Genomic DNA, 53,666 nt, shown 5'->3' on the forward strand with positions numbered 1-53,666 from the left:
AGAACAGGCGAAGCGAGTTCCTTATCGTGAAGTAATTCAGGAAACGAAACTCATTATATACATTAAAATCCCATTCGAAAGAGTGGGATTTTTTTATATCATTTGTTGGATAAGAAACTTCCATAAATAAACGATAACGTAAACAAAAATAAAATAACTAGAAAATATAACTGTGAACTTAACATCGAATCGATTTAATTGAAATTAGATTTAAGATTATTGTAATTTTGGTTTTGAAATACAAAAATTTTGGTTTTGAAATTTATAACTCATAAAGGATCTGAAATCTGCTTTTCTGATTCTGGTAAAGGCTCCGCCATTGTCTTATTACATGGTTTCTTGGAAAATAGTAAAATGTGGGATGATTTTATTGCTGATTTTTCCAAGAAATATCGGATCATAACGATTGATTTGCTGGGCCACGGAAACACAGAACCCTTGGGATATGTGCATTCTATGGAAGACAATGCCGATGTGGTACATGCCGTTTTATCCGAACTAAAAATCAGGAAGGCGGTTCTTGTTGGCCATTCTATGGGCGGTTATGTGGCTTTGGCTTTCGCCGAATTGTATGCAGACAACGTTAAGGGGATTGTGCTTTTAAACTCAACTTCCCGTGCAGATTCTGACGAGCGGAAAACAAATCGCGACCGTGCCATCAAAGCCGTGAAGCAAAACTATACCAATTTCGTTCGCCTTTCAATTGCTAATTTGTTCAGCGAAAATAATCGTGAAAGATTGGCATCGGAGATTGAAAATGTAAAGGTTGAAGCATTGAAAACACCTCTACAAGGGATTGTTGCATCGCTTGAAGGAATGAAAATCCGTAAGGATAGGGAGGTTATTTTACATTTTGCACCTTATCCTATTTTGTTAGTTTTAGGTCAAAAAGACCCTGTTTTAAATTATGAAGAGAGCATTGAACAGATAGAAAACACGGATGTAAAACTCCTCACTTTTCCCGACGGACACATGAGCCACATTGAAAATCGTGAAGATTTGAAGAAGGAATTGTTGGGGTTTTTTAAGAATCTGTGAGAACTCTATCAGCAAGAATAAAAAATATCTGCCGTCTATTTGCCGCTATCGGCAAGTTATTCAAGCTTCTTTTCTAAATTTTTTCTTCAAAAACAATATCCTTGTCTAGAATTTCATTCAGAAGCAATACCAATTGTTCGATATAATTAACTGAAATATCCTCATTGATAACGGCGGTTTCCATTTTATCAACCTTAAAATTAAACGGCATGAAACCTGCTTTTAAATTCTTAAAGGATAGAATTCCGACTTCCATTTCTTGGTCCTGCAGGTGGGGCTCATACATAAAAGCATAGGCCAAAACCTGTATAATCTTATCCGATTTGATGTCAGAAGTTAGCTTGTTCCATTGCTTTAAGGTAACATCCCGTGCTTCGACCTTGCCTGTTTTATAGTCGATGATTCGTATTTTTCCGTTCCTTATTTCAATTCTATCCACATTCCCTTTAATCAGAACTGGAAACGGCAAACTTGGGTGTTCCAAGATTCTTTCGTAGGTTTTCTCCAAGGCTATGATCTTAACCGCATCGCCATCTTCTATCTCTTTGAGTTCGAGTTTAAGGAAGTTATAGACGTTTCGTTTTGCAACTTCAAAGGCCAAAAGGTTTCGTCCTTTCTTGACTTCGCCTTCTTTATATACTTCTTTGAATTGTTTCAAGACCTCTTCATCAATCAATTTGATGCAGTTTTTAATGTCATCAACTGTTAGAAATTTGCCTATCAAAGGCAGGTATAATGCTTCAAGTGTTCCGTGAATGATTGTTCCCAAGGTATTCAAGGCGATATTTTCCTCTACTTCTTCCACTTCGCTGATGCGTAAGACTTTCTGGAAATAAAACTGGATTGGGTTTCGGATATAACTCGTCAGAGCCGATGGCGAAAAGCCTTTTTCAGCTATTTCCCTCAACCTCATCATCGCTTTTTCCGACTTTGGAATCACGATTGGCTCATAAGCAATCAGCGGAACTTCGCTGTTACGGATTTCGTGGGTTAGCGTATGATTGGGTTGCTTCTCCACTTCTAATTGGGTAATGAAACGGCTTTTTTCGCCTCCATCAAGACCTTCGCTTTCGGTATTATAAAGCAAGTAGATATTTTTTGCACGTTGCAACAAATGATAAAAATGATAGGTGTAAATGGCATCTTTTTCCTTGAAGGTAGGCAATCCCAATTCGCGTTTCACATCATAAGGAATGAAGGAGTTCATTGATTTTCCTGCAGGAAATTTGCCTTCGTTCATTGAGGTTACAATCACGGTTTCAAAATCAAGCACACGGCTTTCGAGAACACCCATAATTTGCAATCCGTTTAGAGGCTCGCCTTCAAAGGAAACTTCTGCAAGGTCAATTATTTGTTTATAAATGGCGTGTAAAGTCTCGATTTTATCGATGTGGTGGTGCTGTGAATAATAATTAATCAGCTTGTTGATGATCTTAAAGATGGAATAGACAAATGCCTTGGTGATTTTTTCTTCCTCGTTGTCGTTGTTGAGTTTCGACTTTATAATCAGCAATAAATTAGATAACGTTTCTAGTATGGAAATAGATCCATTATCCCATTTTTGGAACAATAAAACGAATAATTCTGATGGGTTATCGTTGAGTTCCAGCACTTTTTTATGAGTGATGAAAGTGTAATTATTCTGATGGATTATGTTTACTAATTTTGATGTATTTGCATAAGGCTCAACCAACGGATGCGTCAATATATCCAATACATCCTTATAATAAAACACATAACTATCGCCACTTCGAGAAAGAGCATTGGTGTGCATCTTGAACAATTTGGCTATCAAAATTTGGGCTGGATTGTTCTTTCCAGAATAGCCCATAGTGATGTTCAAGGCTCCAACTGTTGAAGGCAAAGCATACAAAAGTGGCACCAATAGATTCTCTTCGCCTAAAACAAGGGCTGTTTTATTGAGTGAAATGGCATCTTCTTCGATTAATTTTTCGATAATGCTTCCTGCTATTTTGGCCTGACCGATTGTTTTTGGTGTGCCAATAATCTTGATGTTTTTTGATTGGGAAAAATCATTCACAATCCATTCGAAAGGATTAGTTTTATAATATTTCCAACTCTCCTTGAATCTCCTAACGAACAATCCTGCATCGTGATAGGGATCGTTCAAGAAAACGGAATCTACATCCCAATAAATCTTGGCACAATCTGAAGCAATGAGGTGTTGGACAATCTTTTCTTCGGAAGCATTCAAGGCATTGAATCCGGCAAATAGAAATTGTTTTTCACCAATTGAATTAGAAAAATGATTTAAATTTTCTACCGCCTGACGGTAAATCAATCCCTGATAGCCAATTCCCTTTTGAAGCAAATGATTGTAAAGCGATTCATAATAGTTGGGAAGTAGTTTCCAAAAGTCAATATAGTTCTCTAATAATTTTGTCTTATTTTCAACTTCAATTCCCCATTTTTTTATGTCTTCAATGTCTTTTAAGTAGGATAAAACATGTTTTGGATCCAGAAGATAACGATCGATCTCATTAAAATCCTGAAGCAATGTTTTTGCCCAATTTGCAAAAAGCTCGAAAGTTTGTTGATGTTGTATATCCGTAACTGACAAATACACCTCGTAAAACTCAAATAGGAGCTCAATGCTGTCAATAGAACGTATGTCTGCAATATCTTGAACAAATTCTTCAATACTAATTATTTGAGGCGAAAAAATAGTATTCTCTACTTTGTTTTTTAGTGCTTCAATCAAAAAAACCTTTGCTCTTTTGTTGGGCAGTACTACAATCAAATCCGATAATTTATCACTATAATTATCGATTATGGTTTGGGCAATCTTGTCTAGAAAAGTAGCATTTGTCATTCTATAAAAATAAAAAAAACGCCCCGATAAATCGAGGCGTTTCTTAATTATTTAAAGGAAGAAATTATTTTACCAATTTCACTTCAACTCTTCTGTTGTTAGCTTTTCCTTTAGCTGTTTTATTAGTATCGATTGGTTTGCTTTCTCCAAAACCTGTAGAAGTTAATCTGTCAGAAGCAATTCCATTTTCTACTAGGTAATTTTTAACCGCTCCAGCTCTTTCTTCAGATAATTTTTGGTTCATTGCATCTTTACCATCGCTATCTGTGTGACCTTCAATGCTAAATTTAGAAGAAGGATACTCTTTCAAGATTGCTGTAATTGATTGCAATACTGCGAAAGTTTCTTGTTTGAAAGTAGATTTACCACTGTTGAACAAGATTGTTTTAGCATAAGCGTTCAATTTAGTGATTTGCTCTTCAGTGATTTCAGGACAACCGTTGTTTGCAACAGTTCCTTTTACAGAAGGACATTTGTCATCTTTGTCAAGAACTCCATCTCCGTCAGTATCTGGCCAAGGACAACCACCGTTTTCTTTTGGTCCTTTAACATCTGGACATTTATCGTTTTTATCTTGAACTCCGTCACCGTCAGTATCAGGACAACCTTGGAATTCTTTCAATCCAGGAACGTCAACACAAGCATCTTCTTTATCTTGAATACCATCTCCATCTGTATCAGGACAACCTTGGAATTCAACTAGACCAGCAACATCTGGACAAGCATCATCTTTATCAAGAACTGTATCTCCATCAGTATCAGGACATCCGTTTAATTCTTTTGGACCAGCAACTTCTGGACAAGCATCGTCTTTGTCATAAATTCCGTCTCCGTCAGTATCTTTTCCACCGAATTTGAAAGTTAGACCTGCAAAATGCTGCACGTGAGAACGAACTCCTGTAGTCATTTTATCTTCGTCAAATGTTTTCTTGTAAGTTGATTGTAAAGACAAACCTACAGTTTCAGTAAACCATAAAGTTAAACCTAAACCTCCATTTACACTTCCAGCACTTGCATCTCCCCACCAAGTATAACCTCCACCAATATGTGCAGAAGGGTCAATTACTTTTGAACCTAAAAGATTCATAAAGCTATATCTGATGATACCATCAGCTCCGTAATAAGTCAAATCACCTGGATTAGTTACCACATAATCAGCACCTTCAGAAGCTTGAGATACAACTTTAGTGATTTTATTAACAGATCCTGTAAGTCCAACAGAAAATCCACTTCCAACGCTTCTACTTACTGTTAAGTAAGACACAGAAGGAAGAATGTTCCAGTTATCTTGTACTTTAAAAGGTTTGTTAAAACGGCTTGCGAAGTCACCGTCAAATGTAGCACTCGCTTGAGTATCTACGGCATTAGCTCCAAAGGTTATAGCCCAAGGGTTGTCGCTATCTTGAGCTTGCGAACTTAGTCCGAAAACCATCAATGCAGCAGCAAAAATTTTGTTAAGATGTTTCATACTTGATTTTTTTAGTTACAAAAGTTATTGCACAAAAGTAATGCGTTAAATTCGAATCACAAAAGAAAATGTTAAAAAAATAACATAATTTTTAGATAAAAAATTAGTTAGTTATTACTTTTAATGCTATTCCAACCTCAATAAATGCATTAATTGCCTTGTCTAGGTGTTCTTTTGTGTGGGCTGCGGAAAGCTGTACTCTAATTCTTGCTTTTTCTTTTGGCACTACTGGGAAGAAAAATCCTATCACATAAATTCCTTTCTTTAACAACTCATTTGCCATTGTTTGCGAAAGTTTAGCATCATAAAGCATGACTGGAACGATTGCAGAATCGCCATCTATGATATCAAAACCTGCTTTTTTCATACCTTCTTTGAAATAATTTGTGTTCCATTCTAATTTGTCTCTTAACGAAGTATCCTTTTTCAATAATTCAAAAACCTTAACCGAGGCACCAACAATTGCAGGGGCCAATGAATTTGAAAACAAATAAGGCCTTGAACGCTGACGAAGCAATTCTATAATTTCTTTTTTTCCTGTTGTATAACCTCCCATTGCTCCACCAAGGGCTTTTCCAAGTGTTCCCGTTATAATGTCAACTCTTCCCATAACACCTTTTGCTTCGAGTGTTCCTTTTCCTGTTGCACCAATAAATCCTGCAGCATGACATTCGTCCACCATTACCAATGCATCGTATTTATCGGCTAAATCACAGATTTTATCTAAAGGAGCCACAACTCCGTCCATAGAGAACACACCATCTGTTACAATAATTTTAAAACGAGCTCCAGCTTCATTGGCTTTGATTAATTGCTGTTCCAAATCTTCCATATTGCTATTTTCATAACGGTAACGGGAAGCTTTACACAAACGAACGCCATCAATAATCGAAGCATGGTTCAAGCTATCCGAAATAATTGCATCTTCTTCTCCAAACAAAGGTTCGAAAACACCTCCATTTGCATCAAAAGCTGCGGCATAAAGGATTGTATCTTCTGTTCCGTAGAATTCAGCGATTTTTTGTTCCAACGTTTTGTGTATATCCTGAGTTCCGCAAATAAAACGAACAGACGACATTCCGAAACCGTGAGTATCCAAAGCATCTTTCGCAGCCTGGACCACTTCTGGATGAGAAGATAATCCCAAATAATTATTGGCACAAAAATTCAAAACCGTTTCTCCAGTTGAGATAGTAATTTCTGCTCCTTGTGGCGAAGTGATGATTCTTTCTTTCTTGAAAATCCCATTGTCTTCAATGGTTTTTAATTCATTTTGCAGGTGTTGTTGTATTTTTCCGTACATTTTTAATGATTTGATTGTAAGTATTAGTCGTGTTTGAGTTTACAAATTTACTATATTGATTGCTTCTCCTATATAAATCAATGCTTTTTTTGACACTTTGTAGCCCATTTTCTCAATTGCCGATTGATAATTTTCCAGTTGCAACTGATATTTTCTATTATGAATTCCCGTTTTATAATCCAATAGTAAGACTTCATTGTTTTTTGTCAAAACCATTCTATCGGGCTTTACAATTTGTCCTTCTTTTTGAATGATAGTTTGCTCGTTGAGAATTTTATTTCCTTCTGAAAAATAAATTTCAAGGTCGTGATGGTTCACAATTTCATCGATTGTTTGTCTTACAATTTCTTCTTGGCTTATCGTGATCAATCCGTTTTCGATGGCTTTTTGAATTGCCAATGGAACATCATTTTTTGTCTTTATAAAGGATAAAATTTCGTGCAAAACATTTCCGTATTCGATTGCCTTTTGCTGATGAGTTCCCCACATCAAGGCTTCTCGCTGTGCAATTTTTATATTTTTCGGATTTAAAGCTCGATGCACCAATTCAATTTTTATAGGTTTTTCAACAGTCTTGCTTTCTGTCGATAATTTTATTGGATTTCCAAATTCATATTCGAATTTATCGACATTAAAATCAGAATAAAATTCCAAATAATTGATAAAAAAAGTTGCCATATTGTTTTTCGGGATTTCGCCTTTGGCAGATAAATTCATCCCCGAAATAATATACAATTGCTCTTCGGCTCTTGTTAAGGCAACATACAAAACATTGACATTGTCCAATAATTCTTCCTGTTTTTTGGCATTATAAACCATCGACGCATCTTCGCCATAACCTTCAACTGAACTATTATTGTCGATCAACACTTTCGGGAGTCCGAAATCGTCTTGATTCGCATCCAACCATAATTTATTTCTTGGTGCACGGCTGTAATCTTCTTCCGCAAAAGGCATGATGACAACCGGAAATTCCAATCCTTTCGATTTATGGATGGTCATAATCCGAACTGCATTGTCGCCTTCCGGAGATGGAATACTAAACTTCTCCGAATTCTTATCCCAGTAATTTAAAAAGTCGGAAATTCCCGCTTGACTCCTGATGTCACGTTCTAAAACAATATCCAGAAAATATTGAATGTAGGCGTTGTTTTTTTTAGGATTAATGAATTTCGAAATGATAATTTCAACGGCTTCATACAATGATTTTTTTCGGATGTCCTGAAACGAAAGCAATCCTGAAACATCGGTGGAAAAAGCAACCAACCATTGCTCAAACTCTGTTTCATTTTTGAGTTCCATTCCTTTTGCGATAAAATCGTGAACCGGCATTCCGTCTTGGATATTTCTGGCAATGTATTGCAGGAAATTGGCTTTCGATTCTAAATCGCCGCTGTTTTTCAAATACCTCAAAAAACTAATAATCAATCGCACTTCAGTAGCATTTGCAATCATCAAGGTTTCCGAGGAAAGTAGCGGAATATTTTGTTCGGTCAGATAATTGGCAACTGCAATTCCTTGACCTCTTTTTCGTGTAAGAATTACAATATCACGGTATTCAAAACCTTGACTTTGTACTTTTTTGATAGTGTTTAAAGTTGCCAAAACATATAATTCGGTTTTGTCTAAAACTTCTTCATCTTCAGAAGTTTCTACTTTTGGAATAAACGAGATGTTGACGTAGCCACCTGTTTTGTCGTTGCTTTTTTGATGGCTGTGGTTTTCATACAAATCCTTATAATCTGCATTTTCAAATTCGCCCGACATCATCTTGAAAAAGCCGTTGTTAAAATCGATGATTTGAGAATAACTGCGGTAATTTTTATCCAAATGCTCCAAATGCTTGTCTGGATTATTAAACGGATTCAAATCCTTGCTCAATTCGATAAACTGTTCGGCTTTTCCGCCACGCCAGCGGTAAATGGATTGTTTTGGGTCGCCAACAATCATCAGCGAACCTCTTTCGCCTTGCAAATCTTCGCTCGAAAGTGCATTATCAATTAATGGAATCAAATTCTGCCATTGCATTTCCGAAGTATCCTGAAATTCATCGATAAAGAAGTGCTTGTAGCGTTCGCCTAATCTTTCGTAGATAAACGGAGCGGGCTGGTTCTGAATTTCATTATGGATAATAGCATTAAATTCAGCAATCGAAAGTATGTTTTGTTCTTTTTGGATTTTTGTCAATTCATTACTAACCGTGTTCAGTAACGACAAAGGCGTGATGTTTTTTAGGAAAGCAGTATAGAAACCGATCTTTTGATAATTTTCATAAATCTTGCCTAAACCCGAAAGCAGTTCTGGAATTATGCCTTCAATAATCGCTCTATCTTTTGCAGTTTTGTTGATGGCGATGTCTTCCACTTCGTGAAACGTTTTATTTTTAGGATTGAATCTGTTTTCCTTGATGCTTTTGATGTGATTCGGAAATGTTTCTCTTGAAAACGATTTATGATCAATTCCGTTCGAATCGATCAAATTCAAAATATTCCTTCCACCTTCTGAACATTCATCTCCTAAAGTTTTACAGGCTTCTTGGATTTTTTTCTTGATTTCAAGAAACTCAATAATGGTTTTGTCGTGAAAATGCGTGATTTCTTCGCGATTGTTTTCATTTAAAATCAATCTTCCTGTTTCTAAAATTTCACGAGATATGTCCCAACTTTTATCGTCGTCGGTTTTTTCCATCGTGAAATCAACAAGAAGTTTTGTGAGGGTTTCGTCCTCTCCGGCTTGTGCAATCAAGGCATCGACGGCTTCTATCAAGAGATTTTCGGTGTCGAGTGTTACCTCAAATGTCATCGGAAGGTTCAAATCGTGGGCAAAAGCCCGGATGACTTTGTGGGTGAATTTATCAATCGTGGAAATATCAAAAGCGGCATAGTTGTGAATGATGTGCTTGATGATGCTTTTTGATTTTTGTTTGATTTCGGATATTGAAAGGTTGATGTCGTTTGCGATATCGTGCATCAAATCGGCTGATTTTTCTGTGGGATTGTCTTTTGCAAATTCGGAAAGGTTGGTCACAATCCGGGATTTCATTTCGTGAACGGCCTTATTAGTAAAGGTGATGGCGAGAATGTTCCGATAAGCATCATTTTGTTTGGCGGAAAGGATGATTTTGAGGTACTCTTTTACAAGTGCATAGGTTTTTCCGGAACCTGCAGAAGCGTCGTATATTGCAAAAGAGTGTCGTTTCATTTTTGTTTTTTTTTAGACCTAACAGGTTTTGAAAACCTGTTAGGAACTGATGTTGAATTTTAGCACCACAGCCCTAGCCCTGATTGAAATGGAAATCCTTTTTTAGGCAATGGCTATTTTTTGCTGCTGCAAAAGAGCGACCAACGGAAGCTCCTTTTGTGGCTTGCAAAAAAAGCCATTGACAAAAAAGATTGTAATGAAAAGCAGGATGAGCTTCTAAAAATTACAGTATTATTATTTATGTTAATACAATTATAACAAAATAGTATTTCCTTTTCCAAAGTTAAATGATTAATTTTGATTTCAATTTTTTTATAAATCATTTAAAACACTATATTATGGCTTTTGAATTACCAAAATTACCGTATGCTTATGATGCATTGGAACCCCATATTGATGCACGAACTATGGAAATTCACCATACAAAACATCATAATGCCTACACAACCAACTTGAACGCTGCAATTGACGGAACGGAATTGGAGGGTTTGACGATTGAAAATATCTTGATTAATCTTGACAAGAAGAACGCTGCCGTGAGAAATAACGGAGGTGGTTTTTACAATCATAATTTGTTTTGGACCGTGATGTCGCCAAATGGAGGCGGACTTCCAACGGGTGAATTGCTTGATGCGATTGAAAAATCTTTCGGGAGTTTTGAAGAGTTTAAGGCGAAGTTTGCGAAGGCTGGTGCTACACAATTCGGTTCTGGATGGGCTTGGCTTTGTGTGCATGCAGGTGGAAAATTGGACGTTTGCGGTACTCCAAACCAAGACAATCCGTTGATGCCGGAAGTAGGTTGTGGTGGAACTCCAATTCTAGGAATGGATGTTTGGGAACACGCTTACTACTTGAACTACCAAAACAGAAGACCGGATTATATTGAGGCTTTTTTCAGTGTAATCAACTGGACGGAAGTGGCTAGAAGATTCGCTATCGAGAAATAATCTCTTTTAGAAAATAGAAAAAAGAGACAAGAAGAAAGATTTAAACATTTTCTTTTTGCCTCTTTTTTGTTTTAAGCTTTTGAACCATTAAGAAATTAAGTTTCATTAAGAAGTTAAAGGCTTAATTTTCCTTAATGTCTTAATGGTTTAAATTTTTACTATTCCATCAATTTTTTACTGACTCTGCTTGAAGCAATCAAAGAAGCGACAAATCCTAAAACGATTACCGTTCCTAGGACTACAAAAATGTTCATTATTGTAATTTTCACAGGATAGGCAAGTGAATCGGTAATCATGATAAGTTGAAATTGCTGTTGCAGAAATACAATGATCAATCCTAGAACAACGCCAATCAAACCACCAACTACACATAGCAATGTTCCTTGTAGTAGAAATATTTTTCTTAAATCTTTGATTTCGGTTCCGAGGTTGTAAAGCGTTTTGAGGTTGCCTTTTTTCTCCAAAATCATCATGATCAATGCTCCAATCAAGTTGAAAAGCACAACTATAATTACCAATGTAAAGATTAAATAGACAGCAATATTTTCGGTGTTTAGCATTTTATAAAGCGAATCGTTGAGTTGGGCTCTGTTTTTCACAATTACATTATTGCCTAGAATCTTTTGAAGTTCAGCAACTACATTTGCTTCGTTTACTTCGGGTTTCAGTTTTAATTCTAAACCCGTAATCTGGTTTTTTTGGAAGTTTAATAATTCCTGAATCAATGGTAAATCGCAAAAAACATATTTTGCATCGATTTCTTCGTTAACGGAATAAACGCCAATTGGCACCAAAACTTCTTTCCGGAAAGCATCTTCCAGTCGGTTGATGTCGCCTTTTCCAGCTATCGGAACAAACACTTCAAACGGATTGTTGAAGTCCATCAATCCCATCGATAGTTTCTGAGCAATTATACCGCCAACTACAACCTGAACCGTTCCTGGTTCTACCCATTCGCCTGCAAAAGAGCCTTTTTCGATTGTGCTGACTTTTGTAAAAATACTGTCAACCCCTTTCAAATTGGCGATTTGCTGTTTGTCATTAAACATAAAAAGCAATTGTTCTTCGGCAACTTTGCTGTAAAAAGCAACGTCTTTCAGGCCTTTAATCTGGCTTTCTTGTTCGGGCGAAATGAGGAACGATTTTCCCGTCAGGGGCAAAACTTTCAAATCCGGGTCAACCGAATTCGTAAACGAAAGACTAAAATCGACCAAGCCACTAAAGACGGACATGATCACAAACATCGCCATACTTCCCACAATAATTCCTATCGTGGCAATCCAGTTGATAATGTTGATTGCATTATTTTTACTGGCGCTTCTAAGGTAGCGTTTGGCTATGTAAAGGGAAAAATTCAAATTACGATTTTCTTCTTCGTTCTAATAAATCGCGGTTTTCAATCGGATTTTCCTTTGCCGCAAGAGCATTGTCAATCTTCTCGATATAATCCAAAGAGTCGTCAATAAAGAACGTCAAGTTAGGCACTTTTCGCAATTGCAAACGCACTCTTTGCGACAAATCGTGCTTAATTAAAGGCGAATTTGTTTTTATGGCTGCCAAAGTTTCGGCCGCTTTTTCTTGAGGAAATATACTTAAATGCACCGTAGCTACCGACAAATCTGTCGTAACGACAACCTTGGATACCGAAATTATCAAATTCGAAATTCCGTTTTTTCTCACTTCACCCTGCAGGATATCCACCAAATCTTTTTGGATCACCCCGCCTATTTTTTTCTGTCTGTTTGTTTCCATCCTGCAAAAATACGATTTTTCGAGGCAAAGTCAATAAGCCACAAAGTTTTAATTGTTTCGAGGCGAGTTTAAAATTATCTTAAACTCACAACTAATAATCGCCTATTCTTTGCGACTTTGCGAGCAATTTTTCTCGCAAAGACGCGAAGTCGCAAAGTAAATCCAAACAATTTCTAGAATTTTAAGAAGCAAATCGCTCGGGCATTTGTTCTATCCATCTTCCCGCTGGAGCCACTCGCTTTGTCTCGTTTTTAATAACGAGACAAGAGCTCAAACAAAGTCTCCATCGGGGCTAACTGAAAAACTTTAGGCATTCTTTTAAACTTCGAGACCTTTGTGTGTAAACTTTGTGTCCTTATTGTTTAATCCCAAAAAACTTTCCGAACTTTGCCCCAAACCAACCAAAATGAGAAAAATAGAACACATCGGTATTGCCGTAAAAGACCTAGAAGTTTCCAACTCCCTTTTCGAAAAACTTTTCGGAGCACCACCTTATAAACAAGAAGAAGTAGCAAGCGAAGGCGTAAAAACCTCCTTCTTCATGAACGGACCCAACAAAATCGAACTCCTTGAAGCTACAACTCCAGAAAGCCCAATTGCGAAATTCCTAGAAAAAAAAGGCGAAGGCATCCACCATATCGCTTTTGATGTAGAAGATATCGTTTCCGAAATTGCAAGATTACAATCCGAAGGATTTACCGTTCTAAACGAAACACCAAAAAAAGGAGCCGACAACAAACTCGTGGCTTTCCTGCATCCAAAAGGAACAAACGGTGTCCTGATTGAGCTTTGCCAAGAAATAAAATAAAGCTGATTTTTAGAATATTAGGTTTTTGACTCTTGTGAAACGAGTTCAAAACTCAAAAAAACAGCAAATCAAAATCGAAAATAGTTGCACCAAAACGAAAATAGTAGTAATATTGCATCCTCATAACTGGTCCTATAGCTCATTCGGTTAGAGCAACTGACTCATAATCAGTAGGTGCTTGGTTCGATTCCAAGTGGGACCACCTTTAAAAGGCTTTACATTTTGTAGAGCCTTTTTTTGTTTATGGCAACTACATATTTAAAAGTCGTTAAATATTAGGTCATCATTAATAATCATTAATTTTCCAGATAGAATAGAATTTATGACATTTTCTTCTCCGAATTTTGATTTCAATGTGTTTAATACTCGATCCGATTGTTTTTCATTTTGGATTATTACATATCTCAAATATTCGATTTTTGATATATCTAAAATATGATTCGGCAAGTGAGGTTTTTTTCTAAAGACTTTTTCTTCTAATTGCTCAAATTCGGTATCCCCTTTGGTGATTAAACTTTTTTCGTTTTCCAAAGTAGGAACGTATCGCCATTCTCTTTCCTGGTAGGTAATTATTTCTTGACTTTTATATTTTGTCTTCCAATTTTTAAAGAACTGAATCGTTGGAACAGTTACATTATTTATGTTTTTTATCAATTCATCATATTCCTTATAATCAGTTTCATCTTCTTGATTATTTAGTGTAGCATCCAAGATATTTTTGAACATCTTTCTTGAAAGATTGTATAGCTGAATTTGATTAATTTTTGAATGTAAATTTTTAAATGGTGTTTTCTCATGAGTATAAATTACAGGTGAAATTGAATTTTCCAATGCCCAATCAAGGCTTAAGCCAATTCCATATTTGCCGTATCTCATATATAAGTCAACATCTCGAAGGGGTATATTGCAAAAACTTACCATTGGAATATAATAATCCGTATCATTTATTATTTCTTTACAGTAAGAAGGTGCAAATCCATTTTTTAAAATTTTAATTAGAATTTCAAAATTGTCTAAATAATGAAAAATGTGATTAATCTTTTTCTGATTAAACTTTGATTCAATTATTTCTTTTCTTTCTTTTTTCATCTATTTGATATCCGACTTGCTGGTAACAACAGCATTACTTCTATGTGCTTGCCCAGCTGGTGTAAATTCAACTATATAATCAATGTTTAATAGTATTCATTATCATTTTTTAAATCAATGACTTTAATAAACCTTTTCATATTGGATGTTTTAATGTTTGAAGTAAATGTATAAAAAAAGACTATAAGATAAACGATAAGCTTAATTTTTGAGATTGCCCTATTTATTACCATCTATTATTTCGAACTACTTTTTAATCAACCCTGCTTCTCCGTCAAATACTTCCAATACCTCTTAGGAACATGCTGAATATGCAATTTCATATTCTTTCTCGCTGGAATATTGGTACTCTTGAAGTAATCATTCCACAGCAAAGCATATAATTCTTCCTTACCATTCAACACGTCCGAAGGCAGATGCACATTGCTTTTCTTTACTTCGGGAACATAATCGAAAATGATTTCTTCTACTTTTTCCAAATCATAGAACAAGCCGTATTTTCGCTTTAAATCATAGATAATCCACTTTTGATCGGCATATCTATTTTTGAAAAACGAGGAAATCAACGGCAAAACATTATAATCAGGTTCAATTGGAGCATAAAAAATCCCATCGCCTGTTTCTTGAAATCGGATAAAAGCTTTCATTCGGTGCTTTTCGCGGTTCACGTTTTTGTCCATTTTAGAAAGTGCAATCACCGATGGATGTCCGAAATTATCTTCAGCACCTTTTGGATTATCAAAAATATAGCAGGCAAAATCGAACAGATGCTGAAAAATTTCAGGTGTTTCGGAGAGATAACATTTGTAGAAACGGCTTCGCCAATCGGGACTTATTTTCTTGCACAAACCCGCCCAGACTCTTTTGGCTTTAGCCTCATCATTAATTACTTCAAAGGTTTCTTCTAAAAAAGTGGGTTGAAAATGTACCTGACTTACCAACTGAATCTTGCCCGGTTTTCGTTCATAAAACTCAAAAATGGCGGTTAGCAAACCTTCCAGACTTCCGTCAAAAACATACGTTATCATTAAAAAAGACTTAACTGATTTTGTGGCACTTTCAAGTATTTGCTGTTGCTTTCCGATAAAATCAGGTTCTTTACCGTGAAAGCTTCGGGTGTATTCAATTGGAAAACACTATCGGCACATCTGATAAAATACTTCGCCCGATTATAGGCAATACCAATCTTCTTCAACTGATCTGAACGAAGCTTACCGAATTTTCGAGCCTGTACAATTTTATTCGCCGAACCTACTCCAATTCCGGGAACACGGAGAATCATCTTATAATCAGCCGTGTTGATGTCAATCGGAAATTGCTCCATATTTCGGAGTGCCCAACTCAGTTTCGGGTCGATATCAACATCCAAATAGGGATTTTTCACATTCAAAATTTCGTGTACATCAAACCCGTAAAAACGCATCAGCCAATCGGTTTGGTAGAGTCTGTTTTCACGCAAAAGTGGTGGCTGGCTTCCAATCATCGGCATTCGGGTATCATAACTAATCGGAATATAACCTGAATAATACACCCGTTTTAAATCATAATTTTTATAGTATTCATTGGCACTGTACATGATTTCCATGTCGGTTTCGGGAGTTGCACCAATAACCATTTGTGTGCTTTGACCAGCAGGAACAAACTTTGGCGTGCTTTTGATAATTTTTTTCTCATCCTTAAACTGAATGATGCTGTCCTTGATAAATGAAAGTGGTTTCTTGACATCATCATGCGATTTGTCTGGAGCCAGCAATTTCAGTCCGGCTTCCGTTGGCATTTCCAGATTGATGCTCATCCTATCGGCATACAAACCTGCTTCGGTCAACAATTCCTGACTTGCACCTGGAATGGTTTTCAAATGGATGTAGCCGTTGAAATTATTTTCAAGACGTAATTTTTTCGCAATCCTCACAAGGCGTTCCATGGTATAATCGGCATTCTTGAAAATTCCCGAACTCAGGAACAATCCTTCGATATAATTTCTTCGGTAGAAACTCATCGTCAATTCCACCACTTCTTCCACCGTAAAAGCGGCACGTTTCACATCATTGCTTTTTCGGGAAACACAAAATGCACAATCGAAAATGCAGTGATTGGTCAGCAAAATTTTGAGTAACGAAACACATCGTCCGTCTTCGGTATAGGTATGACAAATTCCCGAAGAACTCGCATCTCCTAGGCCTTTGCTGTCGTTTTTTCTATTGCTTCCGCTTGACGAGCAGGAAACATCATATTTTGCAGCATCTGCAAGAATGGTTAATTTTTCACGTATTCTGTCGGACATATTCGTTTCGTTTAGTGTAAAATAAGTAGAGGAAGTTCTTTGCAGAAATTGCTTCTGGAGGAAATTGCTATCACAAATCTAAGGAATATCAAGGTACAACATTTGTTAATTAACATGGATAAAACTGTCGGTTTCCTTATTTATAAAAAGTTTAAATTTGTAGTATGAAAAGTTCAAACAATCTCCTTCTTATCAAAAATATGGTTTGCCCGAGATGCATTCTTTCGGTAGAAAACATATTTCAAACCTTGGAAATTCCTACACAAAGGATCGATCTTGGAGAAGTTGTTTTGAAAAAAGAGCTAAACCCCTCCGAATTAAAAAACCTTGAAACCGAACTGAAAAAAGTAGGCTTTGAATTGATTGAAACCCGAATCAACAAAATTGTTGAAGATATCAAAAAGCGAATCTTTAAATTTCTCGATGCCTCGGATAAAAAAGTAAACCTTTCGACTTTTATTACTTCCAAAATTCATTATGACTACAGCTACCTGAGCGATTTATTTTCGTCGATTGAAGGAAAATCCATCGAGCAGTTTTTTATCATCCAAAGGATTGAAAAGGTAAAAGAACTTCTGGTTTATGACCAACTTTCATTAACTGAAATCGCCTATAAAACTGGTTTTAGCAGTGTACATCATCTTTCGGCTCAATTCAAAAAGGTAACGGGACTCTCGCCTTCGCTATTCAAAAAGATTGGAAACGAGAAACGAAAGTCAATCGACAGTCTTTAGGAGAATCCAAAAATTATATACATCTTCCCCTTTTTTGCATAAAGCAAACTATTAACTGCTGTTCTAACTTTGTAGTAGTAATAATTTAAATACTAGAAATCATGAAAACAACAGCAAATAACGGATGCGACAATCCAAACTGTAAATGCGAAAACTGTAACTGTGGTAGCAACTGCACTTGCGGAACCGAAGTTTAACCCATTAAAAGAGGCTGTTGCAACAGTCTCTTTTTTTTGGAAAACGTTTTTGTTCATGATTTTATGTTAATGTATTTCCAAAAGGATTTTAAAGTTTTATATTTGGTTTTCCTTAAATTAAAAAATACATCATGAATACAAAAACAATTTTAAGTTTGGTTTTCGTTGCTTCTCTGTTTTTTACTTCTTGCAAGAAAGAATTGGAACCTCAAGAAAGTTCAGATACTCCATCAACAGAAGAAACAGTGGCTACTCCAGAAAATCCAATTGAGGTGACACCTCAGGCCGAGCCTACTGCAACAGCTGTTACTCCACAACCCGTTCAGCAAAGTACAACTGTGGCTCCAACGGCTCCAGGAATGAATCCACCACACGGTCAGCCAAATCACCGTTGCGATATTGCAGTTGGAGCACCGTTAAATTCTCCAAAAAAGGCAACATTGTCACCACACGATGTTCCGAAGCCTACCTCATTAGAGCAACCTGCACCTAAAACATTACAGACCCAACCCGTTACTACGGAAACCGCTCCAGGAATGAATCCGCCACACGGACAACCGGGACACCGTTGCGAAATTGCCGTTGGAGCTCCATTGCCAACAGAATAATTATTACAAAATGTATAAAAGAAGAGGAAGCAAACGCTTCTCTTTTTTTGTGCAATAAAAAACCGCAAACACTTGAATGTTTGCGGTTTAGTGGAGAATACCGGATTCGAACCGGTCACCTCTTGCCTGCCAGGCAAGCGCTCTAGCCAAATGAGCTAATCCCCCATTATCGGTGGCAAATATACTATAATTAGAAAACAATCTGCAAAAAAGATGCAGAATTTCTCCGCATTTTAAATTATCTCCTGCCAAATCCCGAACTTAAAGAGAAACAATTAAGCCGTTTTTCAGTATTTTTACTGAAAATTTTATCATGACAACAGACATTCAAAACGGTTCCATCCATACGAACATCACAAACAAGATAGCTACAATTGAGTTTCATCATCCGTCTGGAAATTCCTTTCCAAGTCAGCTTTTGCAACTCTTGACAGACGAATTCAACACACTCAGCAACAATAAAGAAGTTTCGATTATTGTTCTAAAAAGCAAAGGCGAAAAAGTGTTTTGTGCAGGTGCTTCCTTCGATGAGCTTCTTGCCGTTTCCAATCTTGAGGAAGGTGCTCGGTTTTTTTCCGGTTTTGCAAATGTCATCAATGCCATGCGAAAATGCTCCAAACTTATCATCGGTCGTGTTCAAGGAAAAGCCGTTGGCGGAGGAGTTGGCTTGGCTTCGGCCTGTGATTATGTTTTTGCAACCGCCAACAGCAGCATCAAATTATCCGAATTCACCATCGGCATCGGTCCATTCGTAATCGCTCCTGCAGTCGAAAGAAAAATAGGAACAAGCGGTTTGGCCGAACTAACTCTAGCTGGAGATGAATGGCAAACTGCCGATTGGGCCAAGCAAAAAGGCCTATATGCAAAAGTCTTCGCGAATCTGGAAGAACTCGATAAAGAGCTTGATAGCTTCACTCAAAAATTATCCAACTACAATCCAGAAGCCCTCTCCGAAATGAAGAAAGTGCTTTGGGAAGGCACTGAAAACTGGGGGACATTGCTTTACGAAAGAGCTGCGGTTTCTGGAAAACTGGTGTTGTCGGACTTTACGAAAAAAGCTCTAGAACAGTTTAAGAAGTAGTTTTTTTTAGGAGCTATTTCCTGCTTTCCACTTCAAGTCCTCATTTGAAAAAGTAATTTTTCCAAAGCCATAAAAGGAGCTTCCGTTGGTCGCTCTTTTCTGTCAGGAAAAATAAACTTTTCAAATTCCGGGCTTTCCGTTTCAATCAGGGCTAGGGCATCCGTTTCCAAAACTTCGTAAGTAATAAATTCGTAAATTTGTCCCCAAATCAAACCCATCATGAGTAAAATCAGAATCACCAAGCAGTTTACCTTCGAAACAGGACATGCCCTTTATGGATACGACGGAAAATGCAAGAATGTGCACGGACATAGCTATAAGCTCTCTGTAACCGTTATCGGAACACCAATTACAGATCGAAATAACGTGAAATTCGGAATGGTGATTGACTTTTCTGATCTCAAAAAAATCGTAAAAGAAGAAATCGTCGATCAGTTTGATCACGCCACCGTTTTCAATGAAACCACTCCCCACGTTGAATTGGCTAATGAACTAAAAAACCGAGGACATCACGTGATTTTGGTAGATTATCAGCCCACAAGCGAAAACATGGTTATTGATTTTGCCGAAAGGATCAAAAACCGCCTGCCAAAAAACATCAATCTTTTTTCCTTAAAACTCCAAGAAACGGAATCCTCTTTTGCTGAATGGTTTGCAAGCGATAATGAAATCTAAAATCAAGTAAAAATCTGCTAGATTTTGGTTAAAGTCGCCTTAAACATTTTTAGCTCATCCCAACTGAATTTATCGCCGTATTTATCTTTTAAAGGAATCAAGGAAGCTTCAGTATAACCCGAAAATGCTTCGGCTAATTCGGCTATCTTGTCCTCTGGCAATACTTCCGTAAGTTGTACTTTTCCTGCTTCTATTAGTTTAGAAATATGGCCGCTTATTGTTTGAGGTGTAAGCTTTCGGAGTTCGGCAATCTGCTCTATTGAATTCTTTTGCAACCAAAGTTCATAGGTTTCTTCTGTTGTAGCTTTCTTTGGTGTTGCCGATTTTTCTTTCTTTTTAGAGGTATATCTTTCTCTAATTGGATCTTCTTCGACAAGTGTCATATTTGCCTTTTTGAAATCTTCTCGGAGGCGTTCCATTTTGTTGACTTTATAGTTTTTAATCTCGGGTGAAGTCAAATTTTCCTTGCAAATTAATTCACCGGTAACTACGATTTCGATCATTTTTTTTGCCTTTAGCAATCGCAGTACGGCCTTGATTTGCAATTCTTCTAAAACCAATAACTCTTGATAGTAGGCTTTTACAAGCTTGACGCGTTTTACTTCTTCGAGCTTCCATAAAATTTCATACACCAAATCGTCCATTGGCTTTAGGAAATAATTGAACGCTGCATTGATCCTTTCGGAAATATAATTATAGTCCAGCTTTTGGTCGGAGAAAAGCTTGTTCAACTGGCTGATGAATTTTTGGGAAGGCGTTTCGAGTTCGTACATGATGGAAGCCTGTTTTTTTGCCCAAATGTGATGTTTAGATTTCTCGGATTTCTCCGCGTCTTCGTTGTAACTGTATTGATGATTCCGCCATTCTTGAATCAAATCGCCCCATTCGAAGGTATTAACAAGATAATTATGGATGAATTTTCGGGTTTCAAGCTGTAAAGAATTGGCCAGAATATTTTCATCGGCTCTGTTTTGAGCATAATTAATGACATCCTTGTCGCTCGAAATACCATTCATTCGCAACGGAGAAAGCAAAATTAGCCCGTTTAACGATCGTAAACGTGACAAGGCAACATAAGCTTGTCCGGGCATAAAAACTTGCGAAACATCCAATGCTGCTTTGTCAAACGTCAGTCCTTGGCTTTTGTGGACGGTGATGGCCCAGGCAAGTTTAATAGGATAATGGACAAAGGTTCCCAAAACCTCTTCCTCTATTTCCTTGGTCATGGAATTTACAGAATAGCGGATGTTTTTCCATTCGTATTTCTCCACATCGATGGTTTTGTTTTCTTCAGGAAAATGAACACGAACTTCATTGCTTGAAACCGATTCGATGAAACCCATTTTTCCGTTGAAATAATTTTTTTCGAACGATAAATCATTTTTCACGAACATCACTTGAGCACCAACTTTCAAGTGCAGATATTCATCAATCGGAAAAATCTTATCGGGAAAATCATCTACGATTTCAGCTTTCAGGCTTATCAATTTGCCGTTTAATTCATCTAAAGAATCAGCATTTATAGTATCTGCCTTAGCGTTATGAGTGGTTAAAGTTATGTATCCTTTGTTGGATTTTATATCAAAATTTGGTTGAACATATTGATTTAAAACCGCAACATCCTCTTGGGATATTTCGTTGTTTCGAAGGTTGTTTAAAACAGCTATAAATTGATCATCCGTTTGACGGAAAATCTTTGAAAGTTCAATATAAAGTGGCGGGTTTTGCTGGACAACATGCGAATGGAAAAAGAATTTTCCGGTGTAATAATTGCGTAAAGTTTGCCATTCTTCCTCTCGAACCACGGGAGGCAATTGCAACAAATCGCCAATAAAAAGCACTTGAACTCCTCCGAAGGGAATACGTTTCTTCCGAACGCTTTGCATCATAAAGTCAATGGCGTCAAGTAAATCGGCCCGAAGCATACTCACTTCGTCAATAATCAGCAGTTCCATATTTTGAATCACTGCTTTCTTCTGACCGCTCATTCTGAAATGTCTTCTGAGGGTGTCCTTGGTTTCAAATTTCACACGATCGGTAACGTGAGCGTCAACATTACTGGCCGGAATAAATCCGCCGAAAGGCAACTGAAACATCGAGTGAATTGTTACTCCACCGGCATTCAAAGCTGCAATTCCTGTTGGAGCAACCACTACTACATTTTTATGTGTAGATTGGATAATTTCTTTTAAAAGCGTGGTTTTTCCGGTCCCTGCTTTTCCCGTAAGGAAAATAGAACGTTGCGTCTGATTGATAAATTTTAAGGTATAAGCTGCTGCTGCTGAAATGGTTTCCATCTGGCGAATAATTTTTGTTGGGATAAAAATATAGCTTTTTGACTAAAATGAAAATTATTTTGAAGAATATTTGAAATTCCTACCAACAAAAAATGCCTTCCGAATCGAAAGGCATTTGATTTATCTGGGTGAGATTATTTTTTCTCTTCTTTTTTAGTTTCAGTTGTTTCTTCTTTTTTAGCTGAAGTCGTATATTTGTCATTCAACAATTTAACTACTTCATCTGTAATGTCATAGCTGTCTTTTGCATACAAAACAGATGCTGCATCGCCTGTTCCATACACATAATCATAGCCTTTTTCCTTGCCATAATCCTTGATGAATTTTTTTACAGATTTTACAAGTGTATCCATTTCAACGGCATGTCCTTCCTGTAATTGTTGTGCCATTGTTTGAGCCGCATATTGCAATTGCTGTTGTCTTTGTTGCAATTCAGCTCCTTTTTGTTGGGCCCAAGCTTGTCCGTTTGCTTGTGCGTTTTTCTGGAAATAATTTGCATCCGATTTGAAATTAGCTTCCTGAACTTCTAGCTTTCTAGCTGCTTCATCTGATTTAGATTTATATTTTGCGGCAACATCTTTGGCTTCGGTATATTCTTCCATAAGTTTAGAAGTGTCGATGTAGGCTGTTTTGAATGCGGCAGCTTCAGTTGTTTGCGTTTCTTTGTTACAAGAAATAATTGAAATTGCTAATGCGATAATTAATAAGGATTTTTTCATTCTAAAGTTATATGTTAATTTTTATTGGTTTCAAAAATAGTAAAAATTTATTGAAGCGTAGTCATCTCAAATTTTGATGATTTTCAAGTTATTCAAAGCTTATAATTAATTGTTATTGAATTTAAAATTATAATAATCAAAACTGATTGAAAACGAATCTAAATAAAGTATTTTAAGCTGTGTTTTAATTTTTGACAACAACAACATCGTTTTGTTCTATAATCGTTGAATCTGTGCTTTTATTTGCGTTTTTGGCGTTTTTTATGACATAAATCAAGGAAGAATATTGAAAACGCTTCTTTGCTTTGTAGTTTGACTTCAATCCTATGTAAAAAGCCCTGATAAAATTCATCTGACCTGCTTTATATTTTTCTGAAAGCAGACTCACATAAAAAGCATCAAATTTCATTGGAAGTATTTTCTCCACTTTCATTTTTTCTTTTAAGAAAAGCAATTTTATTGCTTTTTTAGAAAAATGCCAAAGATGTCTTGGAGCATCAAAACCAGCCCAAAATCTTCTATAATATTTTGCGTCAAATGATCTGAAGTTTGGTACCGCAATGATAATTGTTCCCTCAGGTTTTAATAACCTTTTTAATTCTTTAATTTGTTTTTCAAGATTGGGAACGTGTTCTAAAACATGCCACATCGTAATTACATCAAATGAATTATTTTCTAAAACTTGGGTCGAATCTGAAAAGGAAACACCTTTCTTTAATGCAATAGACTTAGCTTTCTCACTAGGTTCTATTCCTGTTGTGTCCCATCCTTTTGTTTTTGCGAAAGCAAGGAAATCACCGGTTCCAGCTCCAATGTCCAAAAGTCTTCCTTTTTGAGGATGCAGATCATTAATTAGATTGACTTTGTTTTTTAAGGCAAATCCCTTTATAAATTGATATAACTTTTCAAACAACGAACCTCTTCCATCAGTATGGGAAATGTAGTTTTCGCTTTCGTAATATTTATGCAAATCATTTTCGTTTGGCTTTGGAAACGTAATCAGCATATCCATTTTTTCATCACGATAGAGACCAAAAGTTTCGCCTGAAACAGTATAGTCTTTTACAGTGAGGTATATTTTCTTATTATTATCTATCATTACTTAAATAGTCATCTTTTAGTTGTTTTAAATATTTTACAGCTATATTTTCATAAAGCGAACCTTCTGCCAAGCAATCTTCGTTTCTGGAACTTATCATGGAAAGTGCAATAAAATCGGCTGTACTCCCAACATTAACTACATCTGGATTTTGATTGGCCAAAGTAAAATCAGAAGTATTGATGTATTTTATTAATTCATCATTATCATATAAAATAATTTTATACTTGTCGCCATCAATTGTTACCCAAAATTCTTTTTCCTGATAACTATCCAATTTAAACTTGTTGGTTATAAACTGCTGAAACGGCAATAACTTCTTGTTGTTTTCAAAAACAAAAGCACTCAAACCTTTATTTCCCAAAACTTCCTTCGCATTTGGAACAATTGTATAATCATCAATCACATATTTTTGCTTCGTTATTCCACAACTCAAAACAATAAAAAACAATAAAAATATCGGCAATTTTCCTTTATACATAAGCTTTAGCGAAGTTCGTTCCACGTGAAACATTATTTTAATTAGGAATTAAGGTTTAGGAATTAGGACTTATGATTCTAAAATCTGAAATTATCATCTTCCCATATAGATTAACAATACCGAAATATCGCTTGGTGAAACTCCGCTGATTCTAGAAGCTTGCGAAATCGTAATGGGGCGAATGTGACTCAACTTCTGTTTTGCTTCAATCGACATGGATTTTATCTTATTATAATCGAAATTTTCAGGAATCTTTACATCTTCTAATCTTGTTAGTTTATCTGCATTGTTTCTTTCCTTTTCGATGTATCCAGAATATTTCACTTGTATTTCTGCTTGTTCTAGGATCTCTTGATCTAAATCATTTTGTTCAATATATTCCTTAACCTTCTCAAATTTCATCATATCTTCCAAATCGATTTGAGGACGAGAGAATATCTTGAACATTTTATCAGATTGTGTCACCAAAGCAGATTCTTTTGCTTCTAATATGGGATTCATTTCAGCCATCGAAATACTTGTTTCTTTGAAGAAATTTACCATTTTTTCAGATTCTTTTAGTTTATGCTCCATTCTTCTCAAACGCTTTTCCGAAGCTAAACCAATTTCATAAGACATTGGTGTTAGTCGGAAATCGGCATTATCTTGACGTAGAAGTGTTCTATATTCAGCACGAGATGTAAACATTCTATAAGGCTCTTCTGTTCCTTTCGTAATCAAATCATCTATCAAAACACCTATATAAGCTTCGTCTCTTTTCAGAATTAATGGTGCTTTTTCGTGCACTTTTAAATGTGCATTGATTCCAGCCATCAATCCTTGGGAAGCTGCTTCTTCATATCCTGTTGTTCCGTTTATTTGTCCAGCGAAATATAAACCTTCAACTAATTTAGTTTCCAACGTGTGTTTTAATTGTGTTGGCGGAAAATAATCGTATTCAATTGCATAACCAGGACGAAAGAATTTTACCTTTTCAAATCCAGCAACCGAACGTAAAGCTTTAAATTGTATGTCTTCTGGAAGCGATGTAGAGAAGCCATTTACATAGACCTCTACCGTATCCCAACCTTCAGGTTCAACAAACAATTGGTGTCTTTCCTTATCGGCAAAACGATTGATTTTGTCTTCAATCGATGGACAATATCTTGGTCCTAGACTTTTTATTCGGCCATTAAACATTGGAGAACGATCGAAGCCTTCTCGCAAAATATCATGTACACCCAAAGACGTATAGGTCATATGACACGATTTTTGAATCGCCAATGGTTTGGTTTCATCAGAATAAGAAAACTTATCCGGTTTTGCATCACCTTTCTCTTCATTCATTTTCGAATAATCAAGAGAACGTCCGTCAACTCGTGGCGGCGTTCCAGTCTTCATTCTACCCGATTCAAAACCTGCTTTAACCAAATCCTCTGTGATTCCGTAAGCAGCACTTTCCCCAGCTCTACCTCCTCCAAATTGTTTTTCACCAATATGAATCAATCCGTTTAAGAACGTTCCATTGGTCAAGACAACGGATTTTGAACGGATTTCAACTCCAAGAGAAGTCTTAATTCCTTTTATTTTTCCTTTTTCGATAATCAGTCCTTTCACCATTTCCTGATAGAAATCAAGGTTTGGGGTTCGCTCTAGCATCAAACGCCATTCTTCCGCAAAACGCATTCTGTCGCTTTGAACACGAGGCGACCACATAGCCGGCCCCTTTGATTTATTAAGCATCTTGAACTGTATGGCGGTCTTATCTGAAATGATTCCAGAATAACCTCCAAGAGCATCAATCTCACGGACAATCTGTCCTTTGGCTATCCCTCCCATTGCAGGATTACAAGACATTTGGGCAATGTTTTGCAAGCTCATCGTGACCAGTAAGGTTTTTGAACCCATATTGGCTGCCGCTGCCGCTGCTTCTGAACCTGCATGACCTGCACCAACTACAATTACATCGTATTCTTCTTGAAACATTTTTGATTTAGGATTTGGGATTTTTAGATTTAGGATTTAACTAAAACTTGAAATCTATTCGGTTGTTCCACGTGGAACAGTTTATGATTTATTCTTTAGACAAAACTTAATGCCCCTTTATTGTCATTCCGAGGAACGAGGAATCTCATTTGTTTACTTCAAGAGATTCCTCGTTCCTCGGAATGACAAAAGCTTGACTAAACTACTGTTCCACGTGGAACATCAACATTTTTTCTTCTTCTTTTTGACGCATTAAAGCTTCGTCTTTATCTGATTTGTCTTTATATCCACAGTAATGCAAAACACCGTGAACTAGAACACGCTTCAACTCTTCTTCAAAAGAAACATTGAAATCTTTGGCATTGTCTTCTACTCTCTCGACGGAAACAAATATATCGCCGTGCAATTCGTTACCTACAGAATAGTCGAAACTAATGATGTCGGTTAAGGTGTCATGCTGAAGGTATTCAACATTGATCTTGTGCAGATATTCATCGTCACAAAAGATGTAGTTGATATCCCCTTCTTTTTTGTTTTCCGATACAATAACCTTGGACAACCATTCTGCATAAGCCATTTCGTTGTCTAATTCAAAGTCGGATTCGTAATTGAAACTAATCATTCTTCTTAAAATATTCTTGAACCTTTTGGTTAAAATTCGACCGCAAAGGTAAGCTTTGTCTATTTAAAATTTCGATACTGTTTAAATAATCTTTCAAGGCTGGCGAAAGAGCATTTGTAGTATTGTTGAAATCCTTCTTGTTGGTTTGTGCTTGACGTTTTTGTTCTTCGCCTTGCTGCTGTATGGCTTTATCTAATTTTAGCAACTCATAATTGAGATTTAATATCTTCTGCAGGGTTTCGTTCTTGAAACCTTGATTCAACAATTGCTTCTCGATTTGCTTCATTTCATCTAATGCTTTCTGACCGTTTCCGCCTAAACCTTTTTCGTTCAATTCCTTTTGCAACGCTTCACGAAGCTGCTTTTGTTGTTTGTAGATTTCCATTATTTCACCTGCATTTCCTTCGCCATCTTGTCCTCCTTCTCCATCTTGGCCATTTTCTCCTTTTTGACCGGGTTTGCCAGATTGTCCAGATTTTTCTCCAGGTTTCTGTCCTTTTTCTCCCTCATTGCCTTCGCCTTCTTTTTCGCCTGGTTTCTTTCCTTTTTTCATTCCTTCCTTCATTTTCTCACCAAGTTCTCCTTGCTTTTTGATGATGTCTGGAAGTTGCATTTCGCCTTGACCTTGCCCTTTTTTTGGTTTACCTTGACCCATTCCCGACATTGACATTTGCATTCCGTTAAGTAAATCACTCAAGAAATCGGCAAGCTTATTGGCAGATGAAATCGTGTACTGCTGATGGGAAGTTCCTTTTCCAATTTGTGCTTCAACTAAATTCTCCAAAGCTTTTTCAATATTATAATGCACTTCTCCAACTTCTTTAGTGATCTTGTCGCCCATTTTTGGTTGACGCAAAGACAAAGCAAATAAACTATCATCAACATGCTGAAATTGCAATTTCAAATCTTGTTGCAATTTTAGGTTTTTATTGAACGAGGGCGAACCTCGTTTCAATGACTTAAATTGAGCTAACAAATCTTCCTGTGAGAAAGAAAAAGCCAAAAGATTGTCCAAAATTTGACGTAGCATTTTAATATCCTCTTCCAATTGCTCCATTTCACCAGCCTGCATACCTGCCGACATTTTGCCTGACATTTCTTTCATTTTTTTGGAAGCACTTTTTTGCTTAGGTTTGGCTTTTTCTTTTTTGTCCTTACCCAATTCTTCCGAAGCCTTTTTTAAATCTTCCTCAACGCTTTTCTCCTTTTCTTCATCCATCGGAATATCCATTGGCGATTTCAATTCCTTGTTGTCTTTGTCGAGTTCTTTGAGTTCTTCCTGAATCTTGTCAAACTCTTTATTTATTTCTTCTTGCTTTTCAGCTGTATTTTCTTTGCCTTGTTCCGAAAGCTTGTCTAGCTTTTCAGCAAGCTTGTCTAATTTATCAGCAATTTGTTCTGCCTTTTTTTCTACGTAAAAACGTTTTGTCAGTTCAACCAATTGTTCCAAACTCTTCGTCTGGTTTTTAGATTTTTGTTTGAGCTGGTCCATTTTTTCATACAATTCTTCCTGATTAATCTTGTCGTTAAGTTCCTTCAGTTTTTCTAAAAGCTCTTTGTTTTTTTCTAAATCCTTTTGAGTTTCATCAATACGTTTTTGAAGATCTTCTTTGAATTCATCTTTTTTATCGGTTTTAACCTTATCCAGATTCTCCTCAATTTTCTTGGCAAATTCTTTCATCTTCTCATCGAGCATTTGCTGACGCTTCAAGAATTCATTTACTTTCTGTTGGTCCTTGAATTCTAGATTATCCTTTTGCTTATTACTCTTTTGCAATTTCTCTAGCTCAGAAAGTTGCTTGTCCTGATTCTTCAACGACTTTTCCATACTGTTGATGTTGTCATTCTGCTGTTGCATCAACTCATCTTGCTTTTCTTCTTCGGTTTCAATTCGATTTGCAAATACGGACGATTTTGTGCTTTTGAAATTGTGCAAGGCGTCGTTATCAAAAACCTCGAAATAGTATTCATACGAAACACCTTCGGTAACCGGAAGATTTCCTGGAAATGAAAATATGAACTGATCAAAAACATCTTTCTTAACTGAGATTTGAGCTTTCAATCCAGCTTCAGGTTTGTTCTTCGGATAATAAACAATCTGCAATCTTGACAATCCATAATCGTCCGAAACTTGGCCAATGACAACACTTTTATCGACTCTTAAACTGTCTGGAGCATTGTTTACACTGATAGTTGGGTATTGATCCTTCACAATTGAAATCTCATAGTTCAGTTTTTCATAATGTTTTACCTTTTCATTAGAAGTAAGAATCTGATAATCTGTGTTTTGGTTGATGTTTTTTGATAAATGAAAGCTATTTTCATTGGCAGAAAAACGGGTAATCGTCTTATTGTCTGTCCATTCAACTGCATTTGTAGCCATTGCATCGACTTTCCACGTTACTTTGGTTCCTTCTGGAACAATGGCGTTACCAGTTCCTTTGATAGTTTCTGATTTCTTATTCAGATACGATGGAAAATTCAGCACCATTTCGAAATTGGCAATTGTAGGAACAGCCACAACCTTCAATTCATAATCAGAAGAAGTAACTTCATTCGCCTTCACGTGGAACGCTGTATTCTCGATTGGCTTTGTAAAACGATATTCAAAAACGCCTGGCTTTGTAGATTCCATGAAATAACTTTCGTCGTTGATGAAAATCATGGCGTTTTCTGGAACGACTTTTCCTTCGGATTTGATTTGCAGAACGAAATCATTTCCTTGTTCTGTTTGGAGGTTTTTGTTTAAAATGATAAATTCAAATGGAGCCGGTGGTGAAAATTGTTTTTGATAATGCACTACCCTATCAAAACTATCGGTAATGAGATTACTGTTTCCAGAAATATAAAAGAATGCGAAAAACAAAATCGGAATCAAAGCCAACGGAATGAATTTTCTATTCTTATTAAAGTTGACGGCATTGGTAAATGGAATTGGTTGTAGCGTTTTTGCCTTTTGTTCGATAGAAGCCAAAAGCAATTCCGATTGATTGTTGTCGTTTGAAAGTTGAAGGAAGTTGGTGAGCTTGTCACTTACTTCCGTAAAATGATTTCCGATGATGACAGAAGCTTCGGAGTAATTGATTCCCTTTTTTAATTTGAACAATTGAAACAACGGAAACAAGATGAATCGCATCAATAAAAATAATTCAACAACGATGAACATCCAGAACAAGATGGTTCTTCCAGTTGGCTTGAGCCAAAGGAAATATTCGATTATCAAGGTGAAAAACAAATACAGCAATCCTAATCCCACAAAGAAAATCAATCCCTTGATGAGTTCATTGGTATAAAACTTTTTGATGAAAGCTTCTAATTTCTGATAAATCAACACTTTATTTTCCAAAATCTTGCGTAGTTTATTTATAACTGATAAAAGTAGTGATTATTAGTTTACTATAAAATAGATAAAAAGGGAAAATCTAAACAAAAGATTATTTTCTAAATAATACTTGTGGTGTTAGATTATAATATTATATATTTGTAAAAATATTAGTCTATAATCTTAATAAAAAGAAAAATGAAATCAAAAGAAAGAGAATATTATGACAATTTAAAAAATGACAAAAGCTTAAATGAAAATGGTCTTAAAGAACTTCTTGAAGACGCAAGTAAAGAATTAATTCCATTAATAAACAATAGTTTAATGATCAATGGAAGAATTCCTATAATAACAAATGTTGTTAAAAGAAACAATCTATCGGCTATGCAAATTCCAGATATGGAGAGCTCAAATTTATTTGATGCATATACTTCGCTTAAAATGTCTTCAAATCTTATTAATAAGAAAATAATCACACTCCCATTAGACATAAATAAGCGTGGTGATTTCAGTGATGCATTTTATATACAGAGAGGTTTACATAAATCTGGTTATGGTTCAGCGGGCTTAACTGATTTAAGTCCTGAAGATCTGAATAAAATTGTTAATGATGAGGCTTTACCTTTTTATGTGGATGCTGTTTTAAAACAAAATAAAACAGAAGTTGAAGAACATTATGCAAAAAGATGGCTTACTAATAACTTGTATAATTCTGCAGATTATGTAATGCATTTCATCTATTCAAAAGAACAAAATGGAACTATGATGATGAAAATGAATTTAGTGACGTACAACCTTTTAAAATCAAGCTCAAAAAGCTACATACATACTATTTCTAAGGATATACGAACTCTTTTAGATAAAAATTCAGAATACAATTTTTCAACAGATCAAATAGCATCTGTTATAGAAACTGAACTCATTTCGCAAACACAAGATCAAGAAAACAAATACGACCCAACAATTAAAGCATTTCAAGTTAATGGAATTACTGAAGCTTATTATCAAAACAAATGTGATGATGGCACTTTAGTGACAGTACACATCTACCTAAACAGAAATACACTTGTTTATTCTTATTCTTCTCTTGAAGATGCAAAAAAAAATACCAAACTTGAACTTATTAACGAGCCTTTTGTGGTATTTAAAAAGAACGGCATTTGGGAAAGAAGCGAACTCCTAATTGACTTTAGCTATAACAATGGTCAGCTTCCTACTTCTGAAAACATGAGTTTTGAAGAAAAAAAAGACATTTCAGAAAAACTGCTCCCATTTTTAAAAATTTCAAGTTTAAAAGGAAATGAAAAGCAAATGGCTCTTCTAGACAAAAAAATGAAAAAACTTTTGTCTAATAAATTTTATAGTGATGTAAAATTAGCAGTAAGCATTAAAAGTTACCCTGATGATTATAAATTTATAGTTGCGAATTCTTTTGAGGATATTCAAAAAATTAAAACTCAAAATGATAGAATAACTACTTATTCTTATCAAAATATCGAAGGAACACCTGATATCACAATTGACATAACACTTGATGAAAAAGGGAAACCAATTATAAAAAATATTGTCAATCCCTTATACCTAAAAGAGTTTGAAGATAAATGGAAAACAGAAGCTAAAAAAAGAGGTCTTGATGCTGATATACCATCTTTAAGAGAACAAGTAAAAACCGACTTGGAAAACCTTGCAAAAGAAACCGATGAACTGAGTTTTTACAAAAAATTTGTGCAAAAAACAAAAGCATTGTTATCAGACAATATTGCTGATTATGTGGAAGCTATTGCTTCTACCCAAAAAATTGCAAAAAATATTTGGAAAGAAGGTACCGTTAATGAGAGCACGTGGCACACCAAAGGAGAAGAACACAAACAATGGCCAAAGTACTGCCAGTTTGAACCCACAATAGCTGGAGTTGAAGATGGAGTTATCGATGAAGTTGTGGGAATACCAATGGCCATAAAAGGTGTCTATGAAATTGTAATCGACGACGAAAAACAAAAAGCCTTGATGGGAATGTTTACCAAAGAAGGAATGGTAAATCTTTATGAAGGACTTCAAGAAGAAGTAAAAGACACTTATAACGATCCCGAAAAAGGAAAACACTTTGTGGGACAAACCACGGTTTCTGTCGTATCGATGATGAGTGGTGTTGGATTGTTGACAAAAGCCAAAAAAATAGATGACATTGTTGAATTGGGTACCGATTTAGAAAAAGTAATACCTGACGCCAAGACCACTAAATTTTTAGACGACTTTAAAAAAGGGGAACGCCATGTTGATAATGATAAAATTTTTAGAGAACTAAAAGAACAAATTGATGAAGATTTATTTGATGATGTTGTTAAAGACGGTTCTGAAGAAATTATTGCAAAAGGTAAAAAACTATCTTTTAGAGAATTGCAAGCATTTTGGAAAAGAGGAAACGATTTTAATGCTAAATCTAAAGAACTTAAATGGTATGAAAATAATGAAATTTGGATGACACATCCTGAAAAAGTATATCCAAAAGGACATAAAAATGCAGGAAAACCAAGACGTTACCGATTGGACTCTTGGGATAAAGATGGAAATGGAATGATTTTATCCCGAAAAGCAACTAATTTATCAGAAATTAATAAAGACACCTTTATAAAATACTGCAAAGAAATAAAAGAAAAATACCCGCCTGGATCAAAAATTGCAAATTCAGAAATTGGCGATAAACTTTATGGCAAGTATTGTTTAGAAATACCAGATACAAACCTTAAATTTGACAAAATTGATGAATATAAAAAAATAGCAAAAGATTTAGGTGTAGAACTTATTTTTAAACCCGAATAATTATGAATATACAAGAACAAACTTCAAAAATCGCATACCAAGCCTACAGAAATATAGATTTTGTAAGAAAACTAAAGAACAATTCTTTAAGATATGATTTTCCATTAGATAATATAATGAAAAAGATGGATAAAAAAGAAAATTTAAAAATCTTAAAAGAGCTGGGGTGTGATTTTAAGATATTTACGCCAGGGCAACATTATAATTATGAAGAAGTTTTTGGCAATATAAAATTAATTCTAAGTTGCCAAATTAGTGGGGGGATCATTACTGATTATATATATATATATGTAGATGGAAATAAAATAGATGGAACTTTATTAAAATCAAATTTAGGCTTTGTTTACCGTTATTTATTAAATGATAAGGAAGCAGAAATTAAAGCATCGAAATTCAGAAATTTTGATGATTTTAGAAATGCAATGGGTGATATACTCAGTATTTATGAAGATTTTAAAACAGAATTTTTAAAACTTATGAAAGAAGAGAATCTTATCAAAAATTAAATTTAAAGCTATCCAAATCGGGTAGCTTTTTTTGTTTCAAACATTGAGTTTTGCCTTTTTTATAAAACCGTATCTTTGCGTCAAAATTTAAGAGAAATGTCAAAGCAAGTACGTGTGCGTTTTGCACCAAGTCCGACTGGACCTTTACATATTGGCGGTGTGAGAACTGCATTGTTCAACTATTTGTTTGCCAAGAAACACGGTGGTGTTTTCTATTTGAGAATTGAGGATACCGACCAGAATCGTTTTGTTCCGGGTGCTGAACAGTATATCATGGAAGCGTTGGAATGGCTTGGAATTGCTCCAAGTGAAACGGTTGGAAAGAATGAAAAATTTGGTCCTTACCGTCAAAGCGAAAGAAAGGATTTGTATAAACAATATGCTGACGACTTGATCAATTCGGGTTGGGCTTACTATGCTTTTGATTCGTCGGAAGATTTGGATCAGTTGCGTAAAAATGCTGAAGAGGAAGGAAAAACATTTATTTACAATCATTCGGTTCGAGAGAAATTGGATAATTCCTTGACAAATTCTGCAGAGAAAACGGCTGAAAGAATTGGGAATGGTGAAGACTTTGTAATTCGTTTCAAAACGCCTGTAAATGAAATTTTAGAATTAAAAGATATCATCAGAGGAGATATAAAATTTGATACGAATTTGCTTGACGACAAGGTTTTGTTTAAGAGTGATGGAATGCCAACTTATCATTTGGCGAATATTGTGGACGATCATTTGATGGAAACTTCGCACGTGATTCGTGGTGAGGAATGGTTGCCATCGATGCCGTTGCACGTTTTGTTGTACAGAGCCTTTAACTGGGAAGCTCCTGAATTTGCTCATTTGCCATTGATTTTGAAACCAATCGGAAACGGAAAATTATCGAAGCGTGATGGTGATAAAATGGGATTCCCTGTGTTTCCTTTAGAATGGAAAACTGATGAAGGAATTTCATCAGGCTATAGAGAAAAAGGTTTTTTCCCTGAAGCGGTTGTGAACTTCTTGGCCTTACTTGGTTGGAATGACGGAACGGATAAGGAATTATTTTCGTTGAAAGAATTGGCTGAAGTTTTTGATTTGAACAGAGTTCATAAAGCTGGTGCCAAATTTGATCCGGAGAAAAACAAATGGTTCAACCATCAATATTTGATACAACAAAACGACGATGATTTGGCGAAAGCCTTCGCTCCTATTGTGTATGAAAAAGGTGTTGATGTTGATTATACTACTCTAGTAAAGATTGTTGCCTCGATAAAAGAACGTGCAAATTTCGTTTCGGATTTCTGGGAATTGAGTGATTTCTTTTTTGTGGCTCCAACATCCTATGATGAAAAAGCTTCGAAGAATTGGAAGGAAGAAACGCCAGGATTGATGCGAAACCTGATTGCTGTTTTGAATACTATTGAAGATTTTACTTCTGTAAACATCGAAACGATTGTAAAAGAATGGATGACGCAAAACGAGATTGGAATGGGGAAAGTGATGCAACCGTTCCGTTTGAGTCTTGTTGGGGCTTTAAAAGGACCTCATTTGTTTGATATTGTGGAATTGATTGGGAAAGAAGAAACGATTAGTAGGATTGAGAAGGCGATTGAGCGTTTGTAAATTCTACGTTATATTTTTAACCCTTTCAGAATTGGAAACTTTGAAAGGGTTTTTTATTTCAAGTGGCTTTATAATTTTTTTTATCTTTACAAGACACCTCTAAATCTTTAAATATGAAAAAACTACTGTTTTCTTTTCTTCTATTTCCTTTTTTGCTTCAAGCTCAAGAAAATGAAGAAACACAAGAAATTCCAAAGGATGCAATGCACAACAAGGGCTTTTTTAACCTTACCAAGATTTCATATACCAAAATAACTAGCATGGAAGAAGATCTCTCTGTAGCTGGTGTGGGTGACATTACAAATGATTTGGAAACGGATGGAACAAATGCTTTTGCTTTGCAAACCATCAATGGTTATTTTCTTAGTCCCTATATTTCGTTGGGAGTTGGAGTTGGCTTGGAAGGGTTTATTTCTCCTACTATAAATACTTTTCCAGCCTATGCAGATGTGAGGGTTTATCTTGAAAATGATTATTCATCACCGTTTATTTTTGCAGATTATGGTACCTTGATGAAAATTGGTGATGAATTTAGAAGAGGAAACATGTTTGCCGTTGGAGCTGGCTATAAATTTTTTGTTGGAAAGGAAAAAAGAACCTCATTGGTTACTGATTTAAGTTTTTCTGGACGAAACATTAGCATGACGGACGCGTCTTTCAAAGATTCCGACCGAACATTTACTACAAGAGGAATTTCTTTGGGTATTGGGGTTATTTTTTAACTCTTGTCTATAAATCCTTAAAACCCCTTTCCGAGTTTGAAACTTTGAAAGGGGTTTTTATTTATAAAATCTTTATATAAAGAAAATCGGCAAACATTTTTTATATAAAATAAATCTTGTAACTTTCGTGGAATTGTTACGTACAATTATCACTAACCACTTAAAATTAAACTATGGATGTATTTTTAATCGTTTTTCTGGTTTTAGGATTGTTCCTATTCCTTTCTTCTTTTTTTACTGTAAAACAGCAAACTGCCGTTATCATTGAGCGTTTCGGAAAATTCTTGAGCGTTAGGAATTCGGGTTTGCAACTTAAGATTCCTGTTGTAGATCGAATTGCAGGTCGCGTGAATTTGAAAATCCAGCAATTGGATGTTATCATCGAAACCAAAACCAAGGACAACGTGTTCGTGAAAATGAAAGTTTCCGTTCAATTTAAAGTGATCCAGGACAAAGTATATGATGCATTTTATAAATTAGAATATCCACACGATCAGGTTACAGCTTATGTATTTGACGTTGTAAGGGCCGAAGTTCCTAAATTGAAATTAGATGATGTTTTTGAAAGAAAAGATGATATTGCAATTGCTGTGAAACGTGAATTGAACGAAGCAATGACCACTTATGGATACGACATCATCAATACATTGGTAACAGATATTGACCCAGATATCCAGGTTAAAAATGCAATGAACCGTATCAATGCTGCCGATAGAGAAAAAACGGCTGCTGAATTTGAAGCAGAAAGTTCAAGAATTAGAATTGTAGCAAAAGCAAAAGCGGAAGCGGAAAGCAAGCGACTTCAAGGACAAGGTATTGCCGATCAGAGAAGAGAAATTGCTCGTGGTTTGGTAGAAAGTGTGGATGTTTTGAACAAGGTTGGCATCAACTCTCAAGAAGCTTCTGCTTTGATTGTAGTTACTCAACATTATGATACTTTGCAAGCGATTGGAGCCGATACGAATTCAAACCTGATCTTGCTTCCTAATTCTCCACAAGCCGGAAGTGACATGTTGAATAATATGGTGGCTTCGTTTTCAGCATCGAACCAAATTGGCGAGGCGATGAAAAGAAACAATCAACGACCTTCTAAAAAAGTTAAAAAATCGGATGACTTCAAACCTTCGGATGATTATAAAAATCTAAAAGAAAATGAAGATTTGAGTGCTGATGAAGACGAATATGATTCTAGCAAATAAATCTTGTTATAACTAATGAAAAGAGGCTCAAATTGAGCCTCTTTTTTGTTTTACATTCTAAATAATTTCTTCAGCAGAAATGAAAATCCTATGCTTTTAATGGGTCCCGAAAGTCCTCCTAAAACAGTCAAGGCCATTTTAGGAACGCTTGGAATCATATTTGAAGGATTCAAGCTATCTTTAGTGTTATCGAAACTCTTTGTCAGTTTTTGATAATGAATTTCTCTTTCTATCTTCAAAATTTCCAAATCACGATCAATTTCTGCATAAGAAGAATATTTTTTTCTTTCCATAATTTAAAAATTTAATCGTTAAAGAAGAATTCCGAAAACCGTTCAAGAATTGGACCTTCAACAATCTTATCTTGAATTTTATAGATTAGGATGCTTAAAATCAAATAAATTCCACCGATAATTAAAAATCCGTAGGCAAAATTATCCAATGCATATCCTATTGCTATTGCAGCTGCTACGGAAAAAAAAACAGTTACCATCACCAACATCACGGCCAATAAGAAGATCTTTAAGATCATTGTTGTCGATTTCATTGCGATTTTAAAAAACCACAATTTATAATAGGCAACATTGCTGTCCAGATAACCTTTTGCCTGATCTTGCAAGTCCTGTGTATTCTCTTTTATTTTTTCAAAAGCCATGCTTTTATTTTTTAGCTGATGCTGCTTTCAACTCTTCCAGTTTTCTTTCTAAAGTTGCAATAACATCTTCTGTTTTGTCGTCAACATTTGCAACCAAATCATCAAAACTTGATTCAAGATCTGCTTTTGATTTTGAAAATTTAGATTTCAATGTTTCCGAATATTCATCGAATTTATTTTTCAATTCGTTTTTCTTATCGTCAAAACCATCCTTAATTTTTTCTCTGGTTTTTGAACCTTTTTCTGGAGCAAATAAAATTCCTAATCCTGCTCCAATTGCTGCACCTGTTAAAAGTGCCAAAACTGTTTTTCCACTATCGTTACTTGACATAATCGTTTATTTTAATTGTTATGATTTTAAAGATACGACTTTATTAACACTTTGCTGTTAAGAACCCGTTAAAGTAGGATTATCAATCATGAAACTTAATATAAAGCTTGATTTTAAAAGGTTTTAAAAGAGCTGGTATTCCTTTGTCAAAAACTTTAAAAATCGCTTTAAAAAAGATTTATAGAGGCCGTTTTTAATCTACAAAAACAATTTAAAATTATTATTTGATAGATAAAATATATAATAAGAAAAGCCCACGGTGAAGTGAGCTTTTCATTTATAAAATCTATTCTTTTGAAATTTAGAATTCAGAAAGTAATTTTTGAACTTCTTCATTCTTTTCAGAAGTTTTCAAATCTAAAAGTTGTGTTTTGAAGTTTTCAAAATTTGAAAAATCTTTCTTTAAATTTTGAATCGTTTCAAATCGAACAAAAGATGATTCGCTTTTCAAGGACATGTTGTATAATTTTTGCAACGTCTCTTCTTCCACATCCGAAAATTTGATGGTATCAGAATACTTCAAAAGCCAGTTTGCAAACAATAAGGAACTTTTATTGTTATTGATATTCTTCTTCAATGAATTTTGAAGCAAGCTGAAATTGGTTACCGATTTAATGTTTTCTCCAATTGCATTTTCAATAACCGCTCTTTCCTCAATTTCAACTTTGAAGTATTTGTTGATGTCTTTTAGAGAAGCATTGATGATATTTTCTTCCTTTTTACCTTTTTCTTCCCAAGCATCTTTTAGCCCAACAGTCCTGTTGAAAACTAATTTTTCTGCCGTAGAATCCTTATCAACAGTAAAATAACCTAAACGTTGGAATTGGAATTTATCTTCGTTTTGAGCCGTAGCCAAACTTGGTTCCAAATATCCTGTAATCACTTTCAAAGAGTCTGGATTTACGAATTCCAAGAAGTCTTTTTCCTTATGAGAATCGGGAGCTTCATCAGTAAACAAACGATCATACAAACGGATTTCAGCTTCAATCGCATGTTGGATGGAAACCCAATGCAACGTTCCTGAAACTTTTCTTTGGCTGGCTTCTGTACCGCTTCCGCTTAAACTATCCGTGTCATACGTCACGTGAATTTCAGTGATATTTCCTTCATCATCCTTAACAACGCTTTCTCCTTTAATGATATAGGCATTTTTCAAACGGACTTCTTTACCTAAAGTCAAACGGAAAAACTTGGCTGGAGCATCTTCCATAAAATCTTCTCTTTCGATGAAAATTTCTCTTGAAAGAGGCACTTTTCTAAAACCTGCATTCTCATCTTCTTGGTTATTTTCGGCCTCAAGCCACTCCTCTTTTTCTTCAGGAAAATTCGTTATAACCACTTTAACTGGGTCTAAAACAGCCATAACTCTTGGAGCTGTCTTGTTCAAATCTTCACGGATGCAGAATTCCAAAACCGAAACATCGATCAAGTTTTCGCGTTTTGCTATACCTGTCGTGTTGGCAAAATTTCGGATGGAAGCCGGAGTATAACCTCTTCTTCTTAAACCAGAAATTGTTGACATTCTTGGATCATCCCAACCGTTAACGTGCTTTTCGTTAACCAATTGCAATAATTTTCTTTTACTTACAACAGTATGTGAAAGATTTCTTCTTGCGAATTCTCTTTGCTTTGGACGAACCAAATTCTTATCAACAACTTGGTCTAAAAACCAATCGTATAATTCTCGGTGTGGCAAGAATTCAAGCGTACAAAATGAATGCGAAATCTGTTCCAAATAATCACTTTCTCCGTGAGCCCAATCATACATTGGGTAAATGCACCACTTCTCCCCTGTCCTATGATGGTGTTTGTGGATAATTCTGTAAATAATTGGATCACGCATCAACATATTGGTTGATTTCATGTCGATTTTGGCACGCAAAATATGTGTTCCTTCTGCGAATTCTCCGTTTTTCATTCTTTCGAATAAATCCAGATTTTCTTCAACAGAACGATTTCTATAAGGACTATCCGTTCCTGGAGTTGTTGGGGTCCCTTTTTGGGTAGCCATTTCTTCAGAAGTCTGACTGTCAACATATGCCTTGTCATTCTTGATAAATTCAACAGCCCAGTCATATAATTGCTGGAAATAATCGGAAGCATAACGTTCTTCAGCCCATTGATATCCCAACCATTCGACATCACGTTTGATGGCATCTACAAATTCCTGCTCTTCTTTTGCAGGGTTTGTATCGTCAAAACGAAGGTTTACAGGTGCTTGATAATCAATTCCTAAACCAAAATTTAGTGCTATCGAACTGGCGTGTCCAATGTGCAAATAACCATTAGGTTCGGGCGGAAAACGAAAACGTAATTTGTCCTGTGATAGACCGTTTTTTAAATCCTCTTCGATAATTTGTTCAATGAAATTCAATGATTTCTCTTCTGTTGACATAGTGCAAAATTTGAAACGCAAAGATAATCTTTAATTTGAAAATTCTGTTGGTCGATGATAAAGCTAAATATTTAGTATTTTTGTATAAATAATTTCAGCTATGAGACAATTGACAGTTACAATTCCCGATGATTTTTACAATACATTTATTGCTTTTTTCAAGCAAATGCCTGATGTAAAAATAGATGAAAAAGATGAAAATGAAGTTCCTTTATGGCAACAGGAAATGGTTTTAGAACGACTTAAAAACGCTAAACCTGAAGATTACAGAAGCTGGGAAGAAGTAAAAAAAGATTTAGATGAAAAATGGAATTTCAATGGATAACTATACTATTGAAATGCTCTTTTGGGCTGAACAAGATTTGAATGAAATAGCTATTTATTATAAAACTTTATCAAATGAATTAGGAGATAAATTTTATAATGACGTTAGAAACACAATTGAATCTTTAAAAATAAACCCCTTTTATCAAACTGATTCTAATAATATTAGAAAAATTCATTTACAAAAATTTCCTTATAAAGTGTTTTTTAAAGTTGATGAAGAAAAAAAATTGTTTACATAGAAGCAATAATTAGCGATCATTTATTGCCTTTTTCAACTAAAATAAAACTATAATTATGGGAACTATAAAACTCAAAAATATTCGCACTTTTTCCTATCACGGCTGTCTTGTTGAAGAAAGTAAAATTGGTTCAGATTATGTTGTTGATTTGGAAATCAAGACCGATTTACGAAAATCTTCTGCTTCAGATGAATTGGCTGATACGGTAGATTATGTTCTTTTAAACAAGATTGTTATGGAAGAAATGGACATCCGTTCTAAGCTTTTAGAACATGTGGCACATAGAATCATCAAAAGAATCTTTCATGAAATCCCTGAAGTTTCGAGAATACTTTTGGCAGTTTCAAAAGTAAATCCTCCAATTGGTGGTGATGTTGAGATGGTTACGATCGAAATGGAAGAATACAGGAGTTAAAATTCCAAAGTACAAAAAACAAATTCCAAATTTTTGAAGTTTAAACTTTAAAACTTTAAACTTTTTAATTACATTTGCCGTCCAAACAATTAATGGCGTCGTGGCCGAGCGGCTAGGCTGGGCTCTGCAAAAGCTCCTACTCCGGTTCGAATCCGGACGATGCCTCTGAAACCTTCAAGGAAACTTGGAGGTTTTTTTGTTTTAAATTTTTAGAAAAAATTAAATAAAGATTAGGTTCGAATCCGGGAAAAAGCTTTGAAAACTTCAAAAAGAGATACAGAAATGTGTCTCTTTTTTTTGTTTAACTTTTTAAGAAAAATTAATTAAAGAAAGGTTCGAATCCGATGCTTTTCGAAAATCCTGCAAGGTCTTTTTTTGACCTTGTAGGTGTAAAAAAGCAAACCTACAAGGTTTTGGAAACCTTGCAGGAAAAAGCTGTAACTAACGAAAAATTAAAGTGTCAACTGCATCTTATAACATTGATTTGCAGGAACTGTTATTGTTCCGTTCCAAGTATAATTTCCACAAGATGCCGTATAACTGTAAGTTCCTGGAGCTACAGTGAAATTAGCACATCCTGAAGCTCCACAATTTGGAGAACTTCCGTAATAACTTGTGATACTTCCAGATCCTTGGCCTTGTAGTGTAACGCTTATGTTGCCACAACCTAAATCTGAACCTATCCAAAACATAATATTACCTTCGCCACTTCCGCCTCCACCACTTCCATCACAAGGAAAAACATTAGATCTGTAATAGATTTGTGCATTGTGAGTTTCTACTGCTTGATTTGGAACTCCAACCAGCAAAGCATTTCCATTAATTTTAAGAGGAAATTTAATAACTTCTTGTCCAATTACAAACGTCATGGAAGGTTCTGAAGCATTAAAAGATCCAACAGTTTCAACTCCACCAGAACACGTAATAGCGTTTGAACCAACAAATTTTACATAAGTTTCCATATTTTCCCGCTTCCAACTTCCTTCAAAACTAGAACTTGGATCGTTTTCAATGTCATCGCCTTCATCATCCGATTCACATCCAAATGCTGTGAAAACAAGAGCCAGAACAATCAATAATCTGTAGTAACTTTTTAAATTTTTCATTTTTAATTGTTTAAAAATTAATAGATTAAAATTAGTTTAGTTGCTACTTCCAAAAAATACCGACAAATGGGTATTTTCAATTTTATGCTGAAAATGAATGATTTATGAATAAAAAATCCCAACTATCAGTCGGGATTATAAATGAGAAAAATAATGAACTAATATACTTTGAAAACTAGTGGATTTATTGATATATATGCATTTTCTAAACCTTGCAAGTTTAGTTTTATATCACTAATAACAATTAATTTATTTTTTTTTAGTTTAGATAGAACATCGTCATTTATTTTATTCCCAACAACTGTGATTACCTTTCGACCAGGAATTTTAACTTTGAATTCTTTTACTTCTTTATTCAAAGAAAAATTAAAATTTCTAAAGTCTACACTAACAATAGCATCTTTCAAATCTTCTTTTTTATATAATAAAATACAATCTATACAACTGTTTCCATTTAAACTAGTAGTAAGCTTGGGTAAATTATCAATCTTAAATATATGATTCTCAATAGAAACAGAATCATCATTATTAATGATTTTAACAGTAATTCTAGTCTCTAAACCAGAACCTGGAACAATAGAAAAATTTCCTTTTTCATCTTTATTTACACCTAAACCTGAAACAATAAATGATTTACAATTTGAAACGGCAATAGAAATTGGATTAATAATTCCTCTGTAAATAACTTTTACCTTATCTAAAGCAATAACACTTCTTTTTGATGTTACAATTGTATCCTTCTGAGCAAATGCTGAGAATGTAAAAAATAGAACAATAAGAAAAGAAATGTAGTTTTTCATTTATTTCGAATGATTAGGTTCAATCTTTTCCAAGGCTTTCTTAACCAATTTCTGATCGCTTGGAAACCAACCTTGGAGCATTATGGTTACTCCAAAAATAACGAGAATGACACTTGTTATCTTCTTTATCTTTAAGATATTAGTTGGAGTCATTTTATTTTTTAATTTCTTTGCTAATAGCATTTTAACTATATCTACTGCTAAATAAGTTGCTATCACAGAAGTAAAAAAGAGCATCAACCTTGACGTTTTCAACTCAAGTTGTGGGCCGAAAGTAATGAAGATCAACAACCAAAAGCCAAGTACACCAACGTTGATGAAATTCAACAGAAAACCTTTTACAAAAAGGCTTCCGTAGTTTTTCTTGATGAGCTCTACTTCTACTGATTCATCTATTTTTTTGGAAGCTCTTTTTAATTTTACGAAGGAAATAATGCCATAAGTCACCATTATCAATCCTCCGAAGATGAAAAGTGCAGGTTCGTCTTTAATGTTATTGATGAGTCGATAGCTACTGAAATAGGCAATTGCAATGAAAACGAAATCGGCAGTAACAACGCCTAAATCAAAAACCATTGCAGCTCTAAATCCTTTAACTGCAGCCGTTTCCAGTAGTACAAAAAATACTGGACCAATCATAAAACACAAAAGAATACCTAGCGGAATGGCTAGCAAAATATCTTGGATCATCAACTAAAATTATAGTGTAGCAAACACAAATATAATTTAAAAATTTACAATTTGATGGTTTACGCTTAACGTTTACTTTCGTTGATGCTTCCGCCAAGTGTTACTTTTTTGTTGATTTGTTTTGGGCTTCCAAAAACCGTTATAGTTCCTCCTGCCCTAACTTTTGCATCAACTAACTCTGTTGCACGAACATCGGCTTCGCCACCAGTGGTTATTTTTACGGTAGTTTGAGAAGTTTCTAAACCATTGGCACGAAGGATTCCACCGGTTCCAATTGAGGCATCTTGATTGGTTGCTGCACCTTTCATTTGCAAAATTCCACCCGTTACAGCTCTTAATTCTGCTTTTTGAACATCAATATTCAATCTGATTTCTGAACCTTCTTTTGCATTAACTTTTATGGAAGATTGCTTGATAACATCATCTCCAATAACGTAGGAACCTTCGCTAGCATCAATACTTTCGAGCTTTGTATAATATAGTTTGGCTGAAACTTCTTCGCCATCGAGCAACTTTTTAAGCTTCATTCTTATTTTTAGCTTACCATTATTGTTCACAATTTCTACTTCTCCAGATCGATCGCCTTTGATTTCGATTTTGTTTTCAGAAGACGGAATTAATTCAACTGAAATTCTGTCAAAAACATTTATTGCATCAAATTCTCCTAGTTTTTTAGTTACTTGAGAAAATCCTAAACTGCTAATTAATAGCATTATAATTGTTAACTTTTTCATGGCTTTTTATTTATTTTTTACTTTATTTTTTCTAAAACATACTCTACAGCTGAGTTTGTTTCTGTATGCATTTTTAAATGAAGTAGATTATTTTGAAAGTAAAATTCTGCTTCTTTTTTTAATTTTATTTTAGCTCTATTCATAACATCTAATCTCAATTTATTCTTTCCTTCAACTAGATATTTACCTGTAAACATTGGTGATTTAGATGCTATAGATAAATAATCAAAGAATTCATTTTCATCAGTAAAAACAAAAACTTTATGGTAGTGTTCACTACGTATGGAAGCAATTTCATCTTGCATTCCGATTTTTGTGGGATACCATTTTTTTATTTTATCAGATACAATTATGGTATCCTTTTTTACATCAATATAAAATTCTTCTCCTTTTACTTCTACAACTTTCCATTTACCAACTATGTTATTTTCTTGACTATAAATTGTTGAAGAAAAAACTATAAAAAATAAAAAGATAAGTTGTTTCATCGCTTTTTTTATTTATTCATTCTTTCTAATAAAATGAAAATCAAGTTGTTTTTTAACCAGATCTGCATTTTTTACTTTCACAATAACTTCATCTCCTAGTTGTAATAAATTTTGAGTTGTGGCTCCAACCAAGGCATATTGTTTTTCATCAAACGTGTAATAATCGTCTTTTATTTCACGTATTCTGCACATTCCTTCACATTTGTTGGAAACAATTTCTACATAAATTCCCCATTCGGTTACCCCCGAGATAACTCCCAAAAATTCTTCATCTTTATGATCTTGCATGTATTTTACCTGCATATATTTGATGCTATCACGTTCTGCATTGGTTGCCAAACCTTCCATTGTGGAGGAATGAACACATTTTTCTTCGTATAATTCTTCACTAACGGATTTTCCTCCATCTAAATAAAACTGCAGTAATCTATGAACCATTACGTCAGGATAACGACGAATTGGCGAGGTAAAATGAGAATAATAATCAAAAGCTAAACCATAATGACCAATATTTTCGGTAGAATATTTGGCTTTACTCATCGTTCTGATGGTTAAAGTATCCACCATATTTTGCTCTTTCTTGCCTTGAACATCCTGTAAAAGTTCGTTTAAAGACTTTGAAATATCACCTTTTGATTTTAAATTAATCTTATAACCAAATTTAGAAATCACGGTTTGCAAGCTGATTAATTTGCTTTCATCCGGTTCATCGTGAATCCTGTAAACAAAGGTTTTCTTTTGTTTTCCAATGTATTCCGCTACTTTTCTATTGGCTAAAAGCATAAATTCTTCAATCAAATGATTGGCATCTTTTGAAACTTTAAAGAAAACTCCAATTGGTTCTGCCTGTTCATTCAAGTTGAATTTTACTTCTACTTTATCAAATGAAATAGCTCCTTCAGCCATTCTTTTTCTTCTTAAAATCTTGGCTAATTCATCGAGTTTTAAAGTAGCTTCAACTATTTCATCTTTAACAACATATTCACTTCCAGTAATTGAAATTTCCTGAGGAATTACATTTCCTTTTGTTTCTATGATTTGCTGGGCTTCTTCATAAGCAAAACGTTGGTCGGAATAAATTACTGTCCTACCAAACCATTGGTTGATAACTTGAGCTTTTTCATTAATTTCAAATATTGCAGAAAACGTATATTTTTCTTCATTTGGACGAAGTGAACAGGCAAAATTTGACAACACTTCGGGAAGCATCGGTACTACTCTATCCACTAAATAAACCGAAGTTCCACGTTGATAGGCTTCATCATCTAAAATGGTTCCTTCCTGCAGATAAAAAGATACATCTGCAATATGGATTCCAATTTCATAATTACCATTTTCTAATTTCTTGAACGATAAGGCATCATCAAAATCCTTTGCATCTTTTGGATCAATCGTGAAAGTTAAGGTATCTCGCATATCACGACGATTGGCAATTTCGCTCTCCTGAATCGTTGTATCTATCTTTTGAGCGAATACTTCAACTTCAACCGGAAAGTCGTAAGGAAGTCCGTATTCGGCCAAAATAGCATGTATTTCGGTGTTATGTTCGCCTGGTTTTCCAAGAACTTTCAAAACAGAACCAAACGGACTGTCGGCTTTTTTAGGCCAATCTTCTATATTTACCAAAACAACATCACCTTGTTCAGCATCACCAATCTTATCTTTTGGAATAAAAATATCGGTGTACATTTTTGGATTTGCAGTAGAAACGAAAGCAAAATTCTTTTGGATGTCAATTACTCCAACAAATTCTGTTTTGTGTCTTTCCACAACCTCAATCACTTCTCCTTCAGGACGTTTTCCTTTTCTCCGGTTATATACATAAACCTTTACCTTGTCTTTATCTAAAGCATGATTCAAGTTATTTGTCGGAATAAAAACATCTTCTCCAAATTCCGGACAGATAAAATAAGCCGTTCTTCTACTTGTCATATCAATCGTTCCTTCATAATAATCCTGGCTGATTGCTTTAACCAGATACTTTCCAGGTTCAGTTTCGATGATCTTTTTTTGCGAAGCTAGAATCTTTAAATCTTTGATAATTTCGTTTCTACTTTTGGTATCATCCAGTTCTAAAATAGCACCTATCTGCTTATAATTGAATGCTCTATTGGCATTTTGAGATAATATTTTTAAAATCTTCCCAGAGAAATCTTTCTCCGTTTTCCCTAATTTTCTAGGTATCTTACTCATAATTCTTTTTCTTAATAATGCTGAAAAATACGAATAAGATTTTAGAATTCAGATTTTAGAATTTAGATTTAAAAAAAATATAACTTTTGTATCTTTATAAAAAACCAAAAATGAAAGATTTCAGAACGATTGCTGTATTCAACTATACTCACGAGATCGTCGTCTTAAAGCATATTTTAGACCAGGAAGAAATTCAGTATTATTTCGAAAACGAAACAATGTCGTCGATAGCTCCATTTTACTCCAATGCTTTGGGAGGAATCAAACTCAAAGTACATCCCAACGATTTTGAAACTGTTCAATCAATTCTTGACGAATTGAAAGATAAAAATGATTTGAAAATCGTTTAAACAACTTGAAGTTTTCAACATATATTAAATACAACAAAAAGAAAAGATAAATTAAATTTAAAATTTTGATGGTTATTATAGCGTGTTAATAGTTGCAATAAGTTTCTATTTTGCCATAGGCGAAAAGAGTTTTCCCTACTTATACAGACTTGTTAACATACTTAGATTAGGTTAATCGTTTCATTTTTAATCGTTTTTTGTAGTTTGTTAACAATCGTTGATAATAGAAAATGTATCGAGTTTGTAAATAAGTTTCCTTGTTAATTACTGTTAATAATTTTGGTTTAAGTATTCATAACTTTTCTAAAAATTACCGAAACTAAATTAGGATTTTAAAGTTGGGTTTTGCATTAGACTTTTTTATCTCACATCCAAAAAATACTTCTAAAATTCTATCTTTAGTTATCAACAAATAATGTTAATTTAAGGTAAACTGATTATCAAGCAATTAGAAAATGCTATTAACATTATAATATTTTAACAATTACGTTACATTAAACACTTCAATATTAAATGATTGTAAAGTTGATAAAGTCTAATCAATTGAAAGTCAAATGCTAAAACTTATTGGTTTTATTTTGGTAAATGATAAAGGTTGCGGTAAATTTGCACGACACAACTAACACTTATTTATAGTATGAGAATTTCAATAGGAAACGATCACGCAGGACCAGAATATAAAAAGGCAATTGTAACTTTTTTGGAAGCAAAAGGACACGAAGTAATCAATCACGGGACAGATAGTTCAGACAGTGTTGATTATCCAGATTTTGCACATCCGGTTGCAGAAGATGTAGAAAGCGGTAATGTAAATTTCGGTATCATCATCTGCGGAAGCGGGAATGGGATAGCAATGTCGGCCAACAAGCACCAAGGAATTCGTGCAGCGGTTTGCTGGATGAAAGAAATAGCGGTTTTAGCTCGTCAGCATAATAATGCTAATATCATCAGTATTCCGGCTCGATTTACATCGGTTCATCAAGCAGTTGAAATGGTTGAGGTTTTTCTAACTACTGAATTTGAAGGCGGAAGACACGCTTTGAGAGTGAATAAAATTGCTTGTCAATAAGTTTCTTTTTACATACAATAAACACCAATTTTTAATAAAATATAATTTTAAGATTGGTGTTTTTTTATTTCCTATTGACTGAATTTACATTAATTCCGTCAACGTACTGACTGAATTTACATTAATTCAGTCAATTGATTGACTGAATTTACATTTTTTGAGTATATTTGTACTAGAAATTTTTATACAGATGACTTATGAAATTTATAGAAAGAGGCATAGATGCTTTGTTTGCAAGAAAGGTTTTGCCAAATAAAGTCTTGATTTTATTGGGTGCGAGACGTGTTGGAAAAACAGCTTTCATTAAAAACTATCTTTCTACAATTCCAAAAAAGGATTATTTGCAATTGAATGGAGAAGATATTGACGATGCAATGTTATTAAAAGAACGTTCTGTCAGCAATTATATCCGTCTTCTGGCGGATAAAAAATTACTCATTATTGATGAAGCACAAAATATTCCCGAAATCGGATTGATTTTAAAATTGATAGTCGATTCGATTGAAGGCATAAAAGTGATTGCAACTGGTTCATCGGTTTTTGATTTGTCTAATAAATTAGGCGAACCTTTGGTGGGAAGAAAAAATACCATTTACTTGTTTCCTTTTGCTCAAATGGAATTTGCAAAACAGGAAGATTACAAAGAAACCATCACGAAACTCGAAGAACGATTGCTTTTTGGAAGTTATCCAGAATTAGAGCAATATCCAGATTGGAAAGATAAAATTGATTATCTGAAGGAAATTATAAATTCCTATTTACTGAAAGATATCTTGGTTTATGAAGGCATCAAGCAGTCGAATAAAATTTTGGATTTACTGAAATTGATTGCTTTTCAAGTGGGTCAGGAAGTTTCGTTGCAGGAATTAGCCAAACATTTAGGCATTTCTAAAAACACGGTCGAAAGCTATTTGGACTTGCTCTCGAAAGTTTTTGTGATTTATAAAGTACCCGGATTTAGCCGAAATTTACGAAAGGAAATTACAAAATCGAACCGATGGTATTTTTACGACAATGGAATTCGGAATGCGATAATCGGGAATTTTACAAGACTTGATTCTCGGATAGATGTTGGGGCTTTATGGGAAAATTATTTGGCATCGGAAAGAATAAAATACCAAAATTATACTCAAAAAAGTGTTGCCAATTATTTTTGGAGAACCTATGACCAACAGGAATTAGATTGGCTCGAAGAAGAAAATGGTTCGTTAAAAGGATTCGAATTCAAATGGAACGAAAACCGAAAAGCAAAAATTCCAACAGCCTTTGGAAAAGCCTATTCTGAAGCTGGTTTCGAAGTTATCAGTAAAAAGAATTACCTGGATTTTATTACTTAATTTTTACGACTAATTACAGACCTAACAGGTTTTTAAAACCTGTTAGGTCTAAATCTTTTGTATAAAAGACACCTGAAACAAAAAACAAAATCTGCAAAACCAAAATTCCAAAAAACTTCAAAAGAAAGCTTCCCTTTGATATTTTATGCCTAAAAATCAGCATCGCCAACAACAAACCCACCGAACCACCACAAACTGCGAGAGTAAAAAGTGTTTTTTCAGGAATTCTAAACTTGTTGTTCACAGCTAAATATTTGTCGTAACCTGCAACGGCAAAGACTACAATATTTACAATTAAAAAGCAGATAAATAAATTTTGCATTTCATTAAATTCAGCGGTAAAGATATTATTTTCGCTAAATAAACAAATCCATTTCAGATGACGCTCATAGATTTTATAAAACAACAGGTTTCGACGACGCCAAAAAACATCGAAAACACCATCCAACTTTTAAACGAAGATTGTACCATTCCGTTTATTTCACGTTATCGTAAAGACCAAACTGGTAATCTTGATGAGGTAGTAATTGAGCAAATTGCAAAGCTTCAGAAGGAATATGATACGATTGTGAAACGCAAGGAAGCCATCTTAAAATCGATTGAGGAACAAAAAGCCTTGACGCCAGAATTGGAGAAAAAAATCGTCAATAGTTTCGACTTGAACGAGCTGGAGGATTTTTATCTTCCGTATAAAAAGAAGAAAAAAACCAAGGCCGATGTGGCTCGCGAAAACGGTTTGGAACCTTTGGCAAAGATCATAATGGCTCAAAATAATGATGATATTGACTTTATTTCGAGCAAATACCTCAATGAAAAGGTCATCAACGAAGATTATGCACTTCAAGGAGCTCGTGATATCATTGCGGAATGGATCAATGAAAATATTTATGTTCGAAAGCAACTCCGAAGGTTGTATCAGCGAAAAGCGAACATTTCGACGAAAGTCGTAAAAACGAAGAAAGATGAACCCGATGCTCAAAAATTCAACCAATATTTCGACTGGTCGGAACCATTGACAAAAGCTCCATCACACCGATTATTGGCGATGCTTCGGGCAGAAAACGAAGGTTTTATCAAATTTAAAATTGAAGTTGATACCGATGAAGCCTTTGATATCATTGATGAATTGGTGTTGAAAGGTCAGAATTCGAGCACTTCCCATATTCAATTGGCGATTGAAGATTCATATAAAAGATTGTTGTATCCAGCGATTTCTAATGAAGCTTTGCAGGAAGCCAAAGCCAAAGCGGATGCGAATTCGATTCAGGTTTTTGCCAATAATTTGAGTCAGTTGTTGTTGGCACCACCTTTGGGCGAAAAGCGAATTTTGGCGATTGATCCAGGATTTAGAAGCGGTTGCAAGGTGGTTTGTTTGGACGAAAAAGGTGATTTACTTTATAACGAAACCATTTTCCCGCATGCTCCACAAAAGGAAGATGCGATTGCGATGAAAAAAATCCGTTCGATGGTAAATGCCTATAAGATCGACGCGATTTCCATTGGGAACGGGACGGCTTCTCGTGAAACGGAATTTTTTATCAAGAAGATTGCCTTTGACAAGCCGGTTCAGGTTTTTGTGGTTTCAGAAGCTGGAGCTTCGGTTTATTCAGCTTCGAAAATTGCGAGGGAAGAATTTCCTAATTATGATGTGACGGTTCGCGGTTCAGTTTCGATTGGACGACGCCTGAGCGATCCGTTGGCAGAGCTGGTAAAGATTGACCCAAAGGCAATAGGAGTGGGGCAATACCAGCACGACGTGGACCAGACGAAATTGAAGGAAGAGCTGGACACGGTGGTGGTTCGTTGTGTGAATTCGGTGGGAATCAATATCAATACAGCAAGTAAACATTTGCTGAGTTATGTAAGTGGAATAGGAGAGAAGCTGGCCGAAAATATCGTGAATTACCGATCTGAAAACGGACCATTTATCGATAGAAAACAGTTGAAGAAAGTGCCTCGTTTGGGCGAAAAAGCTTATCAACAAGGTGTTGCTTTTATTAGAATCAAGGAAGGAAAAAACCCGTTGGATAATTCGGCGGTTCATCCTGAAGCTTATCCGATTGTTGAGAAGATGGCGAAAGATTTGAAACTTTCCGTAAACGATTTGATTGCGAATAAGGAAAAGACGGCGTTGATAAAACCGGAGAATTATATCACGCCCGAAATTGGTCTGCTAGGTTTGAAAGACATCATCAAGGAACTTGAAAAGCCAGGATTGGATCCGAGGAAATCGGCCAAGGTTTTTGAGTTTGACAGCAATGTAAAAACCATCAAGGACTTGAAAACGGGGATGGTTTTGCCGGGGATTGTGAACAATATTACCAACTTTGGTTGCTTTGTGGACATCGGAATCAAAGAAAGCGGACTGGTGCATATCTCACAACTCAAAGAAGGATTTGTTTCTGACGTTAACGAAGTGGTGAAGTTACATCAACATGTTCAGGTGAAGGTTACTGAAGTGGATGAAGACAGGAAAAGGATTCAGCTGACGATGATTTTGTAACCATATAAAATGCAAAATTCCTTATATTTGTTACTATGAAGAAAGAAATAACCATAGACGATTTTTCTCCGCATCTTTTTTGGGATGTGGATAAGGCCACTTTCGACTTGAATACTTATAAAGTCCAAATGATTGGAAAAGTATTAGAATTTGGAAACTGGAACGATTGGAAATTGTTGATCTCTTTTTATGGTTTGGAAACAATCAAGGAAGTAGCGCTTAATTTGAGAAGTTTAGATGCTGTTACTCTTTCCTACTTGTCGGCTTTATTCAACATTGATAAAACAAATTTTAGATGTTACAAACACAGACAGTTAGTCCAGAACTCTTGGAACTCCTAGGGAAAATCATGAAGTTGAATCAATTTGATGATTTTTTATTGGTTGGAGGAACTTCTTTGGCATTACAAATTGGACACCGAAACTCAATCGACATTGATTTGTTTGGTAAACGCGAAATAGACGAAGCATTATTTACAAAAACATTACAGAGCTTGGGCACTTTAGAAGTGTTTAATAGAAGCAAGAATTATTTTAATTAATTCAAGTTGCTAGTTTCTATCCTATAAAAAAACAAAGCAGAGGTTTAGTAAATTTGTTTTGCGAACCAATAAACCTCACCAATGCTTTGTAAAGACAAAATTATATCAATTTTTTGTTTAA

General features: G+C 35.0%; 49 protein-coding genes and 3 tRNA genes. 23 read left to right on the top strand and 29 right to left on the bottom strand.

The genetic code is table 11. The features are described 5' to 3' along the window. Nucleotides 1-255 precede the first annotated feature (255 nt). Nucleotides 256-1,038 carry an alpha/beta fold hydrolase gene (locus J2X31_RS16930; RefSeq protein WP_310028498.1) on the top strand — a complete coding sequence of 261 codons (783 nt, stop codon included), beginning with the start codon at nt 256-258 and terminating at the stop codon, nt 1,036-1,038. A gap of 73 nt (nt 1,039-1,111) precedes the next feature. On the opposite strand, the gene J2X31_RS16935 is transcribed toward J2X31_RS16930, so the two are convergent. The 4 genes from J2X31_RS16935 to J2X31_RS16950 all read right to left on the bottom strand — a co-directional run bounded on the left by J2X31_RS16935 (nt 1,112) and on the right by J2X31_RS16950 (nt 9,843). Beyond that, nucleotides 1,112-3,871: a PD-(D/E)XK nuclease family protein gene (locus J2X31_RS16935; RefSeq protein WP_310028500.1), complete on the bottom strand. Its 2,760-nt coding sequence runs from the start codon at nt 3,869-3,871 to the stop codon at nt 1,112-1,114. A gap of 64 nt (nt 3,872-3,935) precedes the next feature. Then, nucleotides 3,936-5,339 (bottom strand): OmpA family protein, encoded by a 1,404-nt coding sequence (locus J2X31_RS16940; RefSeq protein ID WP_310028502.1) that lies wholly within the window; start codon nt 5,337-5,339, stop codon nt 3,936-3,938. A gap of 103 nt (nt 5,340-5,442) precedes the next feature. Further along, nucleotides 5,443-6,642, bottom strand: a complete 1,200-nt coding sequence (gene kbl, locus J2X31_RS16945) for a glycine C-acetyltransferase (protein WP_310028504.1) — start codon at nt 6,640-6,642, stop codon at nt 5,443-5,445. 39 nt (nt 6,643-6,681) lie between these two features. Continuing rightward, nucleotides 6,682-9,843, bottom strand: coding sequence for a UvrD-helicase domain-containing protein (locus J2X31_RS16950; protein WP_310028506.1), 3,162 nt, complete (start codon nt 9,841-9,843; stop codon nt 6,682-6,684). Between the two features lie 338 nt (nt 9,844-10,181). Here J2X31_RS16950 and J2X31_RS16955 point away from each other — a divergent pair, with 338 nt between their 5' ends. Next, nucleotides 10,182-10,790: a superoxide dismutase gene (locus J2X31_RS16955; RefSeq protein ID WP_310028507.1), complete on the top strand. Its 609-nt coding sequence runs from the start codon at nt 10,182-10,184 to the stop codon at nt 10,788-10,790. A 158-nt stretch (nt 10,791-10,948) separates the two neighbouring features. On the opposite strand, the gene J2X31_RS16960 is transcribed toward J2X31_RS16955, so the two are convergent. Together J2X31_RS16960 and rbfA are read right to left on the bottom strand one after the other, a co-directional pair. Then, nucleotides 10,949-12,148, bottom strand: coding sequence for an ABC transporter permease (locus J2X31_RS16960; RefSeq protein WP_310028508.1), 1,200 nt, complete (start codon nt 12,146-12,148; stop codon nt 10,949-10,951). A 1-nt stretch (nt 12,149) separates the two neighbouring features. Next, nucleotides 12,150-12,542, bottom strand: a complete 393-nt coding sequence (gene rbfA, locus J2X31_RS16965; RefSeq protein WP_310028510.1) for a 30S ribosome-binding factor RbfA — start codon at nt 12,540-12,542, stop codon at nt 12,150-12,152. Between the two features lie 406 nt (nt 12,543-12,948). On the opposite strand from rbfA, the gene mce reads away from it, so the two are divergent. Further along, nucleotides 12,949-13,350 (top strand): methylmalonyl-CoA epimerase, encoded by a 402-nt coding sequence (mce, locus tag J2X31_RS16970; protein ID WP_310028512.1) that lies wholly within the window; start codon nt 12,949-12,951, stop codon nt 13,348-13,350. A 128-nt stretch (nt 13,351-13,478) separates the two neighbouring features. After that, nucleotides 13,479-13,552: transfer RNA gene (locus tag J2X31_RS16975), tRNA-Ile, on the top strand. A gap of 56 nt (nt 13,553-13,608) precedes the next feature. Here J2X31_RS16975 and J2X31_RS16980 read toward each other — a convergent pair. The 3 genes from J2X31_RS16980 to J2X31_RS16990 all read right to left on the bottom strand — a co-directional run bounded on the left by J2X31_RS16980 (nt 13,609) and on the right by J2X31_RS16990 (nt 16,723). After that, nucleotides 13,609-14,439, bottom strand: a complete 831-nt coding sequence (locus J2X31_RS16980) for an abortive infection system antitoxin AbiGi family protein (protein ID WP_310028514.1) — start codon at nt 14,437-14,439, stop codon at nt 13,609-13,611. Between the two features lie 257 nt (nt 14,440-14,696). Further along, on the bottom strand, nt 14,697-15,467 hold the full coding sequence (locus J2X31_RS16985; protein ID WP_310028515.1) for a TIGR03915 family putative DNA repair protein: 771 nt from the start codon (nt 15,465-15,467) through the stop codon (nt 14,697-14,699). Beyond that, a complete protein-coding gene (locus J2X31_RS16990; RefSeq protein WP_310028517.1) occupies nt 15,467-16,723 on the bottom strand; it encodes a putative DNA modification/repair radical SAM protein in 1,257 nt (418 codons plus the stop codon). The genes J2X31_RS16985 and J2X31_RS16990 overlap by 1 nt, the downstream gene beginning before the upstream one ends. Before the next feature lie 164 nt (nt 16,724-16,887). On the opposite strand from J2X31_RS16990, the gene J2X31_RS16995 reads away from it, so the two are divergent. Together J2X31_RS16995 and J2X31_RS17000 are read left to right on the top strand one after the other, a co-directional pair. Continuing rightward, complete coding sequence (locus J2X31_RS16995; RefSeq protein ID WP_310028520.1) at nt 16,888-17,457, top strand: helix-turn-helix domain-containing protein; 570 nt, start codon at nt 16,888-16,890, stop codon at nt 17,455-17,457. 328 nt (nt 17,458-17,785) lie between these two features. After that, complete coding sequence (locus tag J2X31_RS17000) at nt 17,786-18,262, top strand: hypothetical protein (RefSeq protein WP_310028523.1); 477 nt, start codon at nt 17,786-17,788, stop codon at nt 18,260-18,262. Nucleotides 18,263-18,353: 91 nt separating this feature from the next. On the opposite strand, the gene J2X31_RS17005 is transcribed toward J2X31_RS17000, so the two are convergent. Then, nucleotides 18,354-18,427 (bottom strand) — tRNA-Ala (locus J2X31_RS17005). 148 nt (nt 18,428-18,575) lie between these two features. Between J2X31_RS17005 and J2X31_RS17010 the strand changes: the two genes are divergently transcribed. After that, a complete protein-coding gene (locus J2X31_RS17010; RefSeq protein WP_310028526.1) occupies nt 18,576-19,343 on the top strand; it encodes an enoyl-CoA hydratase/isomerase family protein in 768 nt (255 codons plus the stop codon). A 32-nt stretch (nt 19,344-19,375) separates the two neighbouring features. Here J2X31_RS17010 and J2X31_RS17015 read toward each other — a convergent pair whose 3' ends face one another. Next, nucleotides 19,376-19,564 carry a hypothetical protein gene (locus J2X31_RS17015; protein ID WP_310028528.1) on the bottom strand — a complete coding sequence of 63 codons (189 nt, stop codon included), beginning with the start codon at nt 19,562-19,564 and terminating at the stop codon, nt 19,376-19,378. Here J2X31_RS17015 and J2X31_RS17020 point away from each other — a divergent pair. After that, nucleotides 19,563-20,018, top strand: coding sequence for a 6-pyruvoyl trahydropterin synthase family protein (locus J2X31_RS17020; protein WP_310028531.1), 456 nt, complete (start codon nt 19,563-19,565; stop codon nt 20,016-20,018). The two genes, J2X31_RS17015 and J2X31_RS17020, sit on opposite strands and share 2 nt — an antisense overlap. A 17-nt stretch (nt 20,019-20,035) precedes the next feature. Here J2X31_RS17020 and J2X31_RS17025 read toward each other — a convergent pair whose 3' ends face one another. The 7 genes from J2X31_RS17025 to J2X31_RS17055 form a co-directional block, all read right to left on the bottom strand. Further along, complete coding sequence (locus tag J2X31_RS17025; RefSeq protein ID WP_310028533.1) at nt 20,036-22,315, bottom strand: helix-turn-helix domain-containing protein; 2,280 nt, start codon at nt 22,313-22,315, stop codon at nt 20,036-20,038. Nucleotides 22,316-22,449: 134 nt separating this feature from the next. Next, nucleotides 22,450-23,034 carry an OmpH/Skp family outer membrane protein gene (locus J2X31_RS17030; protein WP_310028536.1) on the bottom strand — a complete coding sequence of 195 codons (585 nt, stop codon included), beginning with the start codon at nt 23,032-23,034 and terminating at the stop codon, nt 22,450-22,452. A gap of 184 nt (nt 23,035-23,218) precedes the next feature. After that, on the bottom strand, nt 23,219-24,133 hold the full coding sequence (locus J2X31_RS17035; RefSeq protein WP_310028538.1) for a class I SAM-dependent methyltransferase: 915 nt from the start codon (nt 24,131-24,133) through the stop codon (nt 23,219-23,221). Next, the gene (locus J2X31_RS17040) at nt 24,123-24,647 is read right to left on the bottom strand and encodes a hypothetical protein (RefSeq protein ID WP_310028540.1); all 525 of its coding nucleotides are present in this window, start codon (nt 24,645-24,647) and stop codon (nt 24,123-24,125) included. Before J2X31_RS17040 ends, J2X31_RS17035 begins: the two co-directional genes overlap by 11 nt. Before the next feature lie 60 nt (nt 24,648-24,707). Then, nucleotides 24,708-26,579: a tRNA uridine-5-carboxymethylaminomethyl(34) synthesis enzyme MnmG gene (gene mnmG, locus J2X31_RS17045; RefSeq protein ID WP_310028542.1), complete on the bottom strand. Its 1,872-nt coding sequence runs from the start codon at nt 26,577-26,579 to the stop codon at nt 24,708-24,710. Between the two features lie 202 nt (nt 26,580-26,781). After that, nucleotides 26,782-27,201: an rRNA maturation RNase YbeY gene (gene ybeY / locus J2X31_RS17050; protein ID WP_310028545.1), complete on the bottom strand. Its 420-nt coding sequence runs from the start codon at nt 27,199-27,201 to the stop codon at nt 26,782-26,784. Then, nucleotides 27,194-30,547 carry a DUF4175 family protein gene (locus J2X31_RS17055; protein ID WP_310028547.1) on the bottom strand — a complete coding sequence of 1,118 codons (3,354 nt, stop codon included), beginning with the start codon at nt 30,545-30,547 and terminating at the stop codon, nt 27,194-27,196. The genes ybeY and J2X31_RS17055 overlap by 8 nt, the downstream gene beginning before the upstream one ends. 174 nt (nt 30,548-30,721) lie before the next feature. Here J2X31_RS17055 and J2X31_RS17060 point away from each other — a divergent pair, with 174 nt between their 5' ends. From J2X31_RS17060 to J2X31_RS17080, 5 genes are all read left to right on the top strand, one after another. After that, a complete protein-coding gene (locus J2X31_RS17060) occupies nt 30,722-33,343 on the top strand; it encodes a hypothetical protein (RefSeq protein ID WP_310028549.1) in 2,622 nt (873 codons plus the stop codon). Nucleotides 33,344-33,345: 2 nt separating this feature from the next. Then, entirely contained in the window at nt 33,346-33,849 is a 504-nt protein-coding gene (locus tag J2X31_RS17065) for a hypothetical protein (protein ID WP_310028552.1), read from the top strand. A gap of 96 nt (nt 33,850-33,945) precedes the next feature. Next, nucleotides 33,946-35,451 carry a glutamate--tRNA ligase gene (gene gltX / locus J2X31_RS17070; protein ID WP_310028554.1) on the top strand — a complete coding sequence of 502 codons (1,506 nt, stop codon included), beginning with the start codon at nt 33,946-33,948 and terminating at the stop codon, nt 35,449-35,451. 113 nt (nt 35,452-35,564) lie between these two features. Then, nucleotides 35,565-36,173, top strand: a complete 609-nt coding sequence (locus tag J2X31_RS17075) for a hypothetical protein (protein WP_310028556.1) — start codon at nt 35,565-35,567, stop codon at nt 36,171-36,173. A gap of 173 nt (nt 36,174-36,346) precedes the next feature. Then, nucleotides 36,347-37,372: an SPFH domain-containing protein gene (locus tag J2X31_RS17080; RefSeq protein WP_310028559.1), complete on the top strand. Its 1,026-nt coding sequence runs from the start codon at nt 36,347-36,349 to the stop codon at nt 37,370-37,372. Nucleotides 37,373-37,422: 50 nt separating this feature from the next. On the opposite strand, the gene J2X31_RS17085 is transcribed toward J2X31_RS17080, so the two are convergent. The 4 genes from J2X31_RS17085 to J2X31_RS17100 form a co-directional block, all read right to left on the bottom strand. After that, complete coding sequence (locus J2X31_RS17085; protein WP_310028561.1) at nt 37,423-37,665, bottom strand: DUF6327 family protein; 243 nt, start codon at nt 37,663-37,665, stop codon at nt 37,423-37,425. A gap of 11 nt (nt 37,666-37,676) precedes the next feature. Beyond that, nucleotides 37,677-38,027, bottom strand: coding sequence for a competence protein (locus J2X31_RS17090; protein ID WP_310028564.1), 351 nt, complete (start codon nt 38,025-38,027; stop codon nt 37,677-37,679). Nucleotides 38,028-38,031: 4 nt separating this feature from the next. Then, on the bottom strand, nt 38,032-38,358 hold the full coding sequence (locus tag J2X31_RS17095) for a YtxH domain-containing protein (protein ID WP_310028567.1): 327 nt from the start codon (nt 38,356-38,358) through the stop codon (nt 38,032-38,034). A 301-nt stretch (nt 38,359-38,659) separates the two neighbouring features. Then, complete coding sequence (locus J2X31_RS17100; RefSeq protein ID WP_310028570.1) at nt 38,660-40,753, bottom strand: glutamine--tRNA ligase/YqeY domain fusion protein; 2,094 nt, start codon at nt 40,751-40,753, stop codon at nt 38,660-38,662. A gap of 100 nt (nt 40,754-40,853) precedes the next feature. Between J2X31_RS17100 and J2X31_RS17105 the strand changes: the two genes are divergently transcribed. From J2X31_RS17105 to J2X31_RS17120, 4 genes are all read left to right on the top strand, one after another. Then, nucleotides 40,854-41,078, top strand: a complete 225-nt coding sequence (locus J2X31_RS17105) for a hypothetical protein (RefSeq protein WP_310028572.1) — start codon at nt 40,854-40,856, stop codon at nt 41,076-41,078. Continuing rightward, nucleotides 41,053-41,319 (top strand): type II toxin-antitoxin system RelE/ParE family toxin, encoded by a 267-nt coding sequence (locus J2X31_RS17110; protein ID WP_310028574.1) that lies wholly within the window; start codon nt 41,053-41,055, stop codon nt 41,317-41,319. The genes J2X31_RS17105 and J2X31_RS17110 overlap by 26 nt, the downstream gene beginning before the upstream one ends. 55 nt (nt 41,320-41,374) lie before the next feature. Continuing rightward, entirely contained in the window at nt 41,375-41,734 is a 360-nt protein-coding gene (gene folB / locus J2X31_RS17115; RefSeq protein ID WP_310028576.1) for a dihydroneopterin aldolase, read from the top strand. Nucleotides 41,735-41,828: 94 nt separating this feature from the next. Beyond that, a tRNA-Cys gene (locus tag J2X31_RS17120) sits at nt 41,829-41,899 on the top strand. Between the two features lie 287 nt (nt 41,900-42,186). Here J2X31_RS17120 and J2X31_RS17125 read toward each other — a convergent pair. The 6 genes from J2X31_RS17125 to rnr all read right to left on the bottom strand — a co-directional run bounded on the left by J2X31_RS17125 (nt 42,187) and on the right by rnr (nt 47,745). Beyond that, a complete protein-coding gene (locus tag J2X31_RS17125) occupies nt 42,187-42,840 on the bottom strand; it encodes a hypothetical protein (protein WP_310028577.1) in 654 nt (217 codons plus the stop codon). 158 nt (nt 42,841-42,998) lie between these two features. Continuing rightward, complete coding sequence (locus J2X31_RS17130; protein WP_310028578.1) at nt 42,999-43,640, bottom strand: GldM family protein; 642 nt, start codon at nt 43,638-43,640, stop codon at nt 42,999-43,001. After that, the gene (locus J2X31_RS17135; RefSeq protein ID WP_310028579.1) at nt 43,641-44,330 is read right to left on the bottom strand and encodes a LysE family translocator; all 690 of its coding nucleotides are present in this window, start codon (nt 44,328-44,330) and stop codon (nt 43,641-43,643) included. 65 nt (nt 44,331-44,395) lie between these two features. Next, nucleotides 44,396-45,064 carry a head GIN domain-containing protein gene (locus tag J2X31_RS17140; protein WP_310028583.1) on the bottom strand — a complete coding sequence of 223 codons (669 nt, stop codon included), beginning with the start codon at nt 45,062-45,064 and terminating at the stop codon, nt 44,396-44,398. 17 nt (nt 45,065-45,081) lie between these two features. Next, nucleotides 45,082-45,552 carry a hypothetical protein gene (locus tag J2X31_RS17145; RefSeq protein WP_310028585.1) on the bottom strand — a complete coding sequence of 157 codons (471 nt, stop codon included), beginning with the start codon at nt 45,550-45,552 and terminating at the stop codon, nt 45,082-45,084. Between the two features lie 12 nt (nt 45,553-45,564). Continuing rightward, nucleotides 45,565-47,745 carry a ribonuclease R gene (rnr, locus tag J2X31_RS17150; protein WP_310028587.1) on the bottom strand — a complete coding sequence of 727 codons (2,181 nt, stop codon included), beginning with the start codon at nt 47,743-47,745 and terminating at the stop codon, nt 45,565-45,567. A gap of 110 nt (nt 47,746-47,855) precedes the next feature. Between rnr and J2X31_RS17155 the strand changes: the two genes are divergently transcribed. From J2X31_RS17155 to J2X31_RS17165, 3 genes are all read left to right on the top strand, one after another. Next, nucleotides 47,856-48,095: a DUF2007 domain-containing protein gene (locus tag J2X31_RS17155; protein WP_310028588.1), complete on the top strand. Its 240-nt coding sequence runs from the start codon at nt 47,856-47,858 to the stop codon at nt 48,093-48,095. A gap of 637 nt (nt 48,096-48,732) precedes the next feature. Further along, the gene (gene rpiB, locus J2X31_RS17160; protein WP_310028591.1) at nt 48,733-49,164 is read left to right on the top strand and encodes a ribose 5-phosphate isomerase B; all 432 of its coding nucleotides are present in this window, start codon (nt 48,733-48,735) and stop codon (nt 49,162-49,164) included. Nucleotides 49,165-49,361: 197 nt separating this feature from the next. After that, nucleotides 49,362-50,501 (top strand): ATP-binding protein, encoded by a 1,140-nt coding sequence (locus tag J2X31_RS17165; protein ID WP_310028594.1) that lies wholly within the window; start codon nt 49,362-49,364, stop codon nt 50,499-50,501. Between the two features lie 13 nt (nt 50,502-50,514). On the opposite strand, the gene J2X31_RS17170 is transcribed toward J2X31_RS17165, so the two are convergent. After that, on the bottom strand, nt 50,515-50,823 hold the full coding sequence (locus J2X31_RS17170; RefSeq protein ID WP_310028597.1) for a DUF1294 domain-containing protein: 309 nt from the start codon (nt 50,821-50,823) through the stop codon (nt 50,515-50,517). Nucleotides 50,824-50,880: 57 nt separating this feature from the next. Here J2X31_RS17170 and J2X31_RS17175 point away from each other — a divergent pair, with 57 nt between their 5' ends. The 3 genes from J2X31_RS17175 to J2X31_RS17185 are packed head-to-tail and all read left to right on the top strand — an operon-like array spanning nt 50,881 to nt 53,545. Next, nucleotides 50,881-53,004 (top strand): Tex family protein, encoded by a 2,124-nt coding sequence (locus J2X31_RS17175; RefSeq protein ID WP_310028598.1) that lies wholly within the window; start codon nt 50,881-50,883, stop codon nt 53,002-53,004. A gap of 35 nt (nt 53,005-53,039) precedes the next feature. Next, nucleotides 53,040-53,345, top strand: a complete 306-nt coding sequence (locus J2X31_RS17180) for a DUF6922 domain-containing protein (RefSeq protein WP_310028600.1) — start codon at nt 53,040-53,042, stop codon at nt 53,343-53,345. After that, nucleotides 53,300-53,545: a nucleotidyl transferase AbiEii/AbiGii toxin family protein gene (locus J2X31_RS17185; protein WP_310028603.1), complete on the top strand. Its 246-nt coding sequence runs from the start codon at nt 53,300-53,302 to the stop codon at nt 53,543-53,545. The genes J2X31_RS17180 and J2X31_RS17185 overlap by 46 nt, the downstream gene beginning before the upstream one ends. Nucleotides 53,546-53,666 lie beyond the last annotated feature (121 nt).

The sequence above is a fragment of the Flavobacterium arsenatis genome (genome assembly GCF_031456785.1).
In the GTDB taxonomy this organism is placed as follows: domain Bacteria; phylum Bacteroidota; class Bacteroidia; order Flavobacteriales; family Flavobacteriaceae; genus Flavobacterium; species Flavobacterium arsenatis.

Excerpts from the sequence above, each read along its gene's own strand:
- J2X31_RS16935 (WP_310028500.1), bottom strand. The coding sequence starts at position 3,871 with ATGACAAATGCTACTTTTCTAGACAAGATTGCCCAAACCATAATCGAT.
- J2X31_RS16940 (WP_310028502.1), bottom strand. The coding sequence starts at position 5,339 with ATGAAACATCTTAACAAAATTTTTGCTGCTGCATTGATGGTTTTCGGA.
- kbl (WP_310028504.1), bottom strand. The coding sequence starts at position 6,642 with ATGTACGGAAAAATACAACAACACCTGCAAAATGAATTAAAAACCATT.
- J2X31_RS16950 (WP_310028506.1), bottom strand. The coding sequence starts at position 9,843 with ATGAAACGACACTCTTTTGCAATATACGACGCTTCTGCAGGTTCCGGA.
- J2X31_RS16955 (WP_310028507.1), top strand. The coding sequence starts at position 10,182 with ATGGCTTTTGAATTACCAAAATTACCGTATGCTTATGATGCATTGGAA.
- rbfA (WP_310028510.1), bottom strand. The coding sequence starts at position 12,542 with ATGGAAACAAACAGACAGAAAAAAATAGGCGGGGTGATCCAAAAAGAT.
- mce (WP_310028512.1), top strand. The coding sequence starts at position 12,949 with ATGAGAAAAATAGAACACATCGGTATTGCCGTAAAAGACCTAGAAGTT.
- J2X31_RS16980 (WP_310028514.1), bottom strand. The coding sequence starts at position 14,439 with ATGAAAAAAGAAAGAAAAGAAATAATTGAATCAAAGTTTAATCAGAAA.
- J2X31_RS16985 (WP_310028515.1), bottom strand. The coding sequence starts at position 15,467 with ATGATAACGTATGTTTTTGACGGAAGTCTGGAAGGTTTGCTAACCGCC.
- J2X31_RS16990 (WP_310028517.1), bottom strand. The coding sequence starts at position 16,723 with ATGTCCGACAGAATACGTGAAAAATTAACCATTCTTGCAGATGCTGCA.
- J2X31_RS16995 (WP_310028520.1), top strand. The coding sequence starts at position 16,888 with ATGAAAAGTTCAAACAATCTCCTTCTTATCAAAAATATGGTTTGCCCG.
- J2X31_RS17000 (WP_310028523.1), top strand. The coding sequence starts at position 17,786 with ATGAATACAAAAACAATTTTAAGTTTGGTTTTCGTTGCTTCTCTGTTT.
- J2X31_RS17010 (WP_310028526.1), top strand. The coding sequence starts at position 18,576 with ATGACAACAGACATTCAAAACGGTTCCATCCATACGAACATCACAAAC.
- J2X31_RS17020 (WP_310028531.1), top strand. The coding sequence starts at position 19,563 with ATGAGTAAAATCAGAATCACCAAGCAGTTTACCTTCGAAACAGGACAT.
- J2X31_RS17015 (WP_310028528.1), bottom strand. The coding sequence starts at position 19,564 with ATGATGGGTTTGATTTGGGGACAAATTTACGAATTTATTACTTACGAA.
- J2X31_RS17025 (WP_310028533.1), bottom strand. The coding sequence starts at position 22,315 with ATGGAAACCATTTCAGCAGCAGCAGCTTATACCTTAAAATTTATCAAT.
- J2X31_RS17030 (WP_310028536.1), bottom strand. The coding sequence starts at position 23,034 with ATGAAAAAATCCTTATTAATTATCGCATTAGCAATTTCAATTATTTCT.
- J2X31_RS17035 (WP_310028538.1), bottom strand. The coding sequence starts at position 24,133 with ATGATAGATAATAATAAGAAAATATACCTCACTGTAAAAGACTATACT.
- J2X31_RS17040 (WP_310028540.1), bottom strand. The coding sequence starts at position 24,647 with ATGTTTCACGTGGAACGAACTTCGCTAAAGCTTATGTATAAAGGAAAA.
- mnmG (WP_310028542.1), bottom strand. The coding sequence starts at position 26,579 with ATGTTTCAAGAAGAATACGATGTAATTGTAGTTGGTGCAGGTCATGCA.
- ybeY (WP_310028545.1), bottom strand. The coding sequence starts at position 27,201 with ATGATTAGTTTCAATTACGAATCCGACTTTGAATTAGACAACGAAATG.
- J2X31_RS17060 (WP_310028549.1), top strand. The coding sequence starts at position 30,722 with ATGAAATCAAAAGAAAGAGAATATTATGACAATTTAAAAAATGACAAA.
- J2X31_RS17065 (WP_310028552.1), top strand. The coding sequence starts at position 33,346 with ATGAATATACAAGAACAAACTTCAAAAATCGCATACCAAGCCTACAGA.
- gltX (WP_310028554.1), top strand. The coding sequence starts at position 33,946 with ATGTCAAAGCAAGTACGTGTGCGTTTTGCACCAAGTCCGACTGGACCT.
- J2X31_RS17075 (WP_310028556.1), top strand. The coding sequence starts at position 35,565 with ATGAAAAAACTACTGTTTTCTTTTCTTCTATTTCCTTTTTTGCTTCAA.
- J2X31_RS17080 (WP_310028559.1), top strand. The coding sequence starts at position 36,347 with ATGGATGTATTTTTAATCGTTTTTCTGGTTTTAGGATTGTTCCTATTC.
- J2X31_RS17085 (WP_310028561.1), bottom strand. The coding sequence starts at position 37,665 with ATGGAAAGAAAAAAATATTCTTCTTATGCAGAAATTGATCGTGATTTG.
- J2X31_RS17090 (WP_310028564.1), bottom strand. The coding sequence starts at position 38,027 with ATGGCTTTTGAAAAAATAAAAGAGAATACACAGGACTTGCAAGATCAG.
- J2X31_RS17095 (WP_310028567.1), bottom strand. The coding sequence starts at position 38,358 with ATGTCAAGTAACGATAGTGGAAAAACAGTTTTGGCACTTTTAACAGGT.
- J2X31_RS17100 (WP_310028570.1), bottom strand. The coding sequence starts at position 40,753 with ATGTCAACAGAAGAGAAATCATTGAATTTCATTGAACAAATTATCGAA.
- J2X31_RS17105 (WP_310028572.1), top strand. The coding sequence starts at position 40,854 with ATGAGACAATTGACAGTTACAATTCCCGATGATTTTTACAATACATTT.
- J2X31_RS17110 (WP_310028574.1), top strand. The coding sequence starts at position 41,053 with ATGAAAAATGGAATTTCAATGGATAACTATACTATTGAAATGCTCTTT.
- folB (WP_310028576.1), top strand. The coding sequence starts at position 41,375 with ATGGGAACTATAAAACTCAAAAATATTCGCACTTTTTCCTATCACGGC.
- J2X31_RS17125 (WP_310028577.1), bottom strand. The coding sequence starts at position 42,840 with ATGAAAAATTTAAAAAGTTACTACAGATTATTGATTGTTCTGGCTCTT.
- J2X31_RS17130 (WP_310028578.1), bottom strand. The coding sequence starts at position 43,640 with ATGAAAAACTACATTTCTTTTCTTATTGTTCTATTTTTTACATTCTCA.
- J2X31_RS17135 (WP_310028579.1), bottom strand. The coding sequence starts at position 44,330 with ATGATCCAAGATATTTTGCTAGCCATTCCGCTAGGTATTCTTTTGTGT.
- J2X31_RS17140 (WP_310028583.1), bottom strand. The coding sequence starts at position 45,064 with ATGAAAAAGTTAACAATTATAATGCTATTAATTAGCAGTTTAGGATTT.
- J2X31_RS17145 (WP_310028585.1), bottom strand. The coding sequence starts at position 45,552 with ATGAAACAACTTATCTTTTTATTTTTTATAGTTTTTTCTTCAACAATT.
- rnr (WP_310028587.1), bottom strand. The coding sequence starts at position 47,745 with ATGAGTAAGATACCTAGAAAATTAGGGAAAACGGAGAAAGATTTCTCT.
- J2X31_RS17155 (WP_310028588.1), top strand. The coding sequence starts at position 47,856 with ATGAAAGATTTCAGAACGATTGCTGTATTCAACTATACTCACGAGATC.
- rpiB (WP_310028591.1), top strand. The coding sequence starts at position 48,733 with ATGAGAATTTCAATAGGAAACGATCACGCAGGACCAGAATATAAAAAG.
- J2X31_RS17165 (WP_310028594.1), top strand. The coding sequence starts at position 49,362 with ATGAAATTTATAGAAAGAGGCATAGATGCTTTGTTTGCAAGAAAGGTT.
- J2X31_RS17170 (WP_310028597.1), bottom strand. The coding sequence starts at position 50,823 with ATGCAAAATTTATTTATCTGCTTTTTAATTGTAAATATTGTAGTCTTT.
- J2X31_RS17175 (WP_310028598.1), top strand. The coding sequence starts at position 50,881 with ATGACGCTCATAGATTTTATAAAACAACAGGTTTCGACGACGCCAAAA.
- J2X31_RS17180 (WP_310028600.1), top strand. The coding sequence starts at position 53,040 with ATGAAGAAAGAAATAACCATAGACGATTTTTCTCCGCATCTTTTTTGG.
- J2X31_RS17185 (WP_310028603.1), top strand. The coding sequence starts at position 53,300 with ATGTTACAAACACAGACAGTTAGTCCAGAACTCTTGGAACTCCTAGGG.